Source organism: Microcoleus sp. AT3-D2, assembly GCF_036705715.1.
GTDB lineage: Bacteria > Cyanobacteriota > Cyanobacteriia > Cyanobacteriales > Microcoleaceae > Microcoleus.
This window is the reverse complement of sequence record NZ_JAUBVE010000043.1, coordinates 1-56,177: the sequence shown is the minus strand read 5'-3', so window position 1 is coordinate 56,177 and position 56,177 is coordinate 1. Positions and strand designations below refer to the sequence as shown.

45 protein-coding genes are annotated in these 56,177 nt (G+C 45.6%); 22 read left to right on the top strand and 23 right to left on the bottom strand.

Features of this window, described 5'->3' with window-relative positions; all coding sequences use genetic code 11:
* Positions 1-235: 235 nt before the first annotated feature.
* Positions 236-814, top strand: coding sequence for a Uma2 family endonuclease (locus QUB44_RS18290; protein ID WP_333369734.1), 579 nt, complete (start codon positions 236-238; stop codon positions 812-814).
* Positions 815-874: 60 nt separating this feature from the next.
* Here the strand turns inward: QUB44_RS18290 and QUB44_RS18285 are convergent, their stop codons facing one another.
* A complete protein-coding gene (locus tag QUB44_RS18285) occupies positions 875-2,272 on the bottom strand; it encodes an ATP-binding protein (RefSeq protein WP_333369733.1) in 1,398 nt (465 codons plus the stop codon).
* 223 nt (positions 2,273-2,495) lie between these two features.
* On the opposite strand from QUB44_RS18285, the gene QUB44_RS18280 reads away from it, so the two are divergent.
* Complete coding sequence (locus QUB44_RS18280) at positions 2,496-3,905, top strand: hypothetical protein (protein WP_333369732.1); 1,410 nt, start codon at positions 2,496-2,498, stop codon at positions 3,903-3,905.
* Positions 3,906-4,021: 116 nt separating this feature from the next.
* Here the strand turns inward: QUB44_RS18280 and QUB44_RS18275 are convergent, their stop codons facing one another.
* Positions 4,022-4,504, bottom strand: a complete 483-nt coding sequence (locus tag QUB44_RS18275; protein WP_333369731.1) for a hypothetical protein — start codon at positions 4,502-4,504, stop codon at positions 4,022-4,024.
* A gap of 38 nt (positions 4,505-4,542) precedes the next feature.
* Positions 4,543-4,905, bottom strand: coding sequence for a hypothetical protein (locus QUB44_RS18270; protein WP_333369730.1), 363 nt, complete (start codon positions 4,903-4,905; stop codon positions 4,543-4,545).
* 3 nt (positions 4,906-4,908) lie between these two features.
* Here QUB44_RS18270 and QUB44_RS18265 point away from each other — a divergent pair, with 3 nt between their 5' ends.
* The 3 genes from QUB44_RS18265 to QUB44_RS18255 all read left to right on the top strand — a co-directional run bounded on the left by QUB44_RS18265 (position 4,909) and on the right by QUB44_RS18255 (position 6,858).
* A complete protein-coding gene (locus tag QUB44_RS18265; protein ID WP_333369729.1) occupies positions 4,909-5,298 on the top strand; it encodes a substrate-binding domain-containing protein in 390 nt (129 codons plus the stop codon).
* Between the two features lie 233 nt (positions 5,299-5,531).
* Positions 5,532-6,170, top strand: coding sequence for a lysophospholipid acyltransferase family protein (locus QUB44_RS18260; protein ID WP_333369728.1), 639 nt, complete (start codon positions 5,532-5,534; stop codon positions 6,168-6,170).
* A gap of 154 nt (positions 6,171-6,324) precedes the next feature.
* Positions 6,325-6,858 carry a hypothetical protein gene (locus QUB44_RS18255; RefSeq protein WP_333369727.1) on the top strand — a complete coding sequence of 178 codons (534 nt, stop codon included), beginning with the start codon at positions 6,325-6,327 and terminating at the stop codon, positions 6,856-6,858.
* A gap of 266 nt (positions 6,859-7,124) precedes the next feature.
* Here QUB44_RS18255 and QUB44_RS18250 read toward each other — a convergent pair whose 3' ends face one another.
* The 9 genes from QUB44_RS18250 to QUB44_RS18210 form a co-directional block, all read right to left on the bottom strand.
* Positions 7,125-7,670, bottom strand: coding sequence for a GAF domain-containing protein (locus QUB44_RS18250; RefSeq protein WP_333369726.1), 546 nt, complete (start codon positions 7,668-7,670; stop codon positions 7,125-7,127).
* Positions 7,671-7,841: 171 nt separating this feature from the next.
* Positions 7,842-8,432 (bottom strand): YdcF family protein, encoded by a 591-nt coding sequence (locus QUB44_RS18245; protein ID WP_333369725.1) that lies wholly within the window; start codon positions 8,430-8,432, stop codon positions 7,842-7,844.
* Positions 8,433-9,116: 684 nt separating this feature from the next.
* Entirely contained in the window at positions 9,117-9,947 is an 831-nt protein-coding gene (locus QUB44_RS18240; RefSeq protein WP_333369724.1) for a GUN4 domain-containing protein, read from the bottom strand.
* Between the two features lie 149 nt (positions 9,948-10,096).
* Positions 10,097-11,239, bottom strand: coding sequence for a hybrid sensor histidine kinase/response regulator (locus tag QUB44_RS18235; protein ID WP_333369723.1), 1,143 nt, complete (start codon positions 11,237-11,239; stop codon positions 10,097-10,099).
* Between the two features lie 150 nt (positions 11,240-11,389).
* Positions 11,390-14,041 carry a GAF domain-containing protein gene (locus tag QUB44_RS18230; protein ID WP_333369722.1) on the bottom strand — a complete coding sequence of 884 codons (2,652 nt, stop codon included), beginning with the start codon at positions 14,039-14,041 and terminating at the stop codon, positions 11,390-11,392.
* 582 nt (positions 14,042-14,623) lie between these two features.
* On the bottom strand, positions 14,624-15,757 hold the full coding sequence (locus tag QUB44_RS18225) for a glycosyltransferase (RefSeq protein ID WP_333369721.1): 1,134 nt from the start codon (positions 15,755-15,757) through the stop codon (positions 14,624-14,626).
* 682 nt (positions 15,758-16,439) lie between these two features.
* Complete coding sequence (locus QUB44_RS18220) at positions 16,440-17,588, bottom strand: NAD-dependent epimerase/dehydratase family protein (RefSeq protein WP_015175194.1); 1,149 nt, start codon at positions 17,586-17,588, stop codon at positions 16,440-16,442.
* A gap of 110 nt (positions 17,589-17,698) precedes the next feature.
* On the bottom strand, positions 17,699-18,289 hold the full coding sequence (locus QUB44_RS18215) for a chromophore lyase CpcT/CpeT (RefSeq protein ID WP_333369720.1): 591 nt from the start codon (positions 18,287-18,289) through the stop codon (positions 17,699-17,701).
* A gap of 222 nt (positions 18,290-18,511) precedes the next feature.
* Positions 18,512-18,724 (bottom strand): helix-turn-helix domain-containing protein, encoded by a 213-nt coding sequence (locus QUB44_RS18210; RefSeq protein WP_332942973.1) that lies wholly within the window; start codon positions 18,722-18,724, stop codon positions 18,512-18,514.
* A 133-nt stretch (positions 18,725-18,857) separates the two neighbouring features.
* Between QUB44_RS18210 and QUB44_RS18205 the strand changes: the two genes are divergently transcribed.
* The 3 genes from QUB44_RS18205 to QUB44_RS18195 all read left to right on the top strand — a co-directional run bounded on the left by QUB44_RS18205 (position 18,858) and on the right by QUB44_RS18195 (position 19,896).
* Positions 18,858-19,091, top strand: a complete 234-nt coding sequence (locus QUB44_RS18205; RefSeq protein ID WP_333369719.1) for a hypothetical protein — start codon at positions 18,858-18,860, stop codon at positions 19,089-19,091.
* Positions 19,092-19,201: 110 nt separating this feature from the next.
* Positions 19,202-19,522, top strand: a complete 321-nt coding sequence (locus QUB44_RS18200) for a hypothetical protein (protein WP_333369718.1) — start codon at positions 19,202-19,204, stop codon at positions 19,520-19,522.
* Complete coding sequence (locus QUB44_RS18195; protein WP_333369717.1) at positions 19,441-19,896, top strand: HNH endonuclease signature motif containing protein; 456 nt, start codon at positions 19,441-19,443, stop codon at positions 19,894-19,896. Before QUB44_RS18200 ends, QUB44_RS18195 begins: the two co-directional genes overlap by 82 nt.
* A 151-nt stretch (positions 19,897-20,047) precedes the next feature.
* Here the strand turns inward: QUB44_RS18195 and petL are convergent, their stop codons facing one another.
* Entirely contained in the window at positions 20,048-20,149 is a 102-nt protein-coding gene (petL, locus tag QUB44_RS18190; protein ID WP_333139216.1) for a cytochrome b6-f complex subunit PetL, read from the bottom strand.
* Between the two features lie 77 nt (positions 20,150-20,226).
* Between petL and aroB the strand changes: the two genes are divergently transcribed.
* Entirely contained in the window at positions 20,227-21,321 is a 1,095-nt protein-coding gene (gene aroB / locus QUB44_RS18185) for a 3-dehydroquinate synthase (RefSeq protein ID WP_333369716.1), read from the top strand.
* A 96-nt stretch (positions 21,322-21,417) separates the two neighbouring features.
* Here aroB and QUB44_RS18180 read toward each other — a convergent pair whose 3' ends face one another.
* On the bottom strand, positions 21,418-22,188 hold the full coding sequence (locus QUB44_RS18180; RefSeq protein ID WP_333369715.1) for a tetratricopeptide repeat protein: 771 nt from the start codon (positions 22,186-22,188) through the stop codon (positions 21,418-21,420).
* Between the two features lie 192 nt (positions 22,189-22,380).
* Here QUB44_RS18180 and QUB44_RS18175 point away from each other — a divergent pair, with 192 nt between their 5' ends.
* On the top strand, positions 22,381-23,217 hold the full coding sequence (locus QUB44_RS18175; RefSeq protein WP_333369714.1) for a stomatin-like protein: 837 nt from the start codon (positions 22,381-22,383) through the stop codon (positions 23,215-23,217).
* Here the strand turns inward: QUB44_RS18175 and folP are convergent.
* The 5 genes from folP to QUB44_RS18150 form a co-directional block, all read right to left on the bottom strand.
* A complete protein-coding gene (folP, locus tag QUB44_RS18170; protein WP_333369713.1) occupies positions 23,208-24,074 on the bottom strand; it encodes a dihydropteroate synthase in 867 nt (288 codons plus the stop codon). The two genes, QUB44_RS18175 and folP, sit on opposite strands and share 10 nt — an antisense overlap.
* A gap of 93 nt (positions 24,075-24,167) precedes the next feature.
* A complete protein-coding gene (locus tag QUB44_RS18165; protein WP_333369712.1) occupies positions 24,168-24,728 on the bottom strand; it encodes a Uma2 family endonuclease in 561 nt (186 codons plus the stop codon).
* Between the two features lie 122 nt (positions 24,729-24,850).
* A complete protein-coding gene (gene tpiA / locus QUB44_RS18160) occupies positions 24,851-25,576 on the bottom strand; it encodes a triose-phosphate isomerase (protein WP_333369735.1) in 726 nt (241 codons plus the stop codon).
* A gap of 75 nt (positions 25,577-25,651) precedes the next feature.
* Positions 25,652-25,837 (bottom strand): PCP reductase family protein, encoded by a 186-nt coding sequence (locus QUB44_RS18155; protein ID WP_333164169.1) that lies wholly within the window; start codon positions 25,835-25,837, stop codon positions 25,652-25,654.
* A 100-nt stretch (positions 25,838-25,937) separates the two neighbouring features.
* A complete protein-coding gene (locus QUB44_RS18150) occupies positions 25,938-26,891 on the bottom strand; it encodes a hypothetical protein (protein WP_333369711.1) in 954 nt (317 codons plus the stop codon).
* An 836-nt stretch (positions 26,892-27,727) separates the two neighbouring features.
* On the opposite strand from QUB44_RS18150, the gene QUB44_RS18145 reads away from it, so the two are divergent.
* From QUB44_RS18145 to QUB44_RS18135, 3 genes are all read left to right on the top strand, one after another.
* Complete coding sequence (locus QUB44_RS18145) at positions 27,728-28,741, top strand: PleD family two-component system response regulator (RefSeq protein WP_333369710.1); 1,014 nt, start codon at positions 27,728-27,730, stop codon at positions 28,739-28,741.
* A gap of 18 nt (positions 28,742-28,759) precedes the next feature.
* A complete protein-coding gene (locus tag QUB44_RS18140; protein WP_333369709.1) occupies positions 28,760-29,164 on the top strand; it encodes a hemerythrin family protein in 405 nt (134 codons plus the stop codon).
* A 132-nt stretch (positions 29,165-29,296) separates the two neighbouring features.
* Complete coding sequence (locus QUB44_RS18135; protein WP_445299905.1) at positions 29,297-35,329, top strand: response regulator; 6,033 nt, start codon at positions 29,297-29,299, stop codon at positions 35,327-35,329.
* A 314-nt stretch (positions 35,330-35,643) separates the two neighbouring features.
* Here QUB44_RS18135 and QUB44_RS18130 read toward each other — a convergent pair whose 3' ends face one another.
* The 3 genes from QUB44_RS18130 to psbD all read right to left on the bottom strand — a co-directional run bounded on the left by QUB44_RS18130 (position 35,644) and on the right by psbD (position 42,664).
* Positions 35,644-39,501, bottom strand: coding sequence for a GAF domain-containing protein (locus QUB44_RS18130; RefSeq protein WP_333369707.1), 3,858 nt, complete (start codon positions 39,499-39,501; stop codon positions 35,644-35,646).
* A gap of 568 nt (positions 39,502-40,069) precedes the next feature.
* Positions 40,070-41,449: a photosystem II reaction center protein CP43 gene (psbC, locus tag QUB44_RS18125; RefSeq protein ID WP_333369706.1), complete on the bottom strand. Its 1,380-nt coding sequence runs from the start codon at positions 41,447-41,449 to the stop codon at positions 40,070-40,072.
* 156 nt (positions 41,450-41,605) lie between these two features.
* Positions 41,606-42,664, bottom strand: coding sequence for a photosystem II D2 protein (photosystem q(a) protein) (gene psbD, locus QUB44_RS18120; RefSeq protein ID WP_333055206.1), 1,059 nt, complete (start codon positions 42,662-42,664; stop codon positions 41,606-41,608).
* A 572-nt stretch (positions 42,665-43,236) separates the two neighbouring features.
* Between psbD and QUB44_RS18115 the strand changes: the two genes are divergently transcribed.
* From QUB44_RS18115 to QUB44_RS18085, 7 genes are all read left to right on the top strand, one after another.
* Positions 43,237-43,803, top strand: coding sequence for a photosystem I assembly protein Ycf4 (locus QUB44_RS18115; protein ID WP_333369705.1), 567 nt, complete (start codon positions 43,237-43,239; stop codon positions 43,801-43,803).
* A 316-nt stretch (positions 43,804-44,119) separates the two neighbouring features.
* Positions 44,120-44,905, top strand: coding sequence for a peptidylprolyl isomerase (locus QUB44_RS18110; RefSeq protein ID WP_445299906.1), 786 nt, complete (start codon positions 44,120-44,122; stop codon positions 44,903-44,905).
* Between the two features lie 283 nt (positions 44,906-45,188).
* Positions 45,189-46,445, top strand: a complete 1,257-nt coding sequence (locus QUB44_RS18105) for a beta-ketoacyl synthase N-terminal-like domain-containing protein (protein WP_333369703.1) — start codon at positions 45,189-45,191, stop codon at positions 46,443-46,445.
* A gap of 336 nt (positions 46,446-46,781) precedes the next feature.
* Positions 46,782-47,891: an ATP-binding protein gene (locus QUB44_RS18100; protein ID WP_333369702.1), complete on the top strand. Its 1,110-nt coding sequence runs from the start codon at positions 46,782-46,784 to the stop codon at positions 47,889-47,891.
* A 182-nt stretch (positions 47,892-48,073) separates the two neighbouring features.
* Positions 48,074-49,951, top strand: a complete 1,878-nt coding sequence (gene mutL / locus QUB44_RS18095) for a DNA mismatch repair endonuclease MutL (protein ID WP_333369701.1) — start codon at positions 48,074-48,076, stop codon at positions 49,949-49,951.
* 321 nt (positions 49,952-50,272) lie between these two features.
* Positions 50,273-51,097 carry a transglutaminase family protein gene (locus QUB44_RS18090; RefSeq protein ID WP_333369700.1) on the top strand — a complete coding sequence of 275 codons (825 nt, stop codon included), beginning with the start codon at positions 50,273-50,275 and terminating at the stop codon, positions 51,095-51,097.
* A gap of 310 nt (positions 51,098-51,407) precedes the next feature.
* The gene (locus QUB44_RS18085; protein WP_333369699.1) at positions 51,408-52,094 is read left to right on the top strand and encodes an alpha/beta hydrolase; all 687 of its coding nucleotides are present in this window, start codon (positions 51,408-51,410) and stop codon (positions 52,092-52,094) included.
* A gap of 160 nt (positions 52,095-52,254) precedes the next feature.
* Here QUB44_RS18085 and QUB44_RS18080 read toward each other — a convergent pair whose 3' ends face one another.
* Positions 52,255-52,719, bottom strand: coding sequence for an SRPBCC family protein (locus QUB44_RS18080; RefSeq protein WP_333057572.1), 465 nt, complete (start codon positions 52,717-52,719; stop codon positions 52,255-52,257).
* Positions 52,720-52,866: 147 nt separating this feature from the next.
* On the opposite strand from QUB44_RS18080, the gene QUB44_RS18075 reads away from it, so the two are divergent.
* Positions 52,867-53,958, top strand: coding sequence for a transposase (locus QUB44_RS18075; protein ID WP_333369698.1), 1,092 nt, complete (start codon positions 52,867-52,869; stop codon positions 53,956-53,958).
* A 209-nt stretch (positions 53,959-54,167) separates the two neighbouring features.
* Entirely contained in the window at positions 54,168-55,844 is a 1,677-nt protein-coding gene (locus QUB44_RS18070; protein ID WP_333369697.1) for a mechanosensitive ion channel, read from the top strand.
* Positions 55,845-56,177: the final 333 nt, after the last annotated feature.

Genomic DNA, 56,177 nt, shown 5'->3' with positions numbered 1-56,177 from the left:
CCCGCTTGACTTGGCTGCTGGTGAGACAACTCCTGTAGCTTTGGTTGCTCCTTCTATCAATGGCTAAGTTTTAGTCTGAGATTACAAAAAGCGCTCCTAGAAATAGGGGCGCTTTTTGTTTGGGGAAAATATTTTTATCGGCTAACAGTCAACAGTCAACAGTCAACAGTTGACTACAGACTCCCACTTTTTGAAGTGGTATATTATGGAAAAATGATGGTGAAAGGTAAGTCAGATGGTTGTCGCAATTTCTAAAGCAGGAGTGATTACAGGTGGGGCCTTCCTGTCAAACGTGACATGGGAGACTCTGGAAAAGTTGGATGCAGATTTGGTAGGAACGGGGGCACGTTTAACTTATTTGGATGGGTATTTAGAAATTATGGCTCCTTTATCTGAGGCCCACGAAGAACCTAAAAGCACTTTAGGTCAGCTTTTAGAAATTTATATGCGGATGAGAAATATTCGTTTCTACGGGCGTGGCAGTACGACGATCGGGATAAAGGAATTGGGCGCACGGAAAGAACCGGATGAGTCTTATTGTTTGGGTACGCGCAAGTCAGTTCCAGATTTGGCGACCGAGGTGACAGTGACGAGTGGTGGAATTGATACGCTGGAAATCTATCGTCGGGTGGGTGTGCAGGAGGTTTGGTTTTGGGAGGATGGTGTAATTTCGGTTTATTGCTTGCGTCCAACGGGATATGAGTTGGTGAGTAAGAGTGAACTGTTGGCGGATTTGGATTTGCGATCGATCGAGTTCTATTCGCGTATGGCAGACCAATATGATGCGGTGAATGCTTTTATGCGATCTTTGTAGAATAGAAAAGAGTAATTCGGTGGTTTAATTGCGTTGCGATCGGGTGAAATCACCTATAGCTTATATAAGATTTAACTTGCACTGAATGTATGCTTTGAAGACGGGATTGAGAAAAAACATTGATCGCGTTCCTACTAACACTTTTTCCACTAAGCCGCGTCGCGCTAAAGATTGTATGGCTTGCCAAAATTCTGGTTGGGATAATTCACTATCAGTAGCTTTTAGGGAAATATCTACAGTTTCATTTTGACTAGCTAACCAGTATAACGCCTTTTTTTCTGCGTCTGATAAACGCTCTAAATGAGATTCTAAGATCGGCTCTAAGTCACTTAAGAATAAATCATTTACATCGGATAAAAACCGGGAAACGCTACCATCAAATAACTCCAAAATAGTGGCAGCAATGATATTTAGCCAGGAAGGATGACCTTGATAAAGGGTGATCAAGTCTGACCATTTTTCCTCATCGACTAATCCTTTTTGTTGAAAAATTTCTGCTGCTTCTTCTCCTAACCCTTTGAGGTGTAAGCTTCGCGTGGAGAGGTTTTCGGCTTCTAAATTCGCGATTTCTTTGGGCTTTTCCCAACTGAGGAGGATTAAACAACTCTGATGAGAGGATGTGGCAATTTGTTTAAAAAATTTGCCATAGTCTTCATAGCCTGCTAAATATTGACCGGCTAATTGACTACCACTAAAAATATTCTGTACGTCATCAAGAATGACTAGACAGCGAGAAGATCGGAAATAATCGAGGATTGTGGGTAATGGGGGTTGTTGCGATCGCCCAAAAAATTGCTTGAGTTCGGTTTGGAGGGTTGAAAGTGTGGGTGTGTGGGTGAGGCTTAACCAAATAATATAATCAAATTCGGTTTGAATTTGTTCGATGAGTTTGAGGGCGATCGCACTTTTGCCAATTCCGCTTAATCCGTAGATGGTAATCAAGCGGGTGTGGGCTTGCAAAATCCATTGTTTGAGGGTGGAGAGTTCTGAGGTGCGATCGTAAAAGTAAGGGAGTTCGGGTGCGTCTGTTAAATCGATTATGGGCGATCGATCTTTATTTTGGGGAGAGTCAGGGGGTGAGGGCGATCGCTGCTTGACCTCTTCTGCATCTTGCCTTTTTTCTCCACAGATATTGATATTGCTTCTATTAATTTTACTATTAACTATCTGTGAACAGTTACCATAATTGTAAATACTTGATACTGCTTTACTTTCTAAAATAGATCGAACATTAGATTGTTTAATATCTTCTTCCAATATCTCAGAGAGCATCTTCCATAATTTTCCAGCAACTTGTTTAATACGATCTTCACTACGATTGCCTTTTTTCGCTATTTCAGAATATTTCTCACCTTGCCAAACTTCTTGTAATATACGTCTTTGTAACGAGTCAAGATGTTTTTCCTTCTTTATAAATACTTGCTCGTCAGTCCATTGTAAAACCTCTTCGATATCCATAGCTAAAAGTGGGATTAGTTTTGACGATTGCACCATATCACACTTTATAACACCTTAGCAACTAAATAACACTTTTTATTAGCAATAAAAAGTCTAAAAAAAATTAACTGTACACTCAATAACACTTTTATAAATATCAAAAAATCTAGTTGCAGAGTAAAATAATTAGAGATACAAGGACTCTAATATAAATTTATAAGTTATCAAATGCTCTGGAGGAAATATGACACGGTTTAACTGGTTTGCCAAAGGTGCCTTTCAAGGAGATCAGAAACTCACTTCTGGGGATATGCAGCGGATCATTGGCGAATTTAATAAATGTTTGCCACGCATTCTGGGGACACCTGAAGTTTTAGAGGAGATAACCTTTGAGGAGGCTATAAGTTATTTCCAGAGCGATCGCCCAGCAACTCCTAATTTAAAAAAAGGAGCAATTATTCGCCAAGAGCATCCCGAAGGGCAAATTTTAGGACAAGTATTTTTAGACGAAAAGAATAACCTGGTTTGTCATTCAAATGGCATACCTTATGGTCGTCAGTTGATTGCCAAAAAGCTAGACAAAAAATTAACTGATGTCTTGGGCAATCAAGAATTAGTTGCCATTGAGTTGAATGCCAAAGAATCTGGTGAATCTCAGCTTACTGAAGAACCTACTCAAAAATCGCGCATTGTAAAAGTTTCTAAGATAGTTAGTATCATTATTTGGTCGATTATAATTCTAATTGTATTCATCCCGTTACTGGGACGCTTAATTATGAGTCAGGCTTTAGCGGCAGAATTAACCTCTCCTCCCTCCATAGAAGTTACTCAATCTCTAGTCGCCCTTGGTGGAAGAGAAGAAGCTTTCAAAAAAGCTTTGAACAGTGCCAATCAAAGTGCTAAACAATATGCTAACACTGAATTGAATCGGTGGGAGGCTGATTTAATAAATCGAATTGATACGGATTTTTTAAATTGGTATTTTAATTATTTTAATCAGAAACAGCAAGAATTTGGTGTTCTTTTTCAATATATAGGCGAGAATGTTATGAATGGGTTTAATCCGACTAGAGTCAATGAAAAGATTGCCAAAAGCATAAATAACAATATTCAAAGAGAATTTTCTAGGAGAGTATTGCAAGCAAATTCAGCAGAGATGAAATTTCATACAATAGTAATTGATACAGCTAATTTTTATATTGAACAATTATCTAGGGAGTTTGATGATGTACCAAAAATGTATACAATTCCCCAAGCCGACTGGGTTAAATATTTAGAAGGTATAAATTTTAGGCTACAAAATGAACGAGGAGATGAAGTATCTTTAGTGAGATTTGTAGGGGCTGCTGGAACTGCTAAAATTACGGCTACAATTGCTGCTAAAGCAGGTAGTAAAGCTGTAGCTGCTATTTCTGCGAAACTAGGAAGTATGATTGAGCCTACCCTTGCCATAACTTTAATCGCTTGGGATTATTGGGATTATACTCAAGGAGTTAAAGAAGACAAGCCCCGTTTGCGTGAAGATTTAGTCAACTCTTTACATGACATCAAAAAATCTATTTTAAGCGAGCCAGAACATAGTGTAATGTGGGTTGTCAATGAATTAGAGGAAAAAATTAAAAACAATGTTTTGCAGGCGAAGTTTCCGGCTTAAAAGTTTAGAAGTGATATGCTTTCTATATAGATAGAACTTTTACGCTGCGTCAGGGAAAATAAATCTCCTATTGGAGAATAGGACTTGCCCTGACGCACTGTTATCTCCATATTTAACTAGCGAGGCCCAGCTTCAATAGCAGAATTAGCTATTTGAAGCGTTTCCTCTCGCCCATTCTTCATCGTTACTCGATACAAAACGCCTTGATACTGCCATTCAACTAAGGCCGTGCAGTAAGCACAGCAGCCATTAGAAAAAACTCCTTGTGTTCTGCCGGCTAATTTAATGGTTTTGAATTCACTCCTAAATCCTCTAGGCGGTGCTTGGGCTGCTTCTCCACCTCTTTCTGCTGAGATACTCCCGATATAGCAAGGCGTACTGCTGCAATTAGGTATGTGGCCCATTTCAACACTATAGCCATTTGTTTCTACTCGGTTTTTCAAGTAAATTTTTTCTGAGAATAAAAGCTGACTGGGGAGGAAAATTGGTACTCTCGTCTTACCTTCAATCTGCCATACAATTTCACGAACTGGAAAAGAAATACTCGATCGAGAATTACCACCTTCAGAATTAGCAGACTGAGGGCGAAACCCTTGCACAAAATTCGTCTACCGCTGAATTTTATTACCAGTAATATCTAAAATTGGAATAGAACGAGTCCTGGATATTGGTCGCCCAGCCTCCCCCTGAGAATATTCGATCGCACTACGCTCTGGTTTCCCTCAACCATAAGTATCAGCAATATCGCTAGCAAACTGACAGTTGATTCTGAATTGCCCATATCAATTTTACCATTTCCGGCGCGGTAATACCAAGTTCTACCGCCAGGGTTGGGTATCTCCTGAGAGTCCGAATATGTCACCTCAAACATCTTGGCGATATGCACGTCATAGAGGCGCAACTGACCTCCATAAGCAAATTTTGTCGTATTGGTTTCTGACACCGTAAGGGTATAATTTCCTCCGCTCAAGTTCAAGATATTTTCAAGGGAAATACTCAAAACTTGTCAAAAGTCGGCGGCCCGGCGGGCCCGATTAAAGTAATTAACAGACCGGCAGTTAGCGGCACTCACCAAATGTTTAAAGAACAAGTGCTCGGAGGTGGCGAGTTTGGCACGACGAAAAATATTACCACGCTCGATCGAGATGCGACAACTCCTCTGCTGCAAGCTTTAGGCAACAACGGCATTGGCTATGCGACTTTCGCTCAAGTAGTCAATCAGAGAACGGTGCGCGTTGTTCCAGTCAACGGTGCAACAACGGATGCGGGTAACTATCCTTACCAGCGGCAGTTGTACTACGCCTACAAAAATCCTCCTAGCCAAGCAGTTAAGGATTTCTTGGGCTACGCCACTTCTTCGGAAGGACAAAAAGCCATGCTGGCCGGAAATTGAGCCTTTGCAAACATCGGACATTCAGTGAAATAGTCCACCAGACTGAAGTCTGGCGCTACACAAGCTTGCGTCCGCGCTGGCGGACTTCTTCTTTAACCCACGTAGGTCGGTTTTGTTTGTGTAGGCGCGGTTTCCAGCCGCAGGCAACCCTACAAACATCAAAATACTATTCCTTTGTCATTGCTGAACTGATAGGCTAATATTCGATGTAATTTAAAATTTAAGGTTTTTCTGTGAGCAAAAGTCGCGAACCCGTCGAAAGTTTACTTCTCTACTATTTATTCAAATGGTCAATTGTCAGCCCGATGCTGCACCTGTACTTTCGGGGCCGCATCTATGGTGCAGAAAATGTTCCAGCAGAAGGGCCTGTGGTAGTAGTCAGCAATCACGCCAGCGATTTTGACCCGCCGATTTTGTCGAATTGCATGAGGCGACCCGTCGCATTTATGGCAAAGGAAGAGTTATTTAAAGTTCCTCTTTTGAAACAGGCAATTACGCTTTACGGTGCTTATCCAGTGAAGCGGGAAAGTGCCGATCGCAGTGCAATTCGATCAGCTATCAATTCTTTGGAAAATGGCTGGGCGACGGGTGTATTTTTGCAGGGAACTCGCACCCCAGACGGCAGAATTACTGAACCGAAATTAGGGGCGGCGCTGATAGCTGCTAAGGCAAAAGCGCCACTGTTACCTGTTAGTTTGTGGGGAACTCACGCGATTTCCTCGAAAGGTTCGGGAATGCCGCGTCCGGTGCCGCTGACGGTGCGAATTGGCAAGCTAATTGAAGCGCCCGGTTCGTCGGATCGCGAGGAGTTGCAAGCCTTGACTCAAAGATGTGCGATCGAGATTAATGCCATGCACGATTTGGGTCGCTGATTTTATAACTTTTGTTGCTGTTTTTCAGATTATATCTACAGATAGATGAATGCTGAAGATAAACATCGAAAAATATCAATATAAGTGATTGAAAACAAGCACAATAATTAGGCTTGAATTTGAGTTTAATGGGACAGGAGATAAGAAGAAAGATATGGTAACAAGCAATCAAACCCGCGCGTTGGGATTGTTTTCTAACCGCGAAGATGCCGAGCAAGCTCTGGCAGAATTGAAATCTTCCGGGTTTCCAATGGATAAAGTTTCGGTTGTTGCTAGGGATGCAGGTGAGTCTGTAGGCGATACTCAAACGATCGCTCAGGTGGGCGATAAAAATCTAGACACAGGAGCAGGAGTGGTAGCAGACACTCTGACAAATAGTGCTTTAGCCACCGTGCTAGTGGGTCTCGGAAGTTTAGCTATTCCCGGAATCGGGCCGATGATTGCAGCGGGGACTTTCGGGGCGTCACTGGTGGCTAGCGTAGCAAGCACTGGCGTCTCGGCGGCGGCTTTCGGTGGGGTGGTGAAGGCCTTGACTGACTTGGGAATTCCCGAAGAAACAGCTAGAATTTACACCGATCGCCTGCACGCCGGCGATTATTTGGTGGTAGTAGATGGCACTGAGGATGATATTAGTCGGGCTCAAGGGATTTTCAGCCGTCGGGGCATTCAAAATTGGGGCGTTTTTTAAACAAGAATTGTGCACCAAGTCTATCCCTAGGGCGATGCACACCTCACCCTTGGTAAGGACAATCAGCTCAAATTTACTACCCGACTTTTGTTTGAAAATTAGCCCATCGCTCCCCCCTAAATTAAAAAGGGGGGAACCGGAAACGGTGTTTCTTCTGCCAGAGAGGGGATTGAGATTCGGCTAAAACCACTATCTAGACGTGGTTTTAGTCTTAAGTTGACATTCATTCATTGCCCACCCGCTCCCTACAGGTAAATTATTGATTTTTATCGCTTATCTTTTGATGCTGAGGCGGTGACATAAGCAACAGCTAAAGGCGAAATTTTTTCTGTAACTGCTGCGATAATTTGGCGATCGAAGTCAGTCCAAACTCTGGGGCGATCGAACATACAAGGCTGCAAAACCCCCCACAATAAGCCGTCAGCACAAAGGTGAGCGTGAATCAAAGCTCGATGTCCGAACTCTTTTGCCTCAAAATTTTTGTTGACAACTTCAGGATTTGCTGTCTCAACATCCTCAACAAAAATCGACGGTTCAGTTCGCAAAGCTGCTGCAAATAAAGGGTCTTCTTCCCCTAAAGATTCGGGTTCTTTTTTCCATTCCGCGTCCCCAATCTCTGGAAAGTTTGAGTTGCGACGCCAGCAGTAAGGTACTCTGCCCATTTGCGTTTCAGGATTGCGGAGGTAGAGAAAGACCCGATCGCAATTTAACACCTCGCCTAAAGCCGGCACCAAAGCCGAAAAAACAGCATCCGGCGTTTTGCTCTCACTCAAAATTTGCTCTAGAACTTGTGGCAGAATTTGGTCGCTCATTAACTTTAGCTATTGAAGTTCATCTACTGATTTTAAACTACTCGTTCTATTCTCTTCTGTTAGGCATTGGTCATCAGCGTCTTCCCGGTGTCTTAAATCGCTATAGAAGACAAGTTTTAAAACCAGAGGGAAGGGGAAAAAATTTAAAACTTGCTCAATGCTTTCCTTTGTTTATTCAATTCTGGCTTGGCTGAAGTTAGCACCCGTATAACCGGTTGTCAGCCAAAGAATAGCCCTAGCGCCGTCGCGAACAGCTTTTTGCACCGGTTCGGGGGTTCGCCCAGACGGAACTGCCACAGGCTTAAAGCTAATGCCTCGACTGCCGAGTACGATTTCGCCGATAATCTGAGCTCGCCGCATATGATCGTCAGAAGTGATCAGATACACGCTCTCAATCCCTTGAGCTTTCAATTCATCTACCAGGGTGGTAAAATTTGTTACCGTATCTACCGCTCTGTAGTCTAAGTGCAGGCGATCGGACTCAATTCCCGCTTCTGAAAACACCCATTCCGCGAACTCCGGATTGCTCCCAGACGACACCCAAATCGGCAATTCAGGGTGATCCAGAGCAAATTTGGCGGCAAACACCTCTCGCTCCGTAGCTCCACCTAGAACTAACAAAGCTTGGGGTCTCTGAAATTCGCTCTTAAGCTGCTGATAGCCCAACCAACACGCCATCAAAAGCCCTACTAGGAACCAAAAACTGCGTGAAGTCTTCAAAGGCTTGTAACGCTGCGTGTTTGAATTGATTCTTAACCACATCTAAACCTATAAAAATTTTATGTAACTCACAAAGGAACCATAACAAAAAATACCGCACGTATAGCCCACTAACAGGAATTAAAAATTAAAAATTAAAAAAGGGCCTGGGGATTTTAGATTTTAGATTTTAGATTTGAGATTTGAGATTTTAGATTGACTCTAAAGCTTGTGCTGGGGGCTTAAACTCAGGTCAGGGGATTTGAGATTTGAGATTAACTCCACCTTTAGGCTAATTCGTTAGCGGATATGCAAAAAAGAGGGGCAAAACTTAAGCTTTCCCCTCCTGATTTTAATTTTTCTTGATTTTTAACGGGACTGGCCGGGTTCGAACCGGCGACCTAGCGCTTCAGATTTGTGTGAGTTTCCCCACTCTCTGGACTATACCTTCACCATAGGCTTCCAGCCTTTAGGTGGTGACCGTCTAGTCTCTAAACCTTCCTGATTTCAATATAGGCGATTGTTTAATCGCGCTGAACTCAGGCTTGGCTTGGTATTGCCTTAGAGTCATAGGAACCCACGAACTCTTTAGGTTTCACCAAATTTGACCACATTCACTCCCAGAGTTTCCTCGCAGGGTGCCCGATTCTTCAGGAGGCGCTTGCTCTATCCATCTGAGCCACAGCCCCAGTTGCTAAACCGTTTTGATTATAGCAGTTAATGTCGATTTTGATTTTTTTTTGATGATTACCGATCGCCAGTTGCGAGTTTCGCAGCGATGCGGGCAAAGTTTTCTGCTGCAGTAAGTTTACCAGCACCGTAACAGGCGCGCTGTCTCCATGCGGTGACGGGAAGATGTCCGGGGGGAGCATCTTCGTTGAAGGAGAGCTCGCTGTAATATTTCCAATTTTCCTTGACTCGCCAGCCGACTCGATCGCAAAATTCAGTATAATTTGCCCCGGTACTTTCCCAAATCTGCTGCTGCACGCTCAACCCGAACCGCCCGCTGCTGTATTGTTGCCAAAGTTGGTCGATCGTGCGAAGGTCTGTAGGAGGAAAACTGTCAATATCGGCTGCACTCAGCCAGCCTTCGTCTTCCCTGACAGCGATTTGCAGCAAGATTTCCCAAGTGTGTTCATCAGCTTTGCGCCATTTTCCCGTTTCTAATAGCTTTGTCAGTTGGCGGTAGTCCATCCCCACTTCGGAGATAGCCGGAGTTGAGTCAGGTATGGCGCCGATTTTGTCTTCTAGTCGCAATAGAGTGCTGACAATTAATTCGGGGTTTAGTTGTTCGAGGCGGTACAGAACCCATTCTAACTGAGATTGAATGTATGTGCGGGCGATCGCACCTTGCTGCACTTCCCCCTGCAACTCATCAAATTTAGCTAACCAATTTTGTTGATTGCGGGCCAATTCCCACATTTGTTTTGCCCACTGCAATCTAACTTGTTCTTTTTTTAAATAAGTTTTGGAAGGCTTAGGACGCTGCGGGTAGGGAGTCAAATCCCAGCCGCAAATCGAGCACAACTCTGCTTTTTCTTCTATGTATTCAGCACCGCACACTGGACAGTTAGACATATCGCCATCAATTCTGTTGCCAAGTAATTATATGACATCCGGTAAATTAACCATCCTTCGATTAGGTACGCAGTTCGACCCCACAATTACAGTTTATCTGTAGTCATGTGCGCTTTTCCCACCCGAAAGTCAGAATTATTTATACCGCTCTAACAAGGCAAGCGAATAGTAAACAAACTGCCTTTGCCCAACTCGGATTTTACCTCGATCTTGCCCCGGTGAGCTTCTACAATTTGGCGACAGAGGTGTAGTCCCAAACCTGTACCCGACCGCAAGTGAGTTCCCGGGCCAAACCTTTCAAATAACTTAGTTTGTGCTGCGGGCGAAATGCCGGCACCGGTGTCTTTGATTTCTATAATTACCCATGCCAGCGGTTGGTTTTTGAAGCTAGTATAGGCGGGTGAATTGGCAGCTTTTAAGCTGACATCTATTGAGCCACTGTCGGTGAATTTAATCGCATTTCCGATTAAATTTGTCATCAAGCGGTGCAGTTCGAGACGATCGCCCGGATACTTCGCAATCGGTGCACTTTCTGCACTTTCTGTCAAGTCTAAATTTACGGATAAACCTTTAGCATCGGCTAGGGGAGCTAGTTCTTCAGCTACCTCAGTAATAAGCTGGCGCAAATCCACGGGAGCGAAACTTAGGGATTTGCGGCCTGCTTCGTAGCGGTAGACTGCCAGCAGCATATTTACCATCGCGATCAGGTTTTGGTTGCTGCGAACCATCGTCCCGAAAGCGTCGCGCATGGGAAGGGAAATTTCTCCCAAAGCTCCCTGCTGCATTAAAGTTAGCATTCGATCGGCTGCTACCAGGGGAGTCCGCAAGTCGTGAGCGAGTCGGGAGACAAAATCTTCGCGCTGGAGGGCGATCGAATTGCGCTCGTCTACGCTGTGTTTTAGCCGCAGGAGCGATCGAACCCTCGCCAGCAGTTCATCCATTTCCACTGGTTTGCGGATGAAATCGTCTGCTCCCATGTCCAATCCCTGCACTACGCTCGCACTGTCGTGAGCCGTGATCAGCAAAATCGGGATAAAAGGCAATTCCTTATTTTGTCGGATTCGTTTAGTGACTTCGTAACCATCCATTCCCGGCATCATCACGTCTAGCAGTACCAAATCCGGGGCTGCCTTGTCAATTTGACTCAAGGCAGAAAAGCCGTTCTCGGCCGTGCTAATTTCGTAACCTTCTTCTTCCAGGATTGTCTGCACCAACAAAACATTATCTGGTGCGTCGTCTACCACCAGAATCCGATCGGCTTTTGTGGCATTGGGAACAGATAAATAACTCATTTAATTGTTAGCCTGGAAATAAATACTAACTTTAATCTTGCATTCGATTTATGTTTTCACATTTTTCCACTTGTTAACTCTGTCATAAGGAAGATCTCAAAAGTTTATCCAATCTTTATACTTTTGAACACTCGGATGTGATAGAATATGCTACTTTATGGCCATAGTATGCACGCCGTCCCAATCATCGGGCGGGGGTATTTCCAAATAGCTGAGGGAGCGCTCGATGTGAACTTCCACAGGTCGATCGCTCGGTCGCATTGCTAAAGCCGCTTCAAAACAACTAATAGCTTTCTGAAAATTTCTAGCAATATAAGCATTCCGACCGTTGCTGTAAAGTTCCAAAAACCGAACGGTTTCCCCGTCAATGGGTTCAGAACTATTTTGCAGCAACTCGTAAATACCCACCGGCTGATTTTTCCCCTTAACCCGAACCTTGTCCAACTCTCGCACCCAAATCCCTTCGCGGCACAAACTGTAGGTAAATTCGCTCAAAATTATATCGCAGCCGTACTCCTTTGTAAGCTGTTCCAATCGCGAGCTCAAATTCACCGCATCCCCGATTACCGTGTAATCCATCCGCTTTTGGGAACCAATATTTCCCGAAACCACCTCTCCGGAACTAATCCCAATTCCGAAGCGAAACGGATCTGCGCCGGGGCGAGAATCATTAAACTCTTGCAAACGCCGACGCATATCTAAAGCCGACTGAACCGCCATCCAACCGTGACTTTCCGGAGGATTTAGTGGCAGGGGCGCGCCGAAAACCGCCATTAAAGCATCGCCGATAAACTTGTCTAAAGTGCCTTCGTAGTGGAAAACGGCCTCCACCATCGTCTCAAAATATTCGTTCAGCAGAGATACCACATCCGACGCTCCCAAATTTTCGGTCAGCGTGGTGTAGCCGCGAATGTCGGAAAATAAAATAGTCACTTCTTTACGTTCGCCCACCATCAGGGCGCCTTCACCCAAAGCCATCACTTTATCTACGACTCCAGGAGTCAGGTAGCGGTACATCGTATTTTTCATCCGCTTTTCGTGGCTGATGTCTTCGAGTACCACTAAACCGCCGCGCACGCCGCCCTCTGGATTGATCAGCGGGTTGACAGTCAAATTCAAACTACGTTCAATTACTTTTATTCGAGAGGCGGAGATGGGCAGCGGACAATAAGGGTGATACAGCGCAGAATTTCGCAGCGCAAATAGAGATTGGGCATTAGCTAATTCTGCCAGTGCTACTTCCTCAGTCCACGCGCGGTTTTCGCCCCAAGCGTAATATAAATTAGGATCAGTGCGATCGGGCACGGCCAAAATATAATTTTCTTCTTCTTCTTTTTGTTGGGAATTTAGCGTTTTTTCTATCAACAGTCCCACAGTCAAACTTTGTTCGGGAACGTAATGTCGGGCAGCAGTTTTGAGACTGTCTTCTAGTCGAAATTGCAAATTGTCGATCGGCACAACTTCCCAAACATAGCGATTCACAAGTTTATCTTCCCAAATCTGGGGATTTGGTTTGCTTTTAGCTTGATTTACCGGACAGCCCAACAATTCTAGGGCTGCTTCGTTGATCGTCACAACTCGCCCATTCAAATCCGTGGAAATCACTGCATCAGAAAGACTTTGCAGCATATCTTTCTGATACTGCTTTTCCACCATCACGTTCTGAAACAGTTGAGAATTTTGCAACGCCATTCCCGCTTGGGAATTAAACGCTCGCAAAAACTCTTCGTCGGAAGGGGTGAAAGTACCTTGGTTCTTATTAATTAACTGAGTTACCCCGATCAGCTCACCTTTAGCGTTATGCACCGGCATACACAAGACAGTCCGAGTGCGGTATCCCGTTTGCTGGTCTGTAGAGGGGTCAAAGCGGGGATCGTCGTAAGCATCTGTAATATTTAGAGGTTGACCGGTAGAAGCCACGTAGCCCGCAATTCCCTTATTAGCAGGAATGCGGATTTCGACCATCGTTGTGCCGTCAGCCTTAGCTACTTTTGTCCAAAGTTCGTTGGTTTCCCGATTTAACAAAAATAGCGTGCTGCGATCGGCTTGCATCAAGTCGCGAGCTTGATCCATGACAGAGCGCAAAGTTGTTTCCAAGTCAAGACTTTGACCCAAAGTCGTGGTGGCTCTCAAAAGTGCGGCAACCCCTCGCTGGTTGCGGGCCACGACGTAGAAAGACTGACAGCTTTCGAGAATAATCCCGATCGAATCTGCAAAAGCCTGGAACTGCTGTTCGTCTTCCTCGCTAAAGGAGACATTGCCAGCTTTATTTAACAGTCTGACCACCGCTACGGGTTCATGTTGGCTTTTGCTGCTAAAAATCGGCATACAGAGGATGGTTTCGATCTGGTAGCCCGGTGGTTCGTCTACTTCGGTATTAAAATACTCGTGCGATCGAGCTTGGGCGACATTAATCGATTTTCCGGTTGTTGCTACGTAGCCTAAAATTCCTGCATCCATAGGCAAGCGCACTTCTACATCTTCGCCCGTAAGTGGATCGACTGTTTTGTGCCACAGTTGATTTTTGTTGGAGTCAACCAAAAAAATTGTTGTCCGGTCTGCTTGCAGAATTTGACCAATTTTGACAGTGAAGGCATCTAAAAGTTGCTCTAAGAGACTTTCGAGTGCTTCATTGTTAATCAGGTCCATCGCCCGGATAAATTGCTGAAATTCAGCCGTGATAAAGTCCAGCAGGCACACTAATTCAGGAACTGGCAGGCTCTTAACACGGGAGGTCAATGCCCCCATAAAATTGACTTGAGTCAGTGTAGCCAGAACGCTACCAGCATTGGAGAATGTCATGATTAACTGCTTTCTCAGAGGGGTAGACTGACCGCAGGTTGATCGGCGCTAGATGCGACGGCGGTGCAAACTCTTGAATTTGTTTGCCAGCGCATCGGCACTCGCTTGTCGCTTTGATGAATCGTGAGTTCAAAAGTGGCGCACGCAACTTCAGTTTGCTTGTTATGTATGTTTGATCGATCTTTTTTAAAACCTCGATACTGATGAGGGTTCGTCAATTCAAGCTGAACTTGAGTTCGCAAAACTGCTAGCCTGAAAATTAGGTGACAGGCTTTAGTTTGATCGAGAGTGCAATGTGGATTTGACGCTCTGTTCTCGGCTGCAGGGTGCGGTGTGACTGTTTTAGCGCACTCGGCGACCGTATCCGGTCAGGTAAAGGGCGCTATGAAAGCAGCGCGCAAGGCATTCCGGAGGGAGCTACTCATAGTTTAATAGTAAACGCAACAGCAGGATAGCGACGGTAATTTATGCAGCAAAAAAGTTTGATCGGTCTTTGAAAACATCCCTCTTCACTACCAACTGACGATCGAACAGCGAAGCTAAGCTGGCGGGGAAGTTTAAAGGTGCTACAGATCCTGACATTTAGGCAGCTCTGGGGACAGACTCGGCAAACACCACTGATTGATAGTACCGCTGCAGTTGTGCGGCGGCGGCAGCCCAACCCCAGCGTTCGGCTTCTCGGCGAGCGTTTTGGCGCAAGGTTTCCCGTTCTTCGGGATTCGCAAACAGACGCTTGGTTGCGGCTAGTGCTCCTTCTTCGTCGGCGGGGTCAAATAAATATCCGTTAACACCGTCGGTGACGATATCGGGAATTCCACCGCTGCGCGCCGCGACTACAGGCGTTCCCGCAGCCATTGCTTCTAGGAGCACTAAGCCCAGGGTTTCGGTGCGGGAGGGAAAAATGAAGGCGTCGGCCGATGCGTAAGCTCTTGCGAGTTCTTGCCCCTTGAGGTAGCCGACAAAATTGGTGGGTGTACCTGCAAAATATTGTTCCAGGGTTTGCCGATGCGGGCCGTCTCCCACTAAGGCGAGGCGGGCGTCGGGAATCGCTGCGAGGACTGGTTTGATGCGTTCGATTTCTTTTTCTGCACCGAGGCGGCCGACGTAAAGCAGCAGGGGACTGTCTGGGTTATTTGCAGAAAGGCGCGATCGCATTTCTCGACTTGCCAATTCCGGGACAAACATTTCAGTATCTACGCCCCGCTGCCACAAATCTACTCGCTCAATGCCGTGGGTTCTCAATTCCTCCACCATTGCTGTAGAAGTACACAGATTCAATTCTGCTTGGTTGTGCGCTCCTTTGAGTAGTTCCCACAATAAAGGTTCGAGGACTCCGAAACCGTAGTGGTGCAAGTATTTCGGCAAATGCGTGTGGTAAGAAGCCAAAATCGGAATATTGAACTTTTTCCCGTAATATATACCCCCCAATCCCAAAATTGCAGGATTGACAACGTGAATAATATCCGGTTTAAACTGCTCTAATTGCCGACCGACAGCCGGAGAAGGAAGTGCCATTTTCAATTCCGGGTACATCGGCAAAGGCAAACCCTCCACACCGTAAACTCGGGCACCTTTGTATTCTTTAATCCCGTAATCTGGAGAAAATATCAGAACTTGTTCGCCCGCGCGCTGCAAGTGATCTACAGTGTGAATCAGGCGCGTCACAATGCCGTCTATTTTCGGCAGAAATGTTTCAGTGAAAAGAGCAATTTTCATAAAAATAAGTTACTTAGGGAGCCGATAATCATAGCTTGGGGCAAACGTCATCGGTAACAGGATACACTGTGTCGGGGGGAGTCAGTCATGGCGTGCGATCGGCTGCTTTTCTACACTTTTTCTGTCAATTGCAGTACCGCTAATTCCGAGCGAGAGGTTTTTGGGATAAAATGCCAATTCCCTGAATGCCAATTGATACAATTATCCCACCTAAAAGCCATCTCACACTTTTGGTCAAGCAATTAATTCTGTAAATTTCCTGTGCTGTTCCGGCAATTTATCTCTATTTTTAAGTGACAGATAAGCCTTTGCTAACTCGCCACTAATTTAGATCACTCGGCGTTACAGCAGCCCATTCCCCTATTAAATAATAAGCCAAAACTGCCTTCGCTGAAAATCCAGGCATAACCACTAAAAGTAACAGAATGAGAATTCGACTTTTCACGGCCTTTATTCCCAAACAAGCCAGCAGTAAAAACCTGATGCCATCTTTTAATTAACCGCAGAGGACACAGAGGACACAGAGCAAAAGATAAAAAAGATAGATCATCGTAATATACAGCCAAATCCATTCAGAACTTGCGAACCCTTCTCCTCTCTTCCTCTCTTTCCTCTTGCTTCGCGCCCTTCGCGCCTTCGCGGTTCGTTAAAAAATCTCTTACCCGCAAATAGATACCAGAAATTACTTCCAAGAAACCTTCGGCAAAATCTGGTTTTTATCGACACGATGCTGATATTTTGTAGCAAAATTCAGCAGAGAATCGAGCAGGGAATCTGAGAGATAGTGCGGTTGTAAACCGAGGTCTAGCAAATTGGTGTTTTTGGCATTGAAATAATGTTCTTCTTTCTCGACTCTGGGATTTTCGATGTTGTTGATTTCTACTTTTAATCCCATTGCCATGCCTGCTTTTTGCACCAAGGAGGCTAAGTCGCCGACGCTGAATTGTTCGGTGAATTGGTTGAAGACGCGGAATTGTCCGGCTTCGGCGGGGTTGGCGATCGCCAATTCCACGCACCGCACGGTATCCCGAATGTCTAAGAAGCTGCGGGTTTGTCCGCCAGTGCCGTAAACCGTCAAAGGATGACCGATCGCAGCTTGGATGCAAAACCTGTTCAATGCTGTACCGAATACTCCGTCGTAGTCCAAACGGTTGATCAACAGTTCATCCATGCCGGTTTCATCTGTGAGCACGCCGTAGACTACGCCCTGATTTAAGTCGGTGGCTCTTAAACCCCAGATTTTGCAAGCAAAATGGATGTTGTGGGAGTCGTGGACTTTAGACAGGTGGTAGAAACTGCCTGGTTGTTTGGGATAGGGTAGTGTATCCTTGCGACCGTTGTGTTCGATCGTAATGTAGCCTTCTTCAATGTCAATATTCGGCGTGCCGTATTCGCCCATTGTCCCCAATTTCACTAGGTGACAATCGGGGAAGTCTTCGCGGATGGCGTACAGCAGGTTGAGTGTCCCGACGACGTTATTGACTTGAGTGAGGACTGCGTGTTCGCGATCGATCATTGAGAAAGGTGCCGAACGCTGTTCGCCGAAATGGACGATCGCCTCTGGTGCAAATTTTCTCATGCTTTTGCTGAGAAAATCGTAGTTGGTGATGTCACCGACGAACAAGTCGATCGACTTGCCCGTTAAATCTTGCCATCGCTGGAGTCGTTGCTGAATCGGTGCGATGGGAGTGAGGGTGTCGCTGCACAGTTCCAGATCCCAGTGCCGCCGCACGAAGCTGTCGAGGATGCCAACTTCGTAACCTTTGTTAGAAAGGTAGAGTGCGGTTGCCCAACCGCAATAGCCATCGCCACCAATAACCAGGACTTTCATAAATCAACGGTGAATCTTGCTTGCCAATACTGGGTTAATGTACCAGGTATTGGTGCATTCTGAACCTTTAATCAAGCGTGTTCACCCAGGAAGGAGTCTGTTTTTTTAGATTAAACCTGAATTTCCTCGGCGAAACTGGCCCGGCGGGTGAATTCAAAGGGGCCGGCCTGGGCTCCCCAGACGTGGGCGTCGGTTTCTGGGTCCCGTCCGCGATCGTGGCTAATAAACTTGTCTTGGTCTATCTCGAATTCGCTGTCTAAATAGGTTTTTTTGCCCTTTCTGACCACCATGCAGCCTTTTCCTGGTTCGACAAACCCTTTGAAGCTGTTGCCCGTCCACTGGGTAATAAAGGTGCAGCCGGGAAGTAGAGTCAGTTGTTCTTTTTTGATTTCTTGCAGCCGTTGCGGGTCGCGGGAAGCGCCGTAGAATTGTTCTTCGTTTTCTATGGCATAATTTTCGATGTCGATTCGATCGCCCACCGGGATTAATTTTAAGACTCGGACTCGGTACGGTACATTCAGTTCAATATCGTAGGCTTGTTCTAGGTACAAGCTGAGCCCATCCAGAACTTCGACAGGCAAAGGCCTCATGCAGACGCGGATGTGGGCGAAGAAGGGCGGGTTTTCAAAGGCTTGGGCTTGGTTGCTGAAATCGGCGGCCATCCAGCGGGCGAGGGTGACGATATCGGTGGAATGAGTCATTTCGATTTTAGATTTTAGATTTTAGATTTTGGATTGAGGGAGTAGAAGTTATTTTAGGGGATAGCGGGCGATCGGCTATAGAAGGTAGTTATCTGCTTTACGAACAAGTAAAGAAACGGCGGCGATAAGTACGGCATTAATCAACGTATCCTATTAGCGATCTCGCCCTTTTCTTCTACCAGATATCGAATTTTTAGTGAAACTCGCCCCATTGGTGCGCCCTCAATCTTCCAAAATCTCGACCAAATCTTCCATCGTCACGTCGAAGGCGCGGGCAATTTTGTAAACAGCAGAAAGATCGACTGTATTCAAAGCATCGCGCCTCCCGTAGCTTTTTACTGTGTTGTAGTTGACTCCCGAGCGATCGGCAACTTCTTTGAACGTCCAACCTCTTTGCTCAGCTAGTTCTCGAATCCGCAGTCTAACGTAGCCCATATTTGGCTTGACATCGGTGCATATATACCCGACAATAGCTATGTACACTGAAAACGATCGCCCTCCTAGCCTCGAAAACTTAAGGGCGACCGTTTTTCTATCAAATCCCGCTTTCGGCGGGAAGGATTACCCTATGATACCAACATCCAAGCTCAAATTAAACACTCATCCCTGGTGTATCGTGCGGCAATTGCCGAATATGCAGCGATTGGTGGTTGCTCGGTTCCACCGTCGGGGCGATGCGGAGGGATACATACAGATTTTACAGCGGTTGTTGCCGACGACTAAACACGCGATCGTTTTTGATACGACTGGGGCTGAGAAATTGGCACAAGTGCGATCGACTCAATTAGAACGAATGTTGTAATTAATTAGGAGCGATCGTGTTTTATAGCAAGTGTGATCGCTCTTTCCTTAAATTCACTTAACAACGGATAAGCTACAATATTCCCAGAGTATCTCAGAGCTGTTATTCCTATGAATACTCAATTAATGGTAAAACCTTCTTCTTTGATGCCCCAAGGCATCAAAATGGTAGAATTTGGGAATATTTACTTATTCAGATTTACCGACGATCTCCAATCTCGCATGGAAGAACTGCTAGAGAGAAAAAGACTAGATTTGTTAACTGTCGATGAAATTCCAGAATTAGCTGGCATCATCGAACTATCCCGAATTTTTACCTTGATTAACGCCCAACTTTCCACTCAAGCTAAATGGTGCCCGATCGCACTCGACAATTTATACGACAACGAGCTAAATATCTATGCGAATACTGGCACTCTCCAGAATATCTAAGCCCAGATCGCTTTACAATAGATCATCTCATGCCCAAATCTATCGGCGGATCTGATGACAGTGAAAATTTAGCATTAGCTTGCCGTCGCTGCAACGAACGCCACTACAATTTTACCAAGGGAATTGACCAGGAAACTCAGCAAGAATGTTTATTATTTAATCCTCGTCAGCAGCAGTGGTCAGAACATTTTATCTGGACAGCAGATGGTCTAAATATTGTCCCTAAAACTCCCATAGGTCGAGCAACTTGCAATCGGCTTGACCTTAATAATGATGAACGTTATGATGAAGAGGATTCGATTCGGCGATCGCGCAGGTTTTGGGTAGAAGGTGGATGCCAACCACCTGGTGAAGATGCTCGTCAATTAGAATAAGCACGATCGTTCAAGCCAAAAGTTTTATGAAATGAAGCACTTGCGCGATCAATCTACAGATAAAACTAGAGATTTTTCGCGCAAATACTTCGCCCAAACGATACTTTTACCAGAGATTAAATCCTCTGGTTGAGACATCTAAATTAGCAAATTAGATGAGTTTGACAGCCCGCAGACCAAACATCAGCACTGTCGCCAAGCCGATCATGCCGCCAAAAAGCCCGAAATAAGTTATTATTCCGCTAAGAGTCATTGCAATTTCTCCAAAACAATCAATAAAAAGACCTATAAGAACTATAATCTAAAATCTAATATCTAAATTAGATAAATATGCAATCCATAATTAAAGTTGACTTGGGGCCACAATCTTACAATGTTTGCGTGCGATCGGGCGGCTTAGACGAACTCGGCAGTCTGATGGGCGATCTAAGTTTGGGCAAAAAAGTGCTGCTGGTGTCGAATCAGTCGATTTTTCGGCAGTACGGCGAAAGAGCAACCGCAGCCCTCGAATCAGCCGGTCTGGAAGTCGGTACCTGCATTTTACCACCGGGAGAACAGTACAAAACTTTAAATTCGGTACAGAAAATTTACGGTGCGGCTTTGGAAAACCGCTTAGAACGTTCCTCGACAATGGTCGCTTTGGGCGGCGGGGTTGTGGGCGATATGACGGGTTTTGCGGCGGCGACTTGGCTGCGGGGAATTAATGTCGTGCAGGTTCCGACTTCGCTGCTGGCGATGGTTGATGCTTCTATTGGTGGCAAAACAGGGGTAAATCATCCTTTAGGGAAGAATTTAATCGGGGCTTTTCACCAGCCACGTTTGGTGTTAATTGACCCGGATGTCCTAAAAACTCTGCCGGCGAGGGAATTTCGTTCGGCGATGGCGGAAGTGATTAAGTACGGAGTGATTTGGGATGCTGAACTTTTTGGGAAGTTGGAGAATTGCAAGCGTTTGGATCAAATGCGCTATGTGAAGGCGGATTTGTTGGCTGAAATTTTAAGCAGGTCTTGCCAAGCTAAGGCTGAGGTGGTAAGCAAAGACGAGAAGGAATCGGGTTTGCGGGCGATTTTGAATTACGGGCACACCATTGGTCATGCTGTGGAAAGTTTGACCAATTACAAGGTGATTAATCACGGGGAAGGAGTGGCTATCGGCATGGCTGCGTCAAGCCGATTGGCTGTGGAGTTGGGAATGTGGGATGCTGAGTGCGATCGCCGCCAGTCTGCTTTGATTGAAAAAGCGGGTTTACCTGCCAAATTGCCGGCGGGTGTGGATGTTGAGGAAATTTTGCATACTTTGCAACTGGATAAGAAGGTGCAGGATGGCAAGGTGCGGTTTGTGCTGCCGGTGCGCTTGGGTGAGGCTGCTGTGAGCGATCGGGTGGATGGGGATTTGATTATACAAGTTTTGAAGGAAATGCTTTAGATTCTCGTTTTTGGGGGTGTTTAACCGCCGCTGAACGCTGATTCACGCCGATCGCCAAAGATGTTTTTTCTTTCAATCTGCGATCGGCGGTTGAGTTTAGGAACCGCTCGACTGCGAATTAATTTCCTCCAAAATCTTCTCGACTCTGTTTGCGGCTTGAGTTCTGCCTTGCTTGATAAATAACTCCTTAGCTTTTGTGAGGCTGGCTACTGCCTCCGCTTGGTTTTCCTTGTCTCCTTGCTGGTACAAACCGACTCCTAAATTGTTTAAAGCATCGGGATATCGATCGTTAATTTTAACGGCTTGTCTCCACTGAACAATTGCCTCGGGCAACTGCCCCTGACTTGCCATCGCCACGCCTAAATCGTTGTGAGCTTTGGCGTGCTTCGGGTTGACTTCAATTGCTTTTTGGAATAGAGCGATCGCATCGCTCATTTTACCTTGCCCCGACAGCATAGTTCCCAACTTGTAATAAGCATCCGCTTCTTTGGGATAGCGAGCGATTAGTTGCCGATACAAAGCTTCGGCATTGACAGCATTTCCTTGACCGTAAAGGTCGTTGGCAGTTCTCAAACCCATCGTGTAGCCTTTACCTACAACTTGACACTTTTTCTCGGACTGGCCTTCCTGCTTGCAAATCCTGAGTTCGTCTCCCTTCATCTCATAGGACAGAACTTCTCGAACTGCAGGGCCTCGGCGCGGTGGCTGCAAGTTCTGTGACTGCAAGTTTTGCGAGAGTTGCAGGGCGATTGTCTCAGCTTGTGCCGGTTGGGCCGCTGCTGCATTGCAGATTCCTGCACCCACCAAAATGCTTGGGGCGATCCACCTCAAAGGTTTGAACAAGCGAAACTCTCGATCGTTTTTCATGTCTTTTGTGGAAACGTGTTGTTGATATGCTGGGTTTCACTAGCGCCGTAAGAGTCGGAGCAGATCGGGGCCCACCAGATGAAATAGTTAGTTATTAACAGTCGAGATATTTTAGCACTGTGTGGCCGAGTTTGAGTTAAATTAGAGTAGAATTCCGATCAATTCTCAGTCAACCTTAGCAGGAAAATAGAAATGGGGCAGTCTATTCTTACCATGCTCTTTGCGCTCATCCTCGGCTACGCTGTTAACTCCAGCGTTAAAATAGTCAGCGGTGGCGACGAAGCTTTAGTGGAACGTTTGGGTCAATACAAGCGCACTCTAAAGCCAGGATTCCACTTTATCAGTCCCCTGGTCGAAAAAGTCGTCTGCGTGGACACAACCCGTGAAAGAGTTTTAGATATTAAACCTCAGTCAGCAATCACGGGAGATAATGTGGCTCTAGAAGTCGATGCCGTGGTGTATTGGCGAGTTGTGACTTTAGAGAAAGCTTATTATGGAATCGATCAAATTGAAAATGCGATCGCCAACTTAGTTTTAACCACGTTTCGCGCTGAAATTGGTCGATTGCCAATGCAAGACATCTTGGGTTCCCGAGATGACATGAATAAAAAGTTACTCAAGAAGTTAGACGAAGCTACTCAACCTTGGGGCGTCAAAGTAATTCGCGTAGAAATTCAAAGCATTACACCTCCGAAAAGGGTGCAAGAAGCTATGGAATTGGAGCGCGCCACTAAGAGCGAGTGGCAAGCAATGGTCAATAAGGCGATCGGCACTAAGGAGTACATGAGGCTCTTAGTTGAAGCTTTAGACTCCCATCCTAATAGTAAGCAAGTTTTGAATTACTTAGTAACCGAAAAATACTTAGACGCTCAACAAAAATTGGGCGAAAGCGACAATGCCAAAATTCTGTTTATGGACCCCAGAAGCATGAGCGAAGCTCTGGGCGAGCTGATGGGTTCTATGCCCGATGTGATTCATTCTGAGGGCGGGGAAATGAAAGTTATTGATACTCCGACTTCTCAAGACTGATTCCTGAAGATAGCGTCGGCAACCAGACAAACATCGTGCATTTCTCTGACATCGTGAACTCGCAAGATATCTGCCAAATTTGCGATCGCACCTGTACAAGCCGCCGCTGTCCCCCAAACTCTTTGTTTCGCTTCTGGCTGATTCAAAATGTGACCGATGAAGCTTTTGCGCGATACTCCGACTAAAATCGGACAGTTTAAAACACGGAATTTTCGCAACTCTCGCAGAATTTCTAAGTTTTGACTGTAAGTCTTGGCAAAGCCAATACCAGGGTCGAGAATTATTTGAGATTTGTCAATCCCCGCCGCAACTGCTGCCGCAATTCGACTCTCGAAAAATTCCCCAATTTCCCCCATTAAATCCCGATAATCTGTCAGTTTTTGCATCGTCTGGGGAGTTCCCCGAATGTGCATCAAAATTATTGGTACTTTTAACTGAGCAACTGTTGACAGCATTTCCGCATCAAAAGTAGCTCCAGAAATATCGTTAATTATATCAGCTCCCGCCTCAACCGCAGCTTTGGCAACCTGCGCTCTGGTAGTATCGACCGAAATAGGAACTGAACCAAAAATTTCAGCTTTTTGCCGCAGTATTTGTACGACAGGTATAACGCGATCGATCTCCTCTCCTAATGATATTTCCGCTGCACCAGGCCGAGTAGATTGACCGCCAATATCAATAATATCTACCCCCGATTTTACCATATTTTCCGCTTGCGCTAAAGCAGATTCTATGGTATTGAAATCTCCGCCGTCGCTAAAACTGTCCGGGGTAACATTCAAAACGCCCATCAAATAAGTGCGTTTTCCCCACTCGAAAACTTTATTTCTAATTGTAATTTTTTTGTTATTTATCATATCACCTCCTCACTCGGCGATTGAAATCGCTTCTTGTCAAACGAAATCCCTCTCTAAGAGACTCAAGAATAAAGCAGAAGCGCCTTTCTTAATTCAACCAAAACTTAACCAGCTAAACACAGTGTCAACTGTCAATTCTAATTCAATTTTATCAATTATTGGCAACCGAGCTGCACCTTTATACAGTTCTACTTTTTGTCCTGGAAATACTGCCAAAATACTCTCTTCTTCTGGGTCTAATAACCACCCCAACTCAGTTCCGTGTCGCGAACAGTGAAGTAATTTACTCAGCACTTTTGTTTGACTTTGACTTGGGGACAGAATTTCAATCGACCAGTCTGGATTAATTTCAAAGCGGTTAGCAATTCTACCAGAGGGCAAAAAAGGAATTCTTTCCCATCGGAATACTGCTACATCTGGCACGATTGATGCGCCACCAAATGTGCAGTATAACTCTGGAAAAGCACGGGCAATTTTCTGAGTTTTTGTTACTTGATCGATCGTCTTGCAGAGTTCACCTTGAAGGACGCTGTGTTCACCTTGTGGCATGGGCTTCTGAATGATTTCTCCGTCAAGAAACTCTGAGGCTGGTTCAGTTTCAGGAAGTTTTAGGAACTCCTCTAAGGTGGGTTTTGGTTTAACGCTCGCAATCATAGGTCAATTCTCCCGATCCGAGAAACACTGAACGGCACATCACAATTGTAGGCGATAGCTGTTTAATTCCCGCTGCCCTTGTTCCACTTACCACTTAGCAATTACCTATTAGCAATTACCTATTACTGATAATTGACAATTCGAGCAAAACTCGCAGCTTCCAAACTAGCACCACCAACCAAAACCCCGTCTATCTCCGGCTGAGCCATGACTTCATCAATATTCTCCGGTTTGACCGAGCCGCCGTACTGAATGGGCACGCCAGGATTAGTCAATTTACTGCGAATCAAACCAATAACTCGGTTAGCTTCCTTCGTTTCGCAAGTATCGCCAGTGCCAATTGCCCAAATCGGCTCGTAAGCAATGACCAACTTATTTTGGTCAACACCAACCAAATCTTTTTCCAATTGAGAAAAAATGTGAGCTTCAGTTTCCCCTGCATCTCGCTGCTGCTTGGTTTCCCCAACGCACAGAATCGGAATTAAATCGTATTTCTGAGCAGCTTTCAGCCGCAAATTCACCGTTTCGTCAGTTTCCCCAAAATATTGGCGGCGCTCACTGTGGCCGATGATGACATAGCGCACACCAAGTTCACTCAGCATTGGCCCGGAAATTTCCCCTGTAAAAGCTCCAGACTCTTGCCAGTGAACGTTCTGAGCACCGAGTCTGATACGGCTGCCGTGCAAATTTTTCGAGAGGACAGCCAAGGAAGTGAAGGGAACGCAAAGCACGACTTCCCGTTCCTCTGGGGTTTCCGTCAGGCAGGACATGAATCCTTGAAGAAACTCTAGGGATTCAGTCCTAGTTTTGTACATTTTCCAGTTGCCAGCAATAACTATTTTCCGCACGGGTGACTCAGTAGCTCTGTGAACATCAAAATCAGGCAACTTATAGTTTAAAGCTTTAGGGTACATTTCAAGCCCTTATTGCCCAAACTCGATGCGAGCTTGCTCAACTAAGTCAACGGTGACGACTTGGGTTTCGGCTTCGCGGGCCAACTGCTCGATGCGGACGCGAGCTTGTCCCCGGACAAAATAGGGAATATTTTTCAGCTTCGCCTTGGCTTCTGGCGTCCATTTTAAATCATCGGAAAATGCGGAATCGGGCATGGCGTATTGAGCGATCGACTACAAGCCTTCATGGATCTGGCTTTGATGGAAAGCCTGGATGTATTAAATTTACCACGATTTGCGATCGCCCCACACCTTCTCACTCTGCCTTAAATTTGTTGCCTACAATAGCCGACGCTTCTTGTAAAAGCTGATTCTGCTCTTGTCGAATTGCCTCCAACCTTGTCAAAATATTAGCAAGTCGTTCTTGAGACTCCAAACTGTTTGATTCAACTCCCCTCAATTGTAAACCTGAATTATTTTTGTATTCGGGATTCTTTGAAACCAATGAGTTTACAGCCACTCCACCGACATTACTTACATATTTAGAGCCAAAACTCAAAACCCCCTGCATAAATTTTACAGGGCTTTGCAGAATAAATAACCATCCTTTTGCAAACAAGCTACCTAAAGCCTGAAACAAACCTAAGATACTCAATATAAATAGCAGCAAAATTGCTAAAGATATCAGCGGGTGATTCACCAACCAGAAGACGAGAGGGTGAGCATCAATCCAATCTTTAACATTACCCTTGATAGCACTTTGGAGGGCATTAGAAGCGGCATCGCTCATATTTCCAGCCTTGTTAATGCTATCTTCTAATGAAGCCTTAGCCTTTTCGGTAGCTTGATTTACACTCTCTACAGCTTGGATAGTGCTTTGATTCAGAGTATTGACCGCAGAGTTAGTAGTTTGATTAATAGTTTCTTTGGCAGTTGCCGCAGAGTGAGAAATAGCATCAACAGCTTTGTTGGTACTTTCACTGACGCGACTAACTGCTTGATTCGCGACTTCAGATATAGAAAGTCTCGCTTTTTCGGTTTTCTCCGCTACAGTACCTAAAGCATTGTTCGTAGCTTGATTAACAGTCTTAACGGCAGAATTCGTAGTTTGACTGAGAGCTTCTTTTGCCTGATACGCAGTTTCGGAGAGAGAAGATTTAGCTTGTGCTGTTGCTTCTGAAGTAGAATTAACTGCTTTTTCGACTTGTTCCGTCCAAACTTCTTTCGTTTTTTGAAAGCTTTGAGAAAAATCAGGGAGTGCTACTGACATAGTAAGTGATCTCCATCAAGTTAATTTACTCTTTCGCAGTGATTATAGTATATAGCAATGCTTGCAGGAGTCATATTTTTTTCACCCCATCCCAACCCTCTACGAACTCACGGGGAGGGAGTAAGAAATTCACAAATGATGCGAGAATTGCTATAGTATAGTTTCCATGCCCCCATGCTTTGAAAGATGGTGCCAACGCTTTGAGTATGTGTTCCCAACACAAGCCCAAAGATAGGAGTTTAGACACTATTTGGGGCGATGATTGAGAGAAAGAAGAGCAACAACCTATCCGTGAGCGCGCAAAACCCTGTAGATGTTTCTTAGCAAAGCTTACGCCTTTTTGCCGTCAGAGCTTCCAGGTGCGAACAAACGCTCAACCAAGGGCGAAGCTATACGTGATAATGTGACCATCAGATGTATTCCCCAAAAATAGCTCGGACGATCGCTCAAAGATGAGGTAGGAATTTGATGCACCTAAAAAAGGCTGAATTAAGTTGAGAAATATAGCATATTACTCCAGCGGCGATCGCGGGATAACAAGCGATCGTTCGTCAAATTTCGCTTGACGTTGTAAAAACTGTTTAATGCCCCCAAAAATAATTACATATTTACAAAAATTAGCGCAAGTTACCCGACTTTATATTCCCGAAAAAAAGCGAGAAATTTTAAGTAGGCTGTGGCTGTTGGTTTAACAAACCCGACGCTGCCTAGGATTTTGTTGCGGCAGCTTAGCTGGTGTATAATTTATGACATATCGGTCAATTTTTCACTTTCCATCCCAAGCTCAAAATATGCTAGGCTAGAATGTTTCCAAAGCTTGAGGTACACCATGACGTATGTATCAATCATTAGAAGAGTCAGCCATTTCGACTAACCCATCTACGGAACCGTCCTCTCTAATTCTGATTGTGGATGACGATGCCTTGATGCGTTTACAACTGCGACTGTATTTACAGAAGGAAAAATACCGAGTGGCGGAAGCTAGTGATGGGTTGACAGGACTAGCAGCTTATGAGGAAGTACATCCAGACCTGATCCTGCTAGATGCAGTGATGCCCACTATGGATGGTTTTGCTTGTTGTCAAAAATTATCTGAAGTGCCTCAGAGCGATCGCCCACCTATTTTGATGATTACTAGCTTAGAAGACAAAGAATCTGTCGATCGAGCGTTTGCAGCTGGAGCGGCTGACTATATCACTAAGCCGATTCACTGGGCTGTTCTGCGACAGAGAGTGCGACGGTTGATTCAGCAATTCCATTTGCAACAGCAACAAACCCTACTTTACAAACAGCTAGAAGCCGCCAATCGGCAATTAAAATACCTAGCGTCAATTGACGGCTTGACTCAGATTGCCAATCGCCGTCAGTTTGACCAACAGCTAGAGGAGGAGTGGCGACGCATGACGAGGCAGCAAACTCCTTTGTCACTGATTTTGTGTGATATCGATTTGTTCAAGCCTTACAACGATACTTATGGACACCAAGCAGGGGATCTATGTTTAAAGCAAGTTGCGGCAGCTCTCAATTGCAGTATTAATCGAGCTGGAGATTTAGTAGCACGTTATGGAGGTGAAGAATTTGTAGTGATTTTATCCGACACCGAGCTTGAGGGAGCCGTCCAAATCGTTAAGCAAATGCAGGCTCGCATCCAAGCTTTAGCAATAGTCCATAACAGTTCTCCGCATCATTGCATTACGCTCAGCTTCGGTATTACCAGTGTGATTCCTACCCAAGAGAGCCGACCAGAAACTTTAATTACTGCTGCCGATGCAGCACTTTATCAAGCCAAAGACAAAGGTCGTAATACTTTTTGTACCAACCTTCATAAAATTAATGAATTCACCCGTTAAATCATAAGGGTAAAAACTATGCCTCTCGTCCTTTGGAATGATTCGTTAAGTATTGGTATTCCCGAAATTGACCGCCAGCATAAACAATTAATTGATCAACTCAATACCTTAGTGGATGCCATGTTGGCAAACCGTGGAAAGGAAGAAATAAAAAATATTGTATATTTTTTAGACTTGTATTTAGCACAACACTTCGGGTTTGAAGAAAATTGTAGGCAAAGATACAAATGCCCAGTTGCATCTAACAATGCAGCGGCGCATACCAAATTTATTAAAACACTGAGTGAAGTTAAACAAGAGCTACAAACCAAAGGAGCGAGTCTTTCGTTAGCCATTAAGGTTAATGAACAATTGCTAGATTGGTTCGTGAACCATTTTAAAAAAGTCGATCGAGAACTCAAGTCGTGTATGAGTAAGCTTTGATTGCTGCTGGAAAGCTTAAATAATCGATGGTGCGATCTTCATGGAAACTGTCAGGTAAATAATAGATCGGCTCGATGGCGCTTTTTTTATCGGAATCAGGTAATATTCAGCAACTAGCGATTATAAAAGTTTATGGGAAGGGCTAGCTCAATGCGTAATAAAAGATGGTTAGGTGCGATCGCCCTTCTCACTGGTGCGGGTTTTCTGGGCAACCATTGCAATTTGTCTCTTTTCTTTGGGGTTGATTTCCTCTTTGGCAGTATTCCCATACTGATTATTACTTACTACTTCGGCTGGGGCTGGGGAGGCTTGGCTGGTCTAATTGCAGGCAGCTATACTTATATCCTTTGGAATCATCCATACGCCACGATTATTTTGGTAATTGAGGCTCTGTTTGTAGGGTTTCTTTGCAAGAAGCGCAAACAGCCAAATATCCTGTTATTCGATGGAATTTACTGGTTCTTAATTGGAATGCCCCTCGTTTGGCTTTTCTACGGTCAAATGATGCAGATGGATGCGAATCAGGCCATCCTCGTTATGTGCAAACAAGCAGTCAACGGCATTTTTAATGCCTTAGTTGCCAGCTTGATCATTTCGTATGCGCCGATTTATCGGTGGATTAGTGCTTCAAAGCATCTCGCCCTCTCTTTACAACAAACTATTTTTCATCTGTTGGTAGCTTTTGTATTTATTCCAGGACTGATCCTATTAGTTTTTGATGGTAGATACTTTGTTGGTCAAATCCAAACCACGGTGCAAACGGATTTAGAAACAAACGCAACAACTATCACTAGCGCCATATCTAGATGGCATCAGCGACATCTCTTAGCTTTGAATACATTAGCTGAAGAATCGCTCATACCTGAAGCCACAACTGCTGCTAATACAGCGATTCAATCATCCGAGCAGCTACAAAAAAAAATTAGCCTAATCGAGCAGTTGTTGCCTGATTTTGACAAAATTTATGTTGCCGATTCATCGGGAACAATTTTAGCTACTTCTTCTCCTTTTAATCAAACCCGTCGGCGGTTGATAGAACAAAGCAGGGAACATAAATCTCTCATTACCCTGGCTCAAGAGCGATCGACACCTTGGATGACTTCTATTCACAAACATTTATTAATGGACGAACCTAATGTAGGATTGAATGTGCCCCTGCAAGTTCAAGGTCGTTTTATTGGGCTGATCCACGGTTCATTAGGATTGAGCAAAATCAAATCTCTCTACATTTTCCAGAGAAACGATCAGAAAATACGCATTACATTGCTAGATCAAAACAACCGAGTCATTGCGAGTAATCAATCCGACCAAAAGCTTTTGACCAGTCTTGAGGAGTCAAAGGACGGCAGCACTCGCATCTTAGAGGGAACCTTGCAGCAGTGGCTTCCTAGCAATAAAAAGAATCCAATGATCCGTTGGAAAAACTCTCTGTATATAGAGGAATTTACAATTAGCTCCGATCTGGACTGGAGATTACGCTTAGAAATTCCAGCAGCTCCCTATGTAGAAAATTTACAAAATCGCTACAAGGCTGACTTGAGTATTTTACTCGTCATCACAATGTTGGCATTTTTGTTTGCAACGCTGGTTAGCGAACGACTGGTCAAGCCATTATCCTATTTAGCTCTTGCGACTACCGACTTACCCAACAAGCTTTCAGAAGAAACATTTGAATGGAAACATAGCTCTGTTACTGAAATCAATGAGCTTGCTGGCAATTTTCAATTGATGGCGATCGCGCTTTATCAAAAATTTAGGGAGATTCAACACGCCAACGCTACATTAGAACAGCGGGTTCAAGAACGAACGCAAAAATTATCTATAATCAATCGATCTCTGAAAGCTGAAATTAAGAGACGTAAACAAGCCGAAACTGAGCTAAGAACAAGAGAGGCGGCGATACGAGCTTTATATGAAGTCACTGCTACCCAAAATCTCAATTTTGAGCAGCGCATCCAAGCGTTGATTGACATGGGATGTGAGAATTTTGGGCTTGAAAGTGGCATCTTGGCTCGTGTGCAAGATAATATTTATGAGGTGATGGTTGTGCGATCGCCCGATGGAGTCCTGAAACCAGGTGACGTCTTTGATATTAAGGAAACTTTGTGCTGTGAAGCTTTAGACACAAATGAACCCCTAACCATCGAACATATAGGCACCTCCAAATGGCGTTACCATCCTGCCTATGTTGTCCTTGGCATAGAAGCTTATATTGGAACACGAGTATTAGTTGCAGGCCAAGTCTACAGTACACTCAGCTTCTCTAGTAAATCTCCCCGTGCAGACAGCTTTAAATCTGCCCATGTGGAATTACTGAAGCTGATGGCTCAATGGATTGGTAGTGAAATTGAACGGCATGAGGCAGAAGTCGCTCTGCAAGCGAGTGAAGAGCGGTGGGAACTCGCCCTACGTGGTAGTAATGATGGGGTATGGGATTGGAACGTCAACACCAATGAAGCATTCTTCTCCGCTCGCTGGAAAGAAATGTTGGGCTACGAAGACCATGAAATTCCCCATCACCTGGACGAATGGAGCAAGCGGGTGCATCCCGAGGATCTCGGTTGCGTCATGCAAGTAATTCAAGATCACTTTGAGGGAAAAACTTCTTTTTATACTACGGAACATCGAGTTCTTTGTAAGGATGGGAGCTACAAGTGGATTCTAACTCGAGGGCAGGCGCTTTCGGATGAAGCGGGCAGAGTTGTCCGTATGACTGGTTCTCACAGCGATATTACCGAGCGCAAAAACTTAGAGCAGGAAATTCAAGCCAGAGAGCAATTATTGAATGCTTTCTTTAAAGGAGCTTCCCTAGCAGGGGTGGGGCTGTGTATCCACGATCAACAGTTTCGATTTTTACAAATCAATGAGGCACTAGCTAAAATTAATGGCCACTCTGTGGAGGCTCACTTAGGTAAGACAACCGATAATGTTTTGGGAGAATTTGCTGCTGGTGTGAATCCACTATTACAACAGGTTTTAACAACTGGAAAACCTTCGATCAACTTGGAAATTAGCACAGAAGTATCCAGTCAAACGGGTGCCAAGCGCTACTGGCTAACTTCTCACTTTCCCATTTTCAAGGATGCAGAGCAGCCTATAGCGGTGGGTTGCATTCTAATTGAAATTAGCGATCGCAAACGAGCCGAAGCGGAACTGCAACAAATGAGTGCGGCGCTAGAAAATGCCGTGGCAGGCATTTCTCGGCTGGACCCTCAAGGATGCTATATCTCTGTCAATGTGACTTATGCTGCCATCTGCGGATATCAGCCCGAGGAAATGCTAGGGATGGAATGGCAAAGAACCGTTCATCCTGAAGATGTTGAGAAGATGGCGGCTGCTTATGAGCAAATGTTGAGAGACGGCAGAGTCGAAGTGGAGGCTAGGGGAATGCGAAAAAATGGCTCTAGCTTCTATAAACAAGTGGTGATGGTCTCTACTTATGACGAGCAAAATGTGTTTGTCGGGCATCACTGCTTCATGAAGGATATTAGCGATCGCAAGGAGGCAGAAGAAGCACTACAACGACAGTTGCAAAAAGCCCTACTGCTGAAGCAAATTACCGAAGAAATTCGTCAAAGCCTCAATGCTCAGCAGATATTTGCAACGGCTGCTATTCAGATTGGGCAAGCTCTTGGGGTCAGTCGCTGCTTAATTAGCACATACCAAGACAATCCACTGCCTCAGTTTCCTATCGTTGCCGAGTATCTAGCAGTGGGGTCAGCGCCCAGCGGGGAGCATGATATTTTGTCGGCCAGTCCTGCTTATACAAAACAATTGATGGCTCAAGATGAAGCGATCGCCTCCCCGGATGTCTATTGCGAATCATTGCTCACCTGTGCTCATTCAATTTGTACCAATCTCAATTTGAGATCGACATTAGCAGTGCGAACCTCTTACCAAGGAGAACCGAATGGTGCCATTTGTTTGCACCAGTGCGATCGCTACCGTCATTGGACCACCGATCAAGTGGAGTTGCTAGAATCAGTCGCGGCTCAAGTAGGAATTGCCCTAGCTCAAGCCAAGTTACTAGAGCAAGAAACTCGACAACGAGAAGAATTAACTCTGAAAAACTGTACCCTGGAGCAAACTAGACTGGAAGCAGAAGCTGCGAACAGAGCCAAAAGTGAGTTTCTGGCTATGATGAGCCATGAAATTCGCACTCCCATGAATGCGGTTATTGGTATGACGGGACTACTGCTCGATACAGAACTCAAGGCTCAACAGCGAGACTTTATCGAGACGATCCGTAATAGTGGGGATACCCTCCTGAGCATCATCAACGACATCCTTGACTTCTCCAAAATTGAGTCGGGCAAGCTGGAGTTAGAAAAGCATCCTTTGAGCTTGAGAGATTGTATAGAAAATGCGATCGACCAACTTGCAGTAAAAGCAGATGAGAAAAATATTGAATTGGGCTACTTCATCCAGCCTCAGACTCCTAACTTCATTTTGGGTGATGTCACCCGTCTCCGTCAGATTCTAGTTAACTTGCTCAACAATGCGATTAAATTTACTGAAGCTGGGGAAGTTACCATTTCCGTAGAAGCCTCTCTAGTGGATTCTGACAAAACAATTTCTGAGCCAGGTAACTTGTCAGAAAGCTTGTATGAAATCCAGTTTGCCATTCAAGACACAGGCATTGGTATTCCAGCCAATCGGCTCGATCGACTGTTCAAGTCTTTTAGCCAAGTAGATGCTTCGACGACTCGGCAGTATGGAGGGACTGGTTTAGGTTTGGTGATTAGTAAGCGACTTAGTGAAACGATGAACGGCATGATGTGGGTTGAGAGTTCCGGTCACGTCGGAGGAACCCCTTCACCCAAATGGCAAGCCGCTAAGCCTCATCGAGTCACAATGGGTTCGACCTTCTACTTCACGATTGTGGCATCCTCTGTTGCTAGTGAGTTAGCCGAACCGATTGAAATGCTACCAGAACTATCTGGCAAGCATTTATTAATCGTGGATGACCTGCCCATTAACCGACAAATTCTGACGTTGCAAGCCCAGACTTGGGGGATGCAGATTCGCGCTGCCCAATCGGCTGTGGAAGCCCTCAACTGGCTTGAGAATGGAGAAACGTTTGATGTCGCTATTTTAGATATGCAAATGCCACAAATGGACGGCTTCACACTCGCCTCAGCCATCCACCAGCATCCTAAGTGCCACCGTTTACCCCTGGTGATGCTGACTTCAATGGGCAAACCAGAAACCAGTTCTTCAGCGCTCTCCACCCACTTTGCGGCTTGTTTAAGCAAACCCATCAAACAATCCCAACTTTATGAAGTCCTGACACAGGTTCTACAAGCTCAACCTACAAAAGTTCAACAGCGGCCCCCTAGCTCTGTTCAGGATGATATTAAACTGGCCCAGAGACTTCCGCTGCGAATTCTGTTAGCAGAGGATCATCTGGTGAATCAGAAAGTGGCACTGCTGTTGTTAGAGCGTTTGGGATACCGGGCTGATATTGCTGCCAATGGATTAGAAGTCTTGGAAGCCCTGCACCGCCAGCCTTATGATGTAGTGCTGATGGATGTACAAATGCCAGAGATGGATGGACTAGAAGCCAGCCGTCGTATTTGCCAGGAGTGGCCGGCTCATACTCGTCCCAGGATTATTGCCATGACGGCAAATGCCATGCAGGGCGATCGTCAGCTTTGTCTTGATGCTGGCATGAATGACTATATCAGTAAACCAATTCGACTAGAGGCTCTCATCCAAGCGCTGAGTCAGTGTCCACCCAACCCTGAACCGCAGCAGGCCCAAAAGGAGGAATCAGATACCAACAAGCCAGAAATTGATATGCCAGCGGTTAACCTCACTGAACTGCAAGCCTTCTGTAGCAGCATCGATCAAGATTCAACCCAGATTTTGAGCTTGCTGGCGAACTGCTACTTTGAGGAATCTCTAAAGTTGCTACAAGCTATGAAATTAGCGATCGCCCAAGCGGATACTCAAACCCTAAAGCGAGTGGCTCATACCCTCAAAGGCAGTAGTGCGAATCTAAGCGCGACTCCTCTGGCCCAGCTTTGTAGCAGGTTAGAAGTCATCAGTACCTCTGGTGAACTAGATCAAGCCTCAACGCTTTTGGCTCAAATCGAGGTTGAGTACGATCGTGTCAAGAATACTCTCCAACAAGAACTACAAAAGAGCGAAAGTAATCTATGAAAGTCCATTAAATAAACCTCTTTTGGCATCAGGACTTAGGCAACTGTCAGACGTGATGCCGCAAGGCAGCTATGTGATCGCATACCCACGATCAAGCCTGATTCCAAATCTTCTGTTAGCATCGGAATTATTCATATCTCCCTTCTTTTCATCTGCGTGGATCAGCGTCAATTCCTTGTCATCTGCGGTTCATAAATTCTCTTTTTTTCACCGCAGATGAGGGCAGATAAACACAGATTAACGCAGATTAATTATATATATTCTGGTTGCAGCCTCTGTGATTGTTGACTGTTGGCAGGATTTTACAATAATGACTAATGAGTAATGACTGCTGGCTGCTGTCGAAGTGGAATCTCGATCACAAACTCAGTACCTTTCCCCAATTCCGAATTGCATTTTAAAACGCCCGCGTGTTTTTCTACCACAATTTGGTAACTAATTGACAGTCCCAATCCAGTACCTTTTCCCACCGGCTTAGTGGTGAAAAAAGGGTCAAATATGCGTTTTCTCATAGATTCCGAAATTCCCGTGCCACTGTCAGAAATCCGAATCACCGCGCTAGGAAGATTGCCATTAAGTTGACCGACTGAAGTAGAGATTTTAATTTGAGGAGCCACAGATGGATCGGCGAGCAACTTGTGCGATTCCAAAGCATCGATCGCATTCCCGATTACATTCATAAACACCTGATTCAACTGTCCAGCATAACACTCAACCAGAGGCAAATTCCCGTATTCTTTAACTAGCACAATGTTTGGACTGTCGGAATTAGATTTCAGCCTGTGCTGTAAAATTAACAAGGTGCTGTCAATGCCCTCGTGAATATCAACCGCCTTCATTTGACTTTCGTCTAGACGAGAAAAATTCCTTAAAGACAGAACTATTTGACGGATGCGATCGGCTCCCACCTTCATTGACAATAGCAATTTTGGTAAATCTTCTAGCAGGAATTCCAAGTCAATATCTTCACTCAATTTGTCTATTTCAGGACTATAATCTGGATATTGCTGCTGGTAAATTTCCAACAAACTCAGTAAGCTAGCAGTATATTCACTAGCGTGATTGAGATTGCCGTAAATAAAATTAACTGGATTGTTAATTTCGTGAGCAATCCCGGCTACCAGTTGCCCCAAGCCAGACATTTTTTCAGTTTGAATCAATTGAGCTTGAGTGTGCTGCAAATCTTTTAAACTTTGAGCGATTTGTTCTGCTTGGCGTCTGGTTTGAGCTAACAAATCGGCTTGTTGGATAGCAACGCCCAATTGATTGGCAATCTGAGCTAAAAAGTTAACTTCTGAACTTTCCCAACAGCGGGGTCTAGAATGTTGATACGCTGTCAGCAAACCCCAAAGTTCTTGTCCTACAAAAATCGGCGCGATCGCATAAGCCTTCACCTGAAATTTCTCTAAAATACCGACAACACACTCCGAGTGGCCAACTTGATAGATATCGTCTACGGCTAGAGTTTCATTATTGGCATATCTGCCGCCTCGGTTTTCCTGCAAATAAGTATCTTGCCAAACTGTACTGATACCTTCCCCTACCAATTTTATCCAGCCATCTTTCACAAACTCGGCCACATAATAGCCACTCCAATCAGAATTAAATTGATAGACAGCAATTCTATCAACTGGCATAAACTGACAAACTTCTTGGGTTGCTGTCTTAAAAATTGCGTTGATATCGAGAGATTGTCGAATCTTAGCCACCACTTCAAACAGTATCCGCTGTTGCTCGGCGGCCCACTGCAAATCGATCGTTTGCTGCCGCGTTTGAGCAAGCAAATCTGCTTGTTCTAATGCTACGCTCAACTGAGCTCCGACTTGCGTAGCAAACTGGATTTCTGAAGTGTTCCAATGGCGCGGACTGTCGCACTGGTGCACGCACAGCAAACCCCAAAGTTCGCTGCCATTCATCAGCGGCATAATCACCTGAGATCTAATTTGAAATAGAGCTAAAATAGCAGCATGGCAGTCGGAGAGTCCGGCACTTTCGATATCGGGCAGCACTTGAATGCGTCCCTGACTGTATTTATTTGCATAGTTCTCTCCAAAACAATGATCGCGAATTTTTACATCCATTGCTGAAGAAAAATCTGGCAAAACATCTTCGGTAATAAATTGACCTTCATTAAAATTTGAACTTGTATCGAAGCGATAAATGCCCACTCTATCAGCCTTTAAAATCCGTCGCAATTCTGTAGCTGTCGTGCTAAAAATTGTATCTAAATCGAGAGATTGTCGAATCTTAGCAACTACCTCAAACAGTATTCGCTCCTGCTCTGCTGCCCGTTGCAACTCAACTGCTTGCTGCTGAGTTTGAGCGAGCAGATCTGCTTGTTCTAAAGCAATGCTTAGCTGAGCGGAAATTTGGGTAGCAAATTTAATTTCGGAAGCTTCCCAGTTGCGGGGAGCCGAACATTGGTGTACGCACAGCAACCCCCAAAGGTCGTTGCCTTTCATAATCGGTGCAACTAAAGTAGCTTTGACCTGAAATTGCTCCAAGACTTTGTGGAAGCAATCTTGCAGTCCGGCCTGTCTGATGTCGGAGATTGAGTGAACTCGCCCCTGAGAGTAGAGATTGGCGTAGTTTTCTCCAAAGCAGCGATCGTGCACTTTGACTGCCATTGCTGACACAAAATATGGCAAAACATCTTCGGCAACGAATTCGCCGTCGTTAAATTCTGATGCGGAATCGAAGCGGTAAACCGCAACTCGATCGGCATTTAAAGCCCGCCGCACTTCCTGGGACATCGTGCTAAAAATTTTGTTCAAGTCGAGGGATTTCCGCATTTTTGCCACCACTTCAAACAGCACTCGCTGCTGTTGGGTCAACTGCTGTAGTTGAGCGGTGCGCTTTTGAACTTGATTTTCTAGGTTGGTGTTAAGTTCCTCTATTTGTTGATCGAGTTGGTAGTGGTTAATAGCATTAGAAAAGTGCGTGCCAAAAATGTGGATCAATTCAATTTCTTCAGCCTTCCATTCGCGAATTTGGGCAGTTTTTGACTCTTTCCACGCTTCAAAAGATATCCGAGATTGGGCGAGCCGCTGGTCGCTATCAAACTGTCTCGCCCAGAGAGTTTCGGTGTCAAATTCTTCTCGAAAAATGGTCAAGTAACCGAATATTTGCTGGCGGGTTCTGAGCGCTACGATTAAAATGCTGCGAATTTTGGTCGATCGAAATGCAGGTTGTAGGCTTCTCAAACTGCTAATTTGGTACAAGTCGGGAATTGCCCAAACCTGTTGCTCGCCGGATTTAAAATATTCGTGCCAGACGCTGTATTGCTCAACCTGCGGGTATTTTGCGGAAATTCCCATCTTCGGCCCTGAGCCGCAAGTGTAGACTGTGAGTTCGCTAGTGGAGTTATCCGAATAGGGAACTAAATTCGTAACCTTGCTGCTGTGGGAAACCAATGGCGTGGCGAAAATGCACAGCCTGCCGCCGGCTGCGTCTAGTGCAGCTACAGATTCTGCCAAAGCTGTTTGGAGTTCAATCGCCGGCTGGGAGTTAAGGGCTGTGGCGACGCGGTTGACTGCGGCTTCCCGTTGAGCTTTCGCCCTCGCTCGGGCGAGGAGGGTTGATTGGGCTATGGCGACGCCGAGCTGATCTGCCACCATCTGAACGCCTTGGAGTTCGTTTTCTGTCACACTCCGGGACTCGGAGTGGTGAGATACTAACAACCCCCAGAATTCTTCGCCGTGAAAAATTGGTACTACCAAGCAAGCCTTGACGCCCAGTGCAGTCAAGTATTCAGCGTGGCAGGGGTCAACCGCACGAAAGTGTATTTCGTCGGGCAGCAGTTGACCGGAAACCGCCTCGCGGCGAGGACTTTGGCCTAGCTGCCCGGAATCTATATCGACGATTGATCGCACCTGTACTTGCGCGAACAGTTCGCGGGCGTGAGGGGGAATATCGTCTGCGGGAAAATGCAGACCCAATAGGGATGGCAAGCGGTTGTCGTTAATTGATTCGGCAATCACTTCACCGCTACCGTCGCTATGAAATTTGTAAATTTTTACTCTGTCTGTTCCCAAGAAGGATTGAACTTCCGCTGCTGTTGCGCTGAGAATGTCGGGTAGTTCTAGAGAGCGGCGAATGCGGTTGGCGATGCGTTCGAGCAAATTTGCTCGAACGAACGTCATCTTGAGATTTTCGATCTTTAATGAGTCCATTATTAATCTTTTGCTTTCCTAGCAATAACAGTAAGCGGCCCAAAAGTTTTGTGCCTGTTAAAAAATTCGGCAAGCACAGCCATTTAATAAAATATAAATATCCTGATGGCGATCGTCGATTAGTTTTGCACCTGTAGCGATCTGCCTTAAAACTGCAACTTTTCAGTGCAACTTTCCATTGTATGGGATTAAAACTTTTGTACTTTAAATATAAACTTTGTAGACCCTGCCTTGCAAGCTCTTTACCCCAACGGATTAAACTTGTCAAGTTTCAAGACTTGCAGAGTCATTCACCGCCACCGATGAAGGTCGCACCGAAATATTTCAGTCCTGGATGCAAAAGCTCGCTGAGGAACGAGCAGACGGAAAGAAACAGCATGGACTTCAAAAGGTTAACTCAGAAACCGGGTTTCTACGTCTAGGATTGTATGTGCTGCTAGCGGGTTCGGAGAACAGTCGATCGACAATCCGCAGCTTTTTCAGATATTTTTAGATCAAAAAAAAGCTCCTGCCGTTAAGCAGGAGCCTTTTTCAACTAGACAATCAAATCAGAAATAAATTCGATCGATTAGTCTAAGTCTGGCATAGAAAGTACCGCTTCATTTTCGCGATCGATACCCTTCTCAAAGCCAGCGACAGCCGCGCGAGCGCGACCAGCGTGCCACAAGTGGCCGACCAAGAAGAAGAAACCCATCACAAAGTGGAAACAGGACAGCCAAGAACGAGGAGAAGTGAAGTTAAACGAGTTAACTTCAGTCGCCACACCGCCCACAGAGTTCAAAGAACCCAAAGGAGCGTGAGTCATGTACTCAGCCGCGCGGCGAGCTTGCCAAGGCTGAATGTCATTCTTGATTTTGTTCAAGTCCAAACCGTTAGTACCGCGCAAGGGTTCCAACCAAGGGCCTTGGAAATCCCAGAAACGCATCGTTTCACCGCCGAAAATAATTTCGCCAGTAGGAGAGCGCATCAGGTATTTACCCAGACCGGTGGGGCCTTGTGCAGAACCGACGTTAGCACCCAAGCGTTGGTCGCGGATCAGGAAGGTCAAAGCTTGCGCTTGAGAAGCTTCCGGGCCCGTCGGGCCGTAGAATTCGCTGGGGTAAGCAGTGTTGTTGAACCAGACAAAGCAACAAGCGATGAAGCCCATCAGGGACAAAGCGCCCAAGCTGTAAGACAGGTAAGCTTCGCCAGACCAGATTAAGGCGCGGCGAGCCCAGCCGAAAGGCTTGGTCAAAATGTGCCAAACACCGCCAGCGATACAAATCAGGCCCAGCCAGATGTGACCGCCGATGATGTCTTCCATGTTGTTGACGCTGCAAATCCAGCCTTCGCCACCAAAAGGAGAGCGAGTCAAGTAGCCAAAAATCACAGCCGGGTTGAGAGTGGGGTTCGTGATAATACGCACGTCGCCGCCGCCTGGAGCCCAAGTGTCATAGACACCGCCGAAGAACATGGCCTTAGCTACCAGCAGCAGAGCGCCGCATCCCAACAGAATCAGGTGGTAGCCGATGATATTGGTCATCTGGTTCTTGTCTTTCCAGTCGTAGCCGAAGAACGAAGAGTATTCTTCGAGAACTTCTGGGCCGCGAACGGCGTGATAAATGCCGCCCAAACCGAGAACAGCAGATGAAATCAAGTGAAGAACGCCGACTACGAAGAACGGGAAGATATCAGTGACTTCACCGCCGGGGCCGACGCCCCAACCCAAAGTAGCGATGTGGGGCATCAAAATTAAGCCCTGTTCGTACATGGGCTTTTCTGGGATAAAGTGAGCGACTTCAAACAAAGTCATTGCACCGGCCCAGAACACGATCAAGCCAGCGTGAGCGACGTGGGCGCCCAGCAGTTTGCCGGAGAGATTGATTAAACGAGCGTTGCCAGACCACCAAGCGAACCCGGAGGATTCTTGGTCGCGACCGCTTGCGTAGGAATTAGAGAGCGTTACCACCCGGTAGAACCTCCAACGATTTTAGATTTTGGATTTTGGGTTTTTTTGTTCCCTAGTAGAGCACGGTATCACCGCGCCTGCGCCGGGGAATAGGGATTTGGATTTGAGATTAATTTAAAAAAATTAAATTAATCTCAAATCCAAATCCAGATTTTTTTAAAGTGCGTTACCGCGAGGCAGAACTTCTTCAGGGAAGATGAAGTTTTCGTGGGGTTGGTCCGTAGGAGCCATCCAAGCACGAATGCCTTCGTTAAGCAGAATGTTCTTAGTGTAGAACGTTTCAAACTCAGGATCTTCAGCAGCGCGTAATTCTTGGGATACGAAGTCATAGGCGCGCAGGTTTAATGCTAAACCGACGATGCCAATGGAGCTCATCCACAAGCCTGTGACAGGTACGAACAACATGAAGAAGTGCAACCAGCGTTTGTTGGAGAAGGCAATTCCGAAGATTTGCGACCAAAAACGGTTGGCTGTCACCATCGAGTAGGTTTCTTCTGACTGAGTTGGGTTGAAGGCGCGGAAGGTGTTTGAGCCTTCGCCGTCTTCAAACAAGGTGTTTTCTACGGTTGCACCGTGGATGGCGCACAACAGCGCGCCGCCCAAGATGCCTGCCACGCCCATCATGTGGAAGGGGTTGAGCGTCCAGTTGTGGAAGCCTTGCAGGAATAGCAGGAAGCGGAAAATTGCTGCGACGCCGAAACTGGGGGCGAAGAACCAGCCTGATTGACCCAAGGGGTAAAGCAGGAACACCGACACAAACACGGCGATGGGGCCGGTGAATGCTAGGGCGTTGTAGGGACGGATGCCTACCAAACGGGCGATTTCAATCTGACGCAGGCAAAAGCCGATCAGTGCGAAGGCGCCGTGGAGGGCTACGAATGTCCACAAACCGCCGAGTTGGAACCAGCGGGTGAAGTCCCACTGTGCTTCGGGGCCCCACAGGAACAGCAGGGAGTGTCCGAGGCTGTTGGCTGGAGTGGAGACTGCTACGGTGAGGAAGTTGGCTCCTTCGAGGTAGGAGCTTGCCAAACCGTGGGTGTACCAGGATGTGACGAAGGTGGTGCCTGTTAACCAGCCACCGATGGCTAGGTAGGCGCAGGGGAATAGCAGGATGCCAGACCAGCCTACGAAGACGAAGCGATCGCGTTTGAGCCAGTCGTCGAGTACATCAAATATGCCTCTTTCGGTCTGGGCGCGTCCGACTGCGATTGTCATAAAAAAAACTGGGTAAGTGGGAAACGAGCGTGTCTTCCGACCTGAGAGGAAAACAACGCGGCGATTTCAATCGCCTTGAATCTTTCCCCTTTCGGGGTTGGAGGGGTATGGTTGCCCTTCCGATGAGGTATGGTTGCCTCAGTCTCCCTTGCGGGGTAATGTTCGCCTCGACCTGGTTATAAAGGCTTGTTAGACCTGCGACACTGTTTCAGTGACTTTAAAACTGTTTAATCGCAGGTGACAGAGCGGAAAACTGGCGTCGCATTCGCCGGTGTCGTGACCTAAATAACGTCTCCTCTTGCGAGGGGTCTGGTCAGAACAGCTTGCAATTTCTTACAAGCTCAGTGGCCTTAGCCCTTAGTTCCTGACTGGGGTAAAATCCTTTTGCTTGTTAAAAAACTAAGGTTTCTAATTAAACTTAACATAAGTATATATTAGAAGTTCAGAATTTTTCAACATAATTAGCAGGAGTTGATACACAATACCGATCGGTCGATCGCGATCTCGTCAGCGAAGCGTGACGCTCGGTGGGCTAATTGAATTAAGATTTGGCTTTAAGGCTGTTTAATTTTATGACTGCAAAAACAATGACCTCGATCGATCCTGTCCTGCGCTACCCGGTTTTGGGCTCCCGCCGCTTCAGCAATTACTGGTGGGCGACGGTGGTCAGCATTGGAGGGACTGGTTTCCTGCTGTCGGGCATTTCCAGCTACTTGCACGTTAACCTGCTGCCTTTTGCTGACCCGACTCAGCTTGTTTTCATCCCCCAAGGCATTGCGATGGGTTTCTACGGTGTCTGTGGCGTGCTTTTGGCGCTCTACCTGTGGCTGACTATTCTCTGGGATGTCGGTGGCGGTTACAACGAGTTCGATCGGCAAACTGGTAACATTCGGATCTTTCGCTGGGGTTTTCCCGGAAAAAACCGCAAAGTTGATTTTACTTGCAAGACATCGGACGTGCAATCTGTGCGGGTGGACATTAAAGAAGGTCTCAGTCCCCGCCGCAGTATTTATCTTAAGCTCAAAGACCGCCGTCAGTTTCCCTTGACTAGAGTCGGACAGCCGATTGCTTTGTCGGAAGTGGAAAATCAAGCGGCCGAATTGGCTCGATTTTTGCAAGTTCCCCTAGAAGGACTTTAGGGATTTGCGATTTGCGATTTGCGATTTTAGATTGGTAATGTCTCGTAGGGTGCGCTGGGCCGCGCACCTTACCTACCTGGTAAGTGAAAAAAATCGATCTGCGAGTCAGCCCGTTACCAATTTTTGAATCTATCAATTAACCATACTTGCGAAAGTTTTTGATTGCCAACCGTAGAATAAGGGTTTCAAGGATCTGCGGCAAGTTCGCTACCAAAGCAAAATCGCGGGTTTCAGACTACGAACTAAAAACAGTCAGGACTATTGAATTAAAATCTTTAGTTGCAAAGTCCGTAATTGACTCAAAGTGAAAATACAAATGCAAATGCAAATCAAAATTCAGCGGTGGTTGTTCTCACTTTTAATAATTGGTGCGTTGTTTGTCGGAGGATGCAGTAATTCCCCTGTGGCAAACTCGACTCCGACATCGAATCCGGCGTCGGGTGAAAATATTACTTTGTCTCCGTCTCCTTCTCCTGCTGCTGTAGCGACGAGTTCGCAATTTAGCAACTTGCCACGATTGGAAGGAAAAGCAACGGTGGTGATGACGGTTAAAGGTTCTCCAATTACGATCGAACTCGACGGCACAAATGCGCCAATTACTGCGGGCAATTTTGTCGATTTGGTTCAGAAAGGTGTCTACGACGGATTGGTTTTTCACCGAGTCGTCCGGGAACCTCAGCCTTTTGTAGTTCAGGGCGGCGACCCCCAGGGCAAAGACCCTAAATTTCCTACAGCGCGGCTGGGAACTGGCGGTTTTATTGACCCGAAAACTACTGCAGAACGCAGGATTCCTCTAGAAATTAAAGCTAAAGGTGCTGCAAACCCTACTTACAGCGCGACGCTAGAAGAAGCTGGGGTTAAGGAGAAACCCGTGTTGATGCACAGTCGCGGGGCGGTGGCTATGGCTCGATCGCAGAGTCCTGATTCGGCTTCTTCTCAGTTTTACATTACTTTGACCGATGTACCGTTTTTGGACGGTAGTTATGCGGTTTTTGGGTACGTGAAGCAAGGGATGGATGTTGTTGATAAGATTGAAGCGGGCGATCGCATTGAGAAGGCTACTGTTACTCAGGGTTTGGAAAATTTTAAGCCTGTTCAGTAGTCAATAGTCAGTCGTCACTCGTCAGTTCAATTCCGGTTGCACAATGGAGATGATTGTTGACGGTTGGCTGTTGACGGTTGACTGTTGACGGTTGACTGTTGACTCGGGGTCGAAAAACTCAATGGTTGTTGAGTGTTGACTGTTGATTCGATTTTATTATTCCGATGCAACCGGAAACGATATCAGTCGTTGGTCGTTGGTTAGTAGTTAATAATTAGTTCCAATCATCAATAACTAATGACTAATGACTAATGACTAAAAATTTGGGAAGCTGAGGGCAGATGTGGATGTTGTTGTTACGGGAATTGGCCTGGTTTCTGCTTTAGGCACTCTGGATTGTAGCTGGAAAGGATTGTTGTCTGGGGAATCAGGAATTCGGCAACATCAACCTTTTATAGAACTTGAACGGCGACCTTTGGCTTTAATTGGCACAAAACCGACCGATTTAATAACTTTAATTCGGGAGGTTTTAACAGATGCTGTGCAAGATGCTAATTTGACTTTGCCTTTGCCCGATTGCGGGATTGCGATCGGTTCTAGCCGGGGGTTTCAGGCAAATTTAGAACTGTTGGCGAGGGAAGGAAGAGGGAAGAAGGAAGAAGGAAGAAGGAAGAGGGAAGAAGGAAGAGGGGAGAAGGAAGACGAAAGAGAATTCTCAATTACCCATTCCCAATTACCGATTCCCAATGCCCAATGCCCAATGCCCAATGCCCAATGCCCAATGCCCAATTCTCAATTTGTGAATTTTTTGCCTCACATGGGGGCGATCGCAGCGGCGAGGGCAATTGGTTCGACGGGGCCGGTACTGGCACCGATGGCTGCTTGTGCGACGGGTATTTGGTCGATCGCCCGTGCGGTTGATTTAATCCGCACTGGTGAGTGTCAGCGGGCGATCGCAGGTGCTGTGGAAGCGCCTATCACACCGCTGACTCTGGCTGGATTTAGCCGGATGGGTGCTTTGGCAAACACAGGGTGCTATCCCTTTGATGAAAATCGGGAAGGCTTTGTCCTCGGTGAAGGCGGGGCTTTATTTGTATTAGAATCGGCCGAGTTGGCAAGGCGTCGTGGTGCTAAAATTTACGGTCGAGTTTCCGGTTTTGGCTTGACAAATGATGCTTGCCATGCTAACGCCCCGGAGCTGGGGGGGGGAAGTGCGATCGCGGCGGTAAATCAATGTTTGAAACGCAGCAATTTAGCGAGGATTGATATAGATTTTATTCATGCTCACGGTACTGCAACTGAGTTAAATGACCGACACGAAGCACTGTTAATTGAGAAGTTATTTCACCGAGGAGTTGCTGTTAGTTCGACTAAGGGGGCGACAGGTCATACTTTGGGAGCTTCGGGAGCTTTGGGCGTGGCTTTTTGTTTGATGAGTATTAAATATCAGATGTTGCCGCCTTGCGTGGGAATGAAAAAACCGGGGTTTGAATTAGACTTTGTTCGCTGTACGCGATCGGCTATTGTCAGAAATACGGTTTGTTTAAGTTTTGGCTTTGGCGGGCAGAATGCTGCGATCGTTTTATCGGGCGATCGTTAATTTTTGTAAACTCGGTTGATCGACATTTAAATTACACGATATCTCTACAGTTAAAATCTTCTGAGGTTGCCAGAGAACCCCCCGCACATCCAATTTAAATTTCAAAAATAGTACAATATTTATGTATTTTAGTCAATTAACTGAGAATTTTGCTGAGATTACTGCTGCTGCTGTCCTAGTCTGACTCTACATCCCGGCGCTAATCCTTGCGTCAAAGCCTCGGAGGTCAGAAAATAGAGGCAGATTAAAGCAGTATTGTATTTGATTAATGCACCGATTCCGATCGGCGAAAATAGAAGAAAGAAACTGTTTAAATTAAGTCTCAGGTATTTTAACATGGATCTGGCATCTCATCGATTTATGTCTTATTTTGAACCAGAGCAAGCTGCTCACCTTTGCCAAATAGCTGTTTTGGAGAGTTTTGCTGAGGAAACGCTGGTTTTTGAAGAAGGAGAAACAGCGGATTTTTTCTATCTAGTTTTAGAAGGTAAAGTCCAGTTTAGTAAGCGAATTGAAAACAATAAATATCAAACTGTTGCTGTGGCTAAGCCAGACGATTATTTTGGCGAACTCGGAGTTTTAGACGGAGAGCCACGCAGTGCTAGAGCTGTGGCAGTTGCAGGCTCGACTTTGGCAAAAATAGCCCGTGAAGAACTAATAACAACTCTCCAGTTTGCTAAAGGCAGTTCGGTACTGCAAATGTTTAGTTTCATTACTAAAAATTTACGGGATACCACGGATCAATATGTTAGCCAGTTGGTACACAAACAAAAAATGGTATTGGTAGGAGAAATGGTGAGTACAATTATTCACGATTTCAAAAGTCCTTTTACCGGAATTAAACTCTCCAGCGAAATGCTCAAAGAAATGCACCCCGATGAGGAAACTCAGGAGTGGTGCGAACTTATTCAGTTGCAGGTTCATAGAATGTTGGGGATGGCTGAAGAAGTATTAGAATTTTCGCGCGGTAATTCTGTATTACATAAAAAACCAATTAATCTAATTCAGACGTTGCAACAGTTTGAAAAGTTGAACAGAGTTTATTTTGAAGCAGCCAAAGTAGATTTAGTAGTACGGGTGACAGAAGTAATAGTGGAAGCGGATGAAAATAAGATTTTGCGTGTTTTACAAAATTTAGTTGGGAATGCTGTTGAGGCTTTTGGCGGAAGAGGGGGTCGGGTGGAGATTGCGGTGACACAAAGTGAGGAGTGGGCAGAAATTAGCATTTATGATAACGGCCCCGGCATTCCACCGACAATTAAGGAAAAGTTATTTGAACCGTTTGTGACTTATGGCAAGCGGACTGGTACTGGGTTGGGAACGGCAATTGTTAAGTCGATCGTTGAGGCTCACAAAGGGAAAATTACTTATGAGTCAGAGGACAAAAAAGGGACAACTTTTTACATCCGCTTGCCTAGAAGCATGGCTTTAGCAGATCAAAATTAAGTAAGTAGAAAGATATATACTTAGGACTTTCTCACTAAGCCTCAGAGACTTGGTTGATGAGTAGATATCTTGTGATAAAACAATATTTCCCTAATAAACCGGGTTGAAGAGCGTCAGTCCTAATACTCTCTAGCGACTTGCAGAATCAAGTATAATTGAATTAACGAACTGCTAAAAATTTGATGCCAGTTACTATTCAAACCTTACCCACAGAAGTTATCAATTTAATTGCCGCCGGCGAAGTGATTGACTCGATCGCCGCTGCGGTACGAGAATTAGTTGAAAATTCTCTGGATGCTGGCGCAACTCGTATCGTTGTGTCTGTTTGGCCCGAACAGTGGCGGGTGCAAGTTGCAGATAATGGTACGGGAATGGATCTGGAAAATTTGCGGCAGGCGGCTTCGCCCCACAGTACGAGCAAAATTACCACTGAAGCTGACCTTTACAAAATTGATACTTTGGGATTTCGGGGGGAAGCTTTGCACAGTTTGGCTCAGTTGGGCTGTTTGGAGGTTTTGAGCCGATCGAATGATTTGGGATTGGGGGATTTTTCGGAAAATCGAGAGTCGGCGCAAACCCCCGCCAAATCATCCTTTAACAAGGGGGGAATTGAAAATGCTCGATCGGGCTGGCGGGTGGTTTACAATAACGCGGGCGTTGCTGTGGAGGTGGAAACAGCAGCGATCGCTCCGGGTACGGTGGTGACTGTTGATAATTTGTTTGGCAATTGGCCTGTGCGCCGCAGTTTTTTGTCGCCGGCGCAGCAAATGCGATCGATCCAATTAACCCTTCAGCAAATTGCTATTTGTCACCCGCACGTTAATTGGCAGTTGCGTCAAGGAAATACGCCTTGTTTGCACGTAACTCCTGGTAGCACAGCAGAACAACTTTTACCTCAATTCGTGCGCGGTGTGCGATCGAGCGATTTGCAGTATTTAAAGTTAGATTTGCCTGCGAGTCCTAAACATCAGAAAGCAGCAAATTTATTGGTAGAAACTCAACTCGTGGGCGCTACAGTTAAGCCTAATTACCAGTTCCCAGTTGCTACTTCCCAATTCCCAATGCCTAATTCCCAGTGTTTGGAGTTAGTAATTGGTTTGCCCGATCGCTGTCACCGCAGGCGGCCGGATTGGGTGAAGGTGGGGGTAAATCGGCGAGTTGTGCGATCGCCCGAATTAGAGCAAACTATTCTCAGCGCCTTTGCCCGCACTTGTCCGCGCGATCGCTATCCAGTGTGTTTTGTTCACCTGCAAATCTCCCCTTCGGAAATCGACTGGAACCGCCACCCGGCTAAGGTTGAAATTTATCTGCACGATCCGAGTTTTTGGCAAGCGCAAGTTAGCGCGGCAATTACTCGTGCTTTACATTTGAACGATGAAGTTTTGCCACCTGCCCCTATTCCCGATCGAGTGGGACAATTGCTGAAGGCGTCGGAACAAAAAAGTGCTTACAGTGTCGGGATTTCGGCTAGGCAGAAGGATGACGGCGACGAACAGGAAAAAGCTAATAAAATAGGATTGATGGAATTGAGGGCGATCGCTCAAGTTCACAATACTTACATTGTTGCCGAACATTCCAGCGGAATGTGGTTGGTGGAACAACACATCGCTCACGAGCGCGTTTTATACGAGCAATTGTGCGCGGCTTGGCAGCTAAAATGTCTAGAAAAACCAGTAATTCTCAGTCAATTATCGGCGCTGCAAATAGAGAATTTATCTCGATTGGGTTTGGAAGTAGAAAGTTTTGGGGAACAGCTATGGGCTGCCCGCGAAGTTCCTGAATTGTTAGCCGATCGAGATGACTGTGCGGATGCGCTTTTTGAACTCAGTAAAGTCGCCGATTTACAAGCTGCTCAAGTTGCGACTGCTTGCCGTAGTGCTATGCGAAACGGTACTCCTTTGAGTCTTTCCCAAATGCAAAATTTGTTGGATGAATGGCAGCAAACTCGTAATCCGCGCACTTGTCCTCACGGCCGCCCTATCTATTTTGCTTTGGAAGAATCGACTCTGGCTCGGATTTTTCGCCGCAGTTGGGTGATTGGTAAAAGTCACGGGATTTGAAAGTTCATTTGACATCCGAGGGCGTTCACCTCAATCTGGCTCGATTGAAAAAAATCGTGAAGCTTTATTAAAAATAGTGGCTGATTTAGAGTAAAAAAGTTAGAATATATTAAAATTTAAATAATCCACTGTTTTTAATATCTTTTGGGAAACAGACCAAATGGCTGTTTCAAAAGAACAAGTATCGGTTTTACCATAAAAAAGGTTGATTATACTACAAAAAATGTCTGTTTACCAGAATAATCTTTGTTGTGGAACAGGCATCTTGCCTGTTCATGATTTTGGTAAAAAAAGTAAATTTAAAATAAATCAATAATAAATATGGATTTTCCGATCGCCCGACAACTCTTTTATCGAGAAATAAATCAGCCTGATGGCTCGATCGACCTGGCGAAAGCTGCCCTTTATATGGCTTTGGAAGAATACCCAAATTTAGAGCCAGAGGAATATCTAAATGCTCTCGACACGATCGCAGATGAAGTGCGCGATCGCCTGCCGGCACAGAATTATCCGCTGCGGATTATTCAAACTATTAACGGCTATTTATACGGGGAGTTGCAGTTTGCGGGCAATGATGTTGATTATTACGACCCCCGCAATAGTTTTTTGAATGAAGTGATCGATCGGCGTACTGGCATTCCGATCTCTTTATCTTTGGTTTATTTGGAGGTTGCTAAGCGCATTGAATTTCCGATGGTGGGAATTGGGATGCCAGGACATTTTTTAATTAGACCAGATTTTGAAGAGGCTGGTATTTTTGTTGATGCGTTTAACGGCGGCGAGATATTGTTTCCTGAAGATTGTCAAGCCAGACTTTCTCAAATTTACGGTCAACCTATGGAGTTGCAGCCGAGTTTTCTTGCCCCGGTAAGTCGCCGACATTTGTTGGGGCGAATGCTGGGAAATCTGAAGGCGATTTACTTGCAACAGGGAGATGCTGTGAGGGTACTCTTGGCGATCGAACGGATTTTGCTGCTGTTTCCCGATGCGCTGGGGGAACGGCGCGATCGCGGAATTCTCTATTATCAACTGGGACGCTTTGCCGAAGCGCGCCACGATTTGGAACTATACCTGAGAAATGCTCCGAATGCTCCTGATGCTGCTAGAATTCGCCAATTGGTCGATCGGCTCGATCGGGATCTTTGAAGTTAAATTCGCTAGATGTCGCACAGCACACTATAAGACATAAAAGTGACAATCAATAAATTGCTGCCCGACGACCAAATTTCGCGTTTATCATTTTTGCAAAGGTATCTAAATTTGTCAAAAAGCTAAGCATAACATATTAGTTGTAAATTAACACCTATCTTTTGATAGGTTGAAATTGCTGGACTTGACTGTAAAATTATAGGTCATTTACGGACATCCCGATTCGACTTTCCCGACTGATATCCGCACTGATATCCGCACTGACGAGTAATCTAAAAAGTATTTTGACGTAAAGAGGAACAAACTCATGAACTTTCAGTTTCAACAACGTTATCTCAACGGAATGCAACCGCTGTCAGCCCATTTAACCAAAAGAATGTCAAAGTCTTTATCATTGGGTTTGGCGCTTTTGCTGGGAACAAGTGCAGTATTCCTAAGCAGCGGCAAAGCCTTTGCATTAGATAATGTTACCGTAAAATACGGTGCTGTTGACGTAACATTACCGATGAGCGACTTGCAAAGCTTTACACAAACAGGCCAAGCATCATCTCAACTGCAAAGCGTTCTGAGTCTTGCGAAACAAACTCCCGAGTCGATGCGCGAAATATTAACGCGAGAAGTGCCTTTAGATTCTCAATTAGTAGCGCGGCTAGCAAGCACTTATTTTGGGGAAATTGTTTTCAAACAATTGGGCGAGGTTGCTTATGCGCCGACTGCTCGGCTTCAAAGCGTGCCGGCACTGCGCGATGCTTTAGTCGCAGCTTCCAAAGATGGCAAAATATCGCTGATTGAAGTGATGCAAAATTACAGCCCTACTGCCTTAGAAGTTGACGGCAATCAAGCGATGGTTATTTACGAGCGAGTGATTAAAGATGTGCAAGATTTGCAAGCTTTGTATCAGAATTCCCCGACTTTGCAAAATACGGCTAACCAAGCCGTGAATTCGGCGAGAGAAATGATTTGTCAGCCCAATCCAGCGGGAAGTACGAAGTAAATAACTGAAGTTGGAGGGAAGGGAGAATGGGGAATTGGGAATTGGGAATTGGTGCTTTTTTTCCTATTAGCTCTAACTTTCAGCTATTAGCAATTACTCATGACCCATTACCAATTCTTCGGCTATGCGAGGGTAAAAGTTCCCAATTACCCATTCTCCATTACCCCTTACCCATTCTTTGAGATAGTTGCTCGGCTACCCGCTTGAGGCGGCGGAGTTGGTCTTTCATATCTTTTTCTGTCCAAGGGGCTGCAAAGCGATTGAAACCAAATCTAATTAAACGATTGGGAATTTGAAATTCAAAGCGGTTAATCAAGAGAGTTCCTTGGATTTGCGGCTGGCATTCCCAACGATCGCATCCTTTGAAAAATCCGTCAAACCCCCAAACAATTAAACCTGGTTGTCGCTCCAACACAACACTTTCTAAAGAGGGTTGCAAAACTGGAATTTTTATGATAAATAAGCTGCGACTTCCTACGGCAGTATCCCATTCGCCTTGAGGATCGCAGCGTAGCAGGGGATTGAGCCACTTGTGCATTAAAGTGCGATCGACTATACATTGCTCCACCAAGGTAGCAGCAGCGCGAATTTCAATGGATTGCTCGAAAACTTGACGAATTGACATGAGAACCTGCAACAAGGAGGGTATTACAAAACTTTGCTTACTTGATAGTCCTTTATTTACTTGTACCGTCAATTTTTCCAGAAATTAAAAGATTGACACACTCATAAATACAGTGTATCATCTTGAATTAAAGTATATATACCGATTATGGAGTTAGTCGAAAGGCACATCATTAAACCAAATCATAGGTTTTATCGAGAAGCCGATAGACTGTCTTTGCTGTGCAAAAATCTTTACAATAGCGCTAATTACATCTACCGTCAAAACTTTTTCGCTAGCCAACAAACAAACGCTCTGGCTGTTTATCGCGCGCTCAAAACAAGTCCTGATTACAAAGCACTGCCCGCAAAGGTAGCACAAAGCACGATCGGCTTAGTGTTCAAAGAATGGACTAGCTACTATCTGGGGGTGCGAAACTATCAGGAAGACACCACTAAATCTAAAACCGCACCGAAAATTCCTCATTATAAAGGTTCAAGAGAGCGAAAAAGAGAGGAGGGGCGCTATGTAGTTGTATTTAATTGTCAAGCTGTCAGCAAAAAAGCCTTAAAAAAAGGATATGCTTGTTCCTCTGGGACTAATATTTGGTTGCCCTCAAAAGTCACCTCGATTCTGGAAATCCGGATTGTTCCCAAAGTAGGTTGTTATGTTGTCGAGGTGCTCTATGAACAGTTAGAACAGTCTTTACAAGTTAATCAGATAATAGCTGCCATAGATTTAGGATTAAACAATCTGGCAACATTAACATACAATGTTCTTGGGTTAGTACCGACAATCTACGAGGGACGGGGTGTTAAGTCAAGAAACAAATACTGCAATCAAGTTTCATCGGCACTGAAATCATTGCTGCCCGTAGCGCAAAAAACCAGTAAAAACCTCGCCAAATGGTGGCACAAGCGTAACTGTAAAGTGGATTACTACCTCCACACGACGAGTTCCGCAATTATCAAAGAACTCGTCAATTATCAAATGGGCTTGCTGGTTATAAGCTGGAACCAGGATTTTCAAGATGGGATTAATACTGGTATGATTAGAAATCAAAATTTTGCCTGTATTCCCCATCGCCGGTTTCTGCAAATGTTGCAGTACAAAGGACAACTTGCGGGAATTCAAGTTGTGTTAGTTAAGGAAAGTTACAGCTCTAAATGTTCAGCTTTGGATTTGGAACCAATTCAACAACATTCCGACTACATTGGCAGTAGGGTAAAAAGAGAATTGTTCAGAATCCAAACTGGATAACTAATAAATGCCGATGTGAACGGTTCTTTGAATATTGGCCCCAAAGCAGTCGGAGATGGGTTTATCCCAAATTCGATAGAGGGTTTTGTAGTTAACCCAGTACATTAAAAGTGTACAAACATTAAATTTAGGCGATGTCTAGATTTTTTGGAACTATTATTAAAGTTTCGTCTTCTCCTTGTCAAATGTGACGTTAACCTGAGAAAAAAATGAATGAAAGTTGGCAAGAAATAACTAGACCCATATCGGACCCAATAGTGGCTTTGTCCGATCGCATTTTGGCACAGGCCCAGCCCGCAAATCCGCTGGCACAGGCCGAGCGCGGAATTAACAATCTCTTTCAGGGCTCAAACATTGAAAATCTCCTCTGGGCCGTCGGTATCCTGCTAGTTGGCTTGATAATATCAGCCGTCGTCTCATCTGTAGTCGGGGGATTGCTCAAGAAGACTACGATCGACAATCGGCTGGCTGGTTGGATTACCGGCCGCCCGGAAGGAGCTGAAACCCCGCAAGTGGAAAAATGGATTTCCACAGCGGTGTTCTGGATCATTTTTATCTTTTTCCTAATTGCCTTTTTCGACCGCCTGAATCTAACGGCTGTCTCGCAACCGCTCAATACTTTTCTCAATCAAATTACCGGTTTCTTGCCGAAGTTAGCCGGCGCGCTAATTTGGTTGGGGATTGCTTGGGTGTTGGCGACAGTCGCCAAAATGGCCGTATCGCGCGTGATGCGGACTTTTAGCGTAGACGAGCGGTTGAATCAGGAGGCGGGTACTGCGTCCAGCGAGCGCCCGTTGCTGCTGAGCGATACTGTGGCGAATGCGCTGTACTGGTTCATTTTTCTGCTGTTTTTGCCACTGATTCTCGACTCACTGGAAATGCAGCAGGCTCTGCTGCCGGTTAATAATTTACTCAACCAAATTCTGGCGGCAATTCCGAAAATTCTGGAAGCTGTGGTGATTGGGTTTGTGGGCTGGCTACTGGCTATGGTGGTGCGGCGGATTGTCACGAATCTGTTGGCTGCTGCTGGGGCGGACGGTTTGGGCGCTCGGTTTGGAATTTCGCGGACTTCGGGCGGACAATCGCTGTCGTGGATTGCCGGGACGATCGTCTATGTTTTGATTTTAATTCCAACGGCGATCGCAGCTCTCAACGCTTTGGACATTCAGGCGATTTCGCAGCCTGCAATCGCGATGCTCAACACGATTCTGGGCGCGCTTCCCAACATTTTTACAGCAGCGCTAATTCTGGCGCTTGCTTACATTTTGGGCCGCTGGATCAGCGATTTGGTGACTAATATCCTGACGGGAATTGGCTTTAACAATGTCTTTTCTTGGTTGGGAGTGCAGCAGCCGAAACACCGGCTGCAGATACCGCCGAGTTCGATCGATCCGGAGGCAACGTTTCTTCAAGAACCGGAACTTCCGGCCCGCACGCCTTCGGAATTTGTCGGCATAGTGGTGCAGGTGGGCATCCTGCTGTTTGCTGTGGTGGCCGCTACTGACGTGCTGGGGATTCCGGCACTGACGGCGATTGTTAGCGGTATTGTCCTGGTTGCAGGTAGGGTGCTGGCAGGTTTGGTGGTATTTGCGATCGGCTTGTATTTGGCGAATCTGGCGTTTAGTTTGATTGCCAGTTCTGGAACTCGCCAAGCGCGGCTTTTGGGCCAAACGGCTCGGATTGCGATTATTGCCTTTGTTTCGGCATTGGCCCTGCAACAGATGGGCATTGGCAGCGATATTGTGAATTTGGCTTTCGGGCTGCTGCTTGGGGCGATCGCAGTTGGCATTGCTCTAGCTTTTGGTTTGGGCGGGCGCGAGATTGCGGCCGACCAAATTCGCGAATTGTTAGCGTCGTTTAAACAAGATAAGACGCCACGTTTGTAATTCTATAAAATGGCGTTTGTCAAGTACAAACGCCATTTTTTTATATTTTTTATTAAATAAGTGTATTGCTAGACTGCCTGAATGGCGTTAATCAGATTTTGACGCAGGTCGTAGCTATAAGCTTTTGCCATTTCTTAGGCTCCTGTAAGGAAAAGACTTGTATTTTATGTCCTAAGTGTCTTAGCAATAGCTATTCTAGAAAAGAAAGTTTATGGACTTCAACTATACAGCACTTCCGGATGTTATGAGGTACAGCAGCAGCAATTAGTAAACCAGCTTTTGAGATGTTTCGGATTAATTAAGTCAAGAGCCACAGCAATTATCGTATCAACC

Coding starts and splice junctions, on each gene's coding strand:
- QUB44_RS18075 (WP_333369698.1), top strand. CDS start 52,867: ATGGAGTTAGTCGAAAGGCACATCATTAAACCAAATCATAGGTTTTAT.
- QUB44_RS18180 (WP_333369715.1), bottom strand. CDS start 22,188: ATGAAAAACGATCGAGAGTTTCGCTTGTTCAAACCTTTGAGGTGGATC.
- QUB44_RS18240 (WP_333369724.1), bottom strand. CDS start 9,947: ATGTCTAACTGTCCAGTGTGCGGTGCTGAATACATAGAAGAAAAAGCA.
- QUB44_RS18100 (WP_333369702.1), top strand. CDS start 46,782: ATGGATCTGGCATCTCATCGATTTATGTCTTATTTTGAACCAGAGCAA.
- QUB44_RS18110 (WP_445299906.1), top strand. CDS start 44,120: ATGCAAATGCAAATCAAAATTCAGCGGTGGTTGTTCTCACTTTTAATA.
- QUB44_RS18150 (WP_333369711.1), bottom strand. CDS start 26,891: ATGTCAGTAGCACTCCCTGATTTTTCTCAAAGCTTTCAAAAAACGAAA.
- QUB44_RS18175 (WP_333369714.1), top strand. CDS start 22,381: ATGGGGCAGTCTATTCTTACCATGCTCTTTGCGCTCATCCTCGGCTAC.
- QUB44_RS18090 (WP_333369700.1), top strand. CDS start 50,273: ATGGATTTTCCGATCGCCCGACAACTCTTTTATCGAGAAATAAATCAG.
- QUB44_RS18195 (WP_333369717.1), top strand. CDS start 19,441: ATGGTGCCCGATCGCACTCGACAATTTATACGACAACGAGCTAAATAT.
- QUB44_RS18210 (WP_332942973.1), bottom strand. CDS start 18,724: ATGGGCTACGTTAGACTGCGGATTCGAGAACTAGCTGAGCAAAGAGGT.
- psbD (WP_333055206.1), bottom strand. CDS start 42,664: ATGACAATCGCAGTCGGACGCGCCCAGACCGAAAGAGGCATATTTGAT.
- petL (WP_333139216.1), bottom strand. CDS start 20,149: ATGACTCTTAGCGGAATAATAACTTATTTCGGGCTTTTTGGCGGCATG.
- QUB44_RS18200 (WP_333369718.1), top strand. CDS start 19,202: ATGAATACTCAATTAATGGTAAAACCTTCTTCTTTGATGCCCCAAGGC.
- QUB44_RS18280 (WP_333369732.1), top strand. CDS start 2,496: ATGACACGGTTTAACTGGTTTGCCAAAGGTGCCTTTCAAGGAGATCAG.
- QUB44_RS18140 (WP_333369709.1), top strand. CDS start 28,760: ATGCCTCTCGTCCTTTGGAATGATTCGTTAAGTATTGGTATTCCCGAA.
- QUB44_RS18285 (WP_333369733.1), bottom strand. CDS start 2,272: ATGGATATCGAAGAGGTTTTACAATGGACTGACGAGCAAGTATTTATA.
- QUB44_RS18255 (WP_333369727.1), top strand. CDS start 6,325: ATGGTAACAAGCAATCAAACCCGCGCGTTGGGATTGTTTTCTAACCGC.
- QUB44_RS18215 (WP_333369720.1), bottom strand. CDS start 18,289: ATGACTCATTCCACCGATATCGTCACCCTCGCCCGCTGGATGGCCGCC.
- QUB44_RS18230 (WP_333369722.1), bottom strand. CDS start 14,041: ATGACATTCTCCAATGCTGGTAGCGTTCTGGCTACACTGACTCAAGTC.
- QUB44_RS18080 (WP_333057572.1), bottom strand. CDS start 52,719: ATGTCAATTCGTCAAGTTTTCGAGCAATCCATTGAAATTCGCGCTGCT.
- QUB44_RS18135 (WP_445299905.1), top strand. CDS start 29,297: ATGGGAAGGGCTAGCTCAATGCGTAATAAAAGATGGTTAGGTGCGATC.
- QUB44_RS18115 (WP_333369705.1), top strand. CDS start 43,237: ATGACTGCAAAAACAATGACCTCGATCGATCCTGTCCTGCGCTACCCG.
- QUB44_RS18220 (WP_015175194.1), bottom strand. CDS start 17,588: ATGAAAGTCCTGGTTATTGGTGGCGATGGCTATTGCGGTTGGGCAACC.
- QUB44_RS18235 (WP_333369723.1), bottom strand. CDS start 11,239: ATGAGTTATTTATCTGTTCCCAATGCCACAAAAGCCGATCGGATTCTG.
- folP (WP_333369713.1), bottom strand. CDS start 24,074: ATGATAAATAACAAAAAAATTACAATTAGAAATAAAGTTTTCGAGTGG.
- QUB44_RS18250 (WP_333369726.1), bottom strand. CDS start 7,670: ATGAGCGACCAAATTCTGCCACAAGTTCTAGAGCAAATTTTGAGTGAG.
- mutL (WP_333369701.1), top strand. CDS start 48,074: ATGCCAGTTACTATTCAAACCTTACCCACAGAAGTTATCAATTTAATT.
- QUB44_RS18225 (WP_333369721.1), bottom strand. CDS start 15,757: ATGAAAATTGCTCTTTTCACTGAAACATTTCTGCCGAAAATAGACGGC.
- QUB44_RS18085 (WP_333369699.1), top strand. CDS start 51,408: ATGAACTTTCAGTTTCAACAACGTTATCTCAACGGAATGCAACCGCTG.
- QUB44_RS18165 (WP_333369712.1), bottom strand. CDS start 24,728: ATGATTGCGAGCGTTAAACCAAAACCCACCTTAGAGGAGTTCCTAAAA.
- QUB44_RS18070 (WP_333369697.1), top strand. CDS start 54,168: ATGAATGAAAGTTGGCAAGAAATAACTAGACCCATATCGGACCCAATA.
- QUB44_RS18145 (WP_333369710.1), top strand. CDS start 27,728: ATGTATCAATCATTAGAAGAGTCAGCCATTTCGACTAACCCATCTACG.
- QUB44_RS18245 (WP_333369725.1), bottom strand. CDS start 8,432: ATGTGGTTAAGAATCAATTCAAACACGCAGCGTTACAAGCCTTTGAAG.
- QUB44_RS18130 (WP_333369707.1), bottom strand. CDS start 39,501: ATGGACTCATTAAAGATCGAAAATCTCAAGATGACGTTCGTTCGAGCA.
- QUB44_RS18155 (WP_333164169.1), bottom strand. CDS start 25,837: ATGCCCGATTCCGCATTTTCCGATGATTTAAAATGGACGCCAGAAGCC.
- aroB (WP_333369716.1), top strand. CDS start 20,227: ATGCAATCCATAATTAAAGTTGACTTGGGGCCACAATCTTACAATGTT.
- QUB44_RS18205 (WP_333369719.1), top strand. CDS start 18,858: ATGATACCAACATCCAAGCTCAAATTAAACACTCATCCCTGGTGTATC.
- QUB44_RS18290 (WP_333369734.1), top strand. CDS start 236: ATGGTTGTCGCAATTTCTAAAGCAGGAGTGATTACAGGTGGGGCCTTC.